Source organism: Methanolobus profundi (assembly GCF_900114835.1).
Taxonomy (GTDB): Archaea; Halobacteriota; Methanosarcinia; order Methanosarcinales; family Methanosarcinaceae; genus Methanolobus; species Methanolobus profundi.
On sequence record NZ_FOUJ01000001.1, the window covers coordinates 114,087 to 171,757 of the forward strand.

Sequence of the window (57,671 nt, forward strand, 5' to 3'; positions counted from 1 at the left end):
TCTGAAGGCCGTTTGTCCTACATATGGCGGAGAAAAGTTCTATCGTCAGGATGCAGTGGTAGCTGATGATAACCTTGTCACTGCTTCAGGTGTTGCACCACTGGAGTTTGCTCATGAAGTGCTAAAAAAGCTTGGTGTATTTTCTCCAAAGACACTGGAAGCATGGTATCAGCTTTATGTTACACATGAACCGCAGTATTTCTATGAGCTGATGGGGTCGCTGGAGCAATAGAATACATTATTTCTTCCCCTTACTTCTTTTATCTCTGATATATACAACAACGCTTTTTCCAGAGCTATTCTGTTTTCTCTTGTCGATCTCGAAAAGATCAGTTGCTTCCACTAGCTCCCCGAGTTTCTTGTATCCGTAGTTCCTCGGGTCGAAGTCCGGGCTGCGTTTGATAAGGTTCCCGCCGACCAGTGCAAGGAATGCCCATCCATCATCATCGGCAGAATCTTCCACCGCATTTCTCAGGTGGTTCACGAGCTTCGAATCGCCTTTAAGTTGGTTCGTGGTCCACCTGTCAGACCTTGATGAAACAGAGACATCTGATGTAGTAGCTTCTTCCTCTTTTCTCAGGTTCTCTGTATAGATGAACTTGTCACAGGCTGAGATAAATGCCTGAGGTGTTTTCCTTTCCCCGAAACCGTAGACCTTCAGGCCGGATTCTCTTATTCTTTGTGAAAGGCGTGTGAAGTCACTGTCACTTGAAACTATACAGAAACCATCCAGTTTCTCAGTATAGAGCAGATCCATGGCATCGATAATAAGTGAACTATCAGTTGCATTCTTGCCGGTAGTATATGCGAACTGCTGGATAGGCTGTATGGAATGTTCAAGCAGTGAATCTTTCCATGAACCAAGATTGGGTGATGTCCAGTCGCCGTAGATCCTTTTCACACTGGCAACACCGTAGATAGCTATCTCATCCATCAGACCTTCAATTATCGATGGCTGGGCGTTATCAGCATCTATCAACACAGCCAGTTTATCCTGAATTCCATCGTTCTCCATTCTGTCACCATCTTTATTGTTAGAACAAAAGCAATAGCTACTTGTCCTTTCAACGGTATTCTGCATTAACTTGCAGAATTGATAACAATGATCTTGAAATGAGGTTATTTCCCTGCTTTCCTCATACTTCTCATTCTTTCAAGTTCTTCTTCAAGCTCTTTGATCTTCCTGTCATCGATCCTGTCCGACAGGTCGGAGAGTTCCTTACTAAGTATTATGGTGGAGCTATGTAGTCTGTCAACAACATTCTTCTCCATGTTCAGTTTCTTTCTTTTAGTCTCACTTATAAGGTCATCTACAAAGATCTTTCCTTCCTCTTTGTTCATTCCATGCTTGTGGACCTTCTCCTTCAGGAAATCCCTTACCCTTTCCTCTGACAGTGCGACAAGGCTTGCTCCCAGAAGTGCAGCTCCTCCCAGGAGACCTGCTTTCTTCATTTTATCCATATAAACACTCCCGCATTAAGGATGTAATAACCCGAACATCCTCATTTCATTACAGAATTATTGGAAGTTCCTTCTATATTAATACAATGCCATAAGAATAGTAGAAAAGTTCATTATATAATTTCTATACTGAGAAGATGTGGTTTATCCCAGTCACTTAATTTGTGGATCCTGATGGTGATGATCTTTTCTTCATTTGTACCAAGTTCAGAATTCATTGTTGCTTCATAGTGTCTGAATGTGGACATGTCATCATCAAATGATACATCTGCACCTATGGTACTGACAAAAATATCAGTGTCACCTGTGTTCTCAATAGTTATCAGTATCCTGTCAACAGCTATATTCCAATCCCTTACCTGTATCCCATCGGGAGCAATGATCATTTCACCTGAAGGACCTTTGATGACTTCCGGTTCCTGAGGTTCATTGATGCTGTTCTTATTAATACTCGTGGTCGAACTGGTCGTAACCTCTTCTTCGATACATCCTGAAAATGAGAGTGACAACGTCAGAAATAATACTATTTGAATTCCAACCAGCCAGTTTCTTAATAACATGCGATCACCAGATACCATTTACCACTATGTGATTAATATATTAATCACATGGCTTAAATACCCTGTCTTTTATGTTCACAATTAAAGCAAAAGCTCTGGTATGCATGCTACGGATAATGCTTTGTAAGAATGACTAAAAAGAAAAATAGGATTCAGAAATGTCTTTTTTAAGGCATTTCAAGGTGCCCGCACCCGCAGCTTCTTCCAAGGAATGTGGATACCCTGTGTTTAAGGTGATGTACCTCGTGATCGTTCAGACCAGCTAGTATGTCCTCATGTTCAGTTTCGATGTGATCAAGCATATTCTTTTCAACTTCATCGAGTTCATTTCCAATTGCTATGTAAGCACAGTTATCGATCCCGACATCGCTGCACTTTACCATTTTCATTTTCATTTAATTCTACCCCTTTTATAACGAATAGAAATCAATGATGGTGGTAGGATATAAAGTTAGGCTTTTGATCTAGATGATCCCTCTTTTCTTAAAAAGTTCATTGACCTTTTCTTCTTTTGATCCTCTGACAAGGCTCTTTTGATGGCTTACATGTATGCCAGCTATCACAAGAGGTAACAGGAATGCTATAGGTGCATAGCTCACAAGGCCAGCTGTAAGTATCTCTATCCAGTCAGTTGACCCTATTGTTCCCGCGATGAAGGAATACAGTATCATCAGGCAGGTAAGCAATCCAAAGATACCAATGTAGATCCCGGCAAAGCTCATTATATGCTTCGCTTCCTGAACAGGGTCCATTGGCTTTCCGTTATTGCAGGATCTTCCGTCACAACAGTTCATCAGCATAAAATATTTCTTATTATTGTAGTCATATCTATGCATCCTAAAAGGTACATAGACCCTGATGCATTCGAATTTATCCGGCTTGATATCTCTTATTACAATATTCTCTTGTTTGTGTCCCTGTAACTCAATTCCTTTTAGTATATTCTTACGGACCTTTTTATCAAAAATATTCTTTAGGTCATCAGGCTTAACTGAAAAAGGGATCTCCTTGAAACCTTGCATTCCGGGATTATAGTATTGGATCTGCTCTCTGGGTATTTTATAGTGTTCAATAAATGAAAGGAATGAAATATTCTCATTGACGGCATCTGTGTACTGGTCCTGGTATGCTGCTATGTAGGTAGCCTCTTGCGAACTATGTACTTCTGTTGACATGGGATAATTTTCTCTCTCATGCTCGATCCTTATCTCTGATACAAAGAAAGGGTTACCGTTAGGATCTATCCTTTTTACATCTTCTGTGTAGTGCTTTGTTTCAATGTAAACCGCTGTATAGTCCAGTTTCACTGTATAGTTCAGCCTGAATATATAGTACGGAACACAGATCCCATAGGAATTCACTCTGGGAAGATAGCTGTCGACGATATCTTCTTCTGTCATACAACTGTTTACCATCAGGTTCTTTGTTCTTTCAAAAAAGTCCTTTTCTGTTACTTTTAAAGGAATGGTGAATATATTGTTATCAATACATCGTGAAGACCTTGTATGCACTATTCCAACCCCCTGATCTGTAGCTGTGCATGCCAGCAGATCCAATTATAATATATGCAAAATGTAATATTTAATTAATTCTCACAAACTGCTAAATTATTTAACGACCGGTCACTATAGTACTTCATAGACATGAAAGTCAATGATCTCAAAGCTATCCTTAAATTCAGTTCCCGGGAAGAGGCTATGTTCGGCAGGTTCGGTCTTCCAAGGGATGCCTTCTATCCTATGATCCTTTCTCTGAAACTGGGTGGTGCCTGGAGCTATGATGCAGGTGATCTGCAGAGCATCTCGGTGATGAAGGTCTTTACTAACTACGATGAGGAAACAAAAACAGGCAATACAATAGAAGAGGTCTATCTATTTTTGAACCCCGAATACGTTTCGAAAGAAGGTATAGTGAACAGACTGGAACGGTGTGGGAACAAGGAGGAACGTTCCCTTGTCACAAGACCGTATTCTGTGATCTTGAAAGCGGAAAGGATAATAGTTGCAGCCATCAGTACGGAAAAGAGGAAGATATTCGTCAGGGAACTTGAAGAAAAGACAATGTCCTTCAAAGGACCTTCTGCATTTTATGCTGCTCATGAGATGGAACATCTGGAACATATAGAGATAGATGGTCTTCCTATGTGGGCATTCGAGTACGAGGAAATGAAGGGTCAGTGATGTTCCTTCTGTGAACAGAACAACTCTGTACAAACATTTTTATATCTGCCTGCCCTGCATAAAAATAGCAAAAACAATTATCCTATCAGGCCATATGGACTGGAAGGTACAAATGATCAACACTACCGTTCTGGGCAACAGGGGTACGGTAATTTAAAAAAAGGTGTTAATATGGGAATGCTAGATGACGTTAAAGCAAAGAAGAAACAGAAAGCTGCAGAGAATTGGATGAAAATGGCCGACTCGGCCAAGACGATCGAGAAACAGATCGAGTACTATACTAAATCACTGGATGTTGACCCTTATAATGCAGAGGCATGGTTCAAGAAGGGCAAAGGTCTTGAAAAGATCGGTCGTTTTGAAGAGGCTAAGAAGTGTTTTGATCTTGCAATAGAGATCGATCCTGATTATCAGGGTCTGATCGGCAGAAAATATGAATCAAATGCAGCTCATGCAGTATCATCTGAACCTGTTGTTGAAGAGACCGCATTCATATCCGAACCTTCTATTGATGAAGATACAGAATTCGTTCAGGAACCTGTAACTCCTGTTCTGGCAGAAGAAAAAGAACCTGAGGAACAGTGGGTAACAGAGACCCCTGAATATTTTAGAGAAGAGACAGGTGCACAAGAGCCTGATGACAATTCTTTCAGAGCTCCAATGGGTGACGAGTCAGCATTCAGCGATGTATTCACTGGTGATGATGAGGACAACGGTTCCCCAACATTCATGGAAGAAGCCGAGGAAGAGAATGTCTTTGGTGCATCCAGCTATGGCGAACAGAAAGCTGCTCAGGAGGCAGAAGCATCCGTGTTTGCAGGACATTTCACTCCTGAACCTGAAGATGAGGTCCAGGAAATGGTAAATGAACCGGAGGACACATTCTCAGCACCCTCTTCCCCGGTTCAGGAAGAAGCACCATCTGCTTTTAGTTATGATGAAAATGTCGTTCAGAGCAGTGAACCTGAGGTGCCTGCTTCTGATGTAACAGGCAGTTCATCAATAGGTGTGTCACAAACAACAATAAGGGATGAGCCAGTTTCGAGTTCTGTTCCATCGTCATCTAATGATGGATCCGTAATATCAGGTAGTGTTGCTTCAGCAGGTGTTATGGCTGGTGCAGGAAAAGTTGCAGTGTCAGGAGATGGACCAGTGGACATAAGAATACCATTGAACGAAGCAATAAAGTTCTGGGCAATTGGCGTTGCCTCTATGCTTATCGTTCTGATAATATCAAGGATCCTGTGATATCCTCCCCAGTTCCGAATTAAGGAGCAGAGGAGAGCTATCAAAATATAGTGGACTGGTATCTGAAGGCTCAGATATCATTCATATTCTTTTTTTGATCTATTAATGTCTGTGTTCTCTCGTGATCCAATAGCATCTATCAACTCATCTAACACCTATCCTTATCTAGAATGAGGACAAAACAGTTGCACTAATGTTCGGACGATTCAGGCATAAGGATGAAGTTTTCTATGGCACGGTAAATGGCAATACTGTAACTTCACAGGAATATGCATTTACTGAGTATGAACTTTCAGATCTGGAGGTACTAGCTCCTTCCCATCCTACCAAGATAGTCTGTGTAGGTCTCAATTATCATGATCATGCAGCTGAACTTGGTCTGTCCGTGCCGGATGAACCTATACTTTTCATCAAACCACCATCTGCTGTGATCGGACATCATGGTAAGGTGATATATCCTAAGATAAGTAAAAGGGTCGATCATGAAGCTGAACTGGCCATCGTGATCGGGAAGAAATGTAAGAACATAACCTATGACCGGGCCTATGATGTGATAGCTGGTTTTACATGTTTCAATGATGTGACCGCCCGTGATCTGCAGACCAGGGATGGGCAGTGGACAAGGGCAAAGAGTTTTGATACTTTTGCACCAGTAGGTCCATTTGTAGTTCCTGTGGCTGATTTCGACCCGGAGAATGCTTCTATCGTATGCCGTGTCAATGGTGACGTGGTACAGGATTCTAACATATCCAATATGATATTCGATGTTCCCTATCTTATCGAGTTCATTTCCAGTATAATGACACTGGAAGTGGGAGATATCATAGCTACCGGTACTCCGCCAGGTGTAGGTGAGCTACACACCGGTGATATTGTAGAGGTAGAGATAGAAGGAATAGGGACTTTGATCAACGAGGTTGCATAATGCTATTCGATCAGGTTAACAGGGAACTGGAACTGGCTCAACGCCATCTGGAAGTTTTACAAGTGGTCATTGAACGCGGACCAATAGGTATACTCAAACTGGCAGAAGAGACCAGTATGCCTACACACAAGGTACGGTATTCACTACGTGTACTTGAGCAGGAACAGTTGATAAAACCATCATCTCATGGTGCAGTTGCCGGTGATGCAGTAGAGCAGTTCCTTTCTGATTTCGAGAAGGATATCGATGAACTAATCAGCAGAGCAGAGTCTGTAAAGAAGACTGGTCAATCCTTCTGAGAATGTGTATCGACCATATCTTTTAAGTTCAGTTCTTATAATTCATCCTATTATGTCTATCATTAAAGGGCTCGTTGAACTCCTCGAACCCTTTGTATATGTTTATTATCTGAGCGTATCCAATTCGCTCAAATTTGATTTTCCCGGAGATCTATAATGACTTTAACTGACGATGACAAGAAGACCATAGAGAAGTATGCACTCCAGAATGCTGTGAAATACGGTCAGGCACCGCAGATCGGTGCTGTAATGGGCCGTGTAATGGGAGAGTGCCCACACCTTCGTCCAAAAGCAAAGGATGTTAGCCCTGTTATACAGGAGGTCCTTGCAGAGGTTGCAAAGGAAACACCTGAGCAGTGGCAATCACGCCTTGAAGCTCTTGCTCCTGAACTAATTGAGGAGCTAAATACCAAGAAGGAACCTGATAAGGGTCTTAAAGCACTGGATGTTGAAGAGGGTCAGAAGGTCGTAATGCGTTTTGCACCAAACCCCAATGGTCCGCCAACCCTTGGCAGTACCCGTGGTATAGTTGTAAATTCAGAGTACGTGAAGAAATACGGTGGCAAGTTCATTATTCGTTTCGATGACACCGATCCTCAGACAAAGCGTCCGATGATGGAGGCTTATGACTGGTATGTGGATGACTGTAAATGGCTCGGTGCAGATCCTGATGAGATAGTTATCGCTTCTGACAGGATCCCAATGTACTACGATTATGCCCGCAAGCTCATTGAGATGGGTAAAGCATACGTATGTTTCTGTGACGGTGCAGATTTCAAGAAGTTCAAGGATGCCAAGGAAGCATGTCCTCACAGGGATGCAAGTCCTGAAGATAACATGGGACACTGGGACAAGATGGTTTCAGGCGAGTATGAGGAAAGGTCTGCTGTCCTGCGTATCAAGACAGATATCACTCACAAGGACCCTGCTCTTCGTGACTTCGGTGCATTCAGGATCGTTAAGGTTCCGCATCCACGTCCGGAAGTAGATGACAAATATTGTGTCTGGCCTTTACTCGATTTCGAGGGTGCCATTGAGGACCATGAACTTGGAATGACCCATATCATAAGGGGTAAGGACCTGATGGACAGCGAGAAACGTCAGGGTTACATCTACAACTATCTGGGATGGGAATATCCAAAGACCACTCACTGGGGTCGTGTGAAGATGCACGAGTTCGGTAAGTTCAGTACAAGCGGACTGCGTAAGGCCATCGAGGATGGCGAGTACTCAGGATGGGACGACCCACGTCTTCCAACTCTCCGTGCACTGCGCAGAAGAGGTATCCTTCCTGAAGCTATCCGTAAGTTCTTCATAGAAATGGGTGTTGGCGAGACCGATATAAGTCTCAGTATGGATACTCTCTATGCAGAGAACCGCAAGCTTGTGGATTCTACTGCGAACAGGTATTTCTTCGTATGGGACCCGGTAGAACTTGAGATAACAGGAACCGATCCTTGCAAGACAACTCCTGCATTGCATCCTACTGAGGACAGGGGATGCCGTGAGATCGAAGTGAACAATAAGGTCAACATCTGCAAGGAAGATGCTGAGAAGCTTGAGGCTGGTTCAAAGATAAGGCTCAAGGACCTGTATAATGTTGAGATCACTTCCACCGAACCTCTGCAGGCAAAGTACCTTGGTGATTCTATCGAGTCCGTGAAGAAGGAAAAGATGAGGATCATTCACTGGGCTCCAATGGACGGGGTTCCTGTAAAGGTACTCTCACCTGATGGCGAGTTCACTGGTATCGGCGAAAGACAGATCGCTACAGAGCTGGACAAGGTAGTTCAGTTCGAGAGATTCGGTTTCTGCAGGATAGATGCAGTTGCCGGAGAAGTAGTGGCATATTATACGCATAAGTAAAGGGGATCTTTCATTCCCTTTATTCTATTCTTTCTGACTCTCATTCCATTGCTCATTTAAATTATTATTTTCTATTTGGTTCTTATCTCTACAGATGGATCTATTTATAACTGTTCTCTTTTGTTATCATAATGATGAAGTTCTCATATTCGATAGTTAACGGCGTTAATATAAGGAATATTTATATAACTGTGCACCAATGCACACAGCGGCTGAATGTTATATTTTAAAAACAGTATTTGATGATCTGTTTTTGGCTGGAGGTAATCTGGTGGTAAACAACAAAAAAACATTTAATAGCAGTACTTTGATCAAGTTGTCGAAAATATCGATAGTAGCGCTTTTGACTTTTACAATGCTTATGAATTGTGCATCTGCACAAACATTGACCGTAGGTCCATCTGAAATATATCCTACAATAAATTCTGCAGTTGCTGTTGCCGTGCCAGGTGATACTATTATTGTACAGCCGGGCATGTATATTGAAGATGTTATGGTAACAACTCCAGATATTAATATAGTATCCGGATCCGGAAACCCTGTTGATACTATTGTAATGTCAACTTCAACTTCATATCCGATTTCTGCTTTTGGAGTAATGGCTGATAATGTAAATATCGAAGGCTTTAAAACAATAAGTGGATATTCAGGGGTTGGTTTTTTTGGAGTCAACAACTGTAGTGTATCAAACTGTATAGTTTCAGAAGGTCTTATTGGTATTGATTTTTATAATTCAAACTACTGTGATGCGGATAATAATATCATAACTTTAAGCAAAGGATATGGTATTTCGGTTGCTTTGTCTAATTATTGTAATGTATCAAGGAATACAATATCATCTAGCAGAGACCATGGCATAATCGTAGCACAGGCAGAATACACTACAATAGATAGCAATAAACTTTACAATAACGGATTCGCAGCAGTCCACCATGTAGGTATTTCCCACCAGCGTTCAAACTATAGTTTGGTAGTTTCCAATAACATATCAAACCACGAATACGGTATACAGGTCGATAAAACCTACAATAGCGACTTTTATAACAATTATTTCAATAATGATCAAAATGTAGTTTTTTCCAACACAAATCTTGGTAATGCATGGAACACGACTTTAACCGCAGGTACTAACATAATCGGTGGTCCGTATATTGGTGGAAATTACTGGGCCAGTTCCAGCAACAGTGGTTTCAGCCAGACAAACACCGATGCTGATGCCAACGGTATCTGTGATGTTCAGAACGTGCTTGATTCCGACAACATTGACTACCTTCCGTTGAAGTCATATATTCTCCCGGTGGGAAGTGTTTATGACCTTAAGGAATCAGATATTGGTTACACATGGATCAACTGGAGCTGGACCAATCCTTCAAGCAGCAACTTCGATCACAGCATGATCTACCTTGACGGAGTTTTCACAGCAAACGTATCCACAGAGTACTTCAATGTAACAGCTCTTTCAGATTCCACAAGCTATGAAATAGGAATAAGGACCGTTGACAAGTCCGGTAATATAAACACAACCTGGGTCAACGACACTGCTACCACGCTTGATGGAACAGCACCTGCTTCTGTTGCAGGTTTAAGTGAGGTTGCTGTTGGTTATAGCTGGATCAACTGGTCCTGGAGCAATCCTTCAGATGTGGACTTTGACCACTGTGATATTTATATCGATGGGATTTATGCTGGTACAGCGACATCTCCATACTACAATGCAACAGGTATCTCACAGGGTACTGTTTGTGAGGTCGGTATCATGACGGTTGATAGTTCTGGTAATGTAAACACCAATCTGATCACTGACTCTGCAAAGACAGATGAACAGGTAGCGGTTACTACTGTTACTTCAAAAAGTAGCGGAAGTTCTTCAAGTAGTAATACAGGTACTGAACTCAGGATAATAGGATCTGATGAGGAAGAAGACGATTCAGTAGCAGATCTTGAAGAAACTCCATTGCAGTCCACACCAGAGGTATATGAAGAAGAAGCTGAAATGGATATAGGTGCTAGCATTGCATCAGAAGCTTCTGATGCTACAGAGACCACAAGCAGTGCTCCGGGATTCGGGGTATTGACAGCTATTGGTGTCATGATCTCAATGGTTCTTTTCAGACGTAAGGATTGATACTTCGATCCTTCTTTTTTTCTTTTGATCACTCATTCTATCCAAAAACTCTTTTTTGTAGTTCACTGTTCTACTTATTATGGGATCTCACGTCAACATCGTTCACTCACGGCCGATCATTGTCATAAGTAAATGCCTTGGCTTTGCAAACTGTCGTTACGATGGTCAGATCACCAGTTTTCCTTTGATGGAAACCATGAGGCCATTTGTAGAGTTCATAGACGTGTGTCCTGAATGCGAGATCGGTCTGGGAGTTCCCAGAGAACCTATTCTCATAGTGGATGATGGGAGTAAGAGACTTATCCAGCCAGCCACCGGGCTTGATCTTACAGAGAAGATGAATGGATTTTCCAGATCATATCTTGAAAGGCTGGATGATTTCGATGGATTTATCCTCAGGTCCAGATCACCTTCATGTGGTATCGGGACAACTAAGGTATTTCCAGATAAGTACAGTGATGAATATCTGCATCGTGAAGGTAATGGTCTCTTTGCTGAGACAGTGCTAAGTGAATATCCTGATCTTCCTGCTATTGATGAAGAAAAAATGGCAGATCCTTTTCTCAGGGACCATTTCCTGACCCGGGTCTTTGCACTTGCCTCTTTCAGGGATGCTTCACTTTCAGGGAAGATACACACTCTGGTCGAGTATCATACAAGGAACAAGTTGTTGTTCATGGCATATGACAAAACGCTTCTTTCTGAGATGGGTGATCTTGCTGCTAACAGGGGAAATATACCGGTAGAGAAGGTCTATGAGAGATACCTCTCACTTTTGTTGCAGATGCTATCCAAACCGGTGGGTACGGGTCCTGTTGTAAATGCTCTTATGCATGCTTTTGGATATTTTTCAAGGCACATGAGTGCAGGTGAGAAGTTCATTTTCATGCAGAGATTGCAGAAATATCGCGAGGGGAATATCTCGATATTTGAACTGAAAGAATGGTTCATATCAAAGGCAGAAGAGTTCAAAGTAGATTATCTTCTGGAACAGACCTTTTTCTGTCCTTACCCTGCTGAACTGTCAGGTAGTTTGGAGATAGTTTGATATGTATTAAAGTTGCATGTTATTATGTAGGTACAGTGTCCATCGGGGAAACTCAAACAGGAGGATATTGTCTTGGAAGAAAATGATACTGAACAAAATGATATTCAGGGATCGGAAGAAGACGAAGAACTTATAGAGGTATGTCCTGTATGCGGCAGTCCTGACCTATATTATGAGGCAGGCGGTACCGAAGGGCTCTACCACTGCAAATACTGTGGATACATCGGTGGTTTTGTTATCGATGCGAACCGAAAGATGATGCAACTCATCCGTGATGAATACGAGAGTAAGTTGCGGGTCTCTGAATGACCCTCTGAACACTTTTTCAAATAAGGTTTGAAGGTTAGTAAAAAGAGTAAAGGAAAGGTGGTAAACACCACCTTTGGATCTTTAAGTAAAATTATTCTTTCTTAGGAAGAGCCTTTACTTCTGTCTTCCTGATCTCTACCCTTCTGAGTGGGTAGATGGACTTTGCGTTCCTGTAGATGTTTGCGGAAAGCTTGCCCATGATAGCTTCTTCGATGAACTGTTCGAAGCTAAGTTCTGCTGCACGGTCTTTGACGATCTTGACCATTACTTCCCTGATACCTTTGATCTGGCTGGTTCTTGCCCTCTTTACAGTAAAGCATATTGGCTTTACTCTAATGCGGTATCCGTCCTTTGTGACAACATCAAGGTTTGCGTCGATCCTTGAGGTCTGACGCTTTACAATGGAGCGCAGGTAGTCTGTTGTGATCTCGTGACCAAGGAATCTTGTGTTTGCGGTGTCACCGTTGACATCGCTGATCTCGAGTCTGAGCTTTGTGTTATGCTTTGTGAAATCGTTAGCAATTTCGCCAACAGTGGTCTCAACGACACGACCGATGAGCTGTTCAGGCTCTTCTGCAGGGCTTACTCCGATATTTGTCCTGCTCATGAATTCCGGTGTTTCTACGTTGTACCATGTCTTTGACTTCCATTTGTCTAACTTTCTCTGCACTTTCCTTGCCAAGTGATAATTCCTCCGAATGATTGTGATTTATAATATAATTGATGAAATATTGTAATTGTTCAACGAGCTATCTTAATGATTATGAAATAAGGTATGCACTGATAAATTGGCTCTCTATAGTATGCATGTCCATATATAAATAGATCGGTTAGTATCATGAATATCCATTTTAAGCTCAGATATTGCCTGATCGCCGCCAACAAAAAGTATTTTATCGATAGGTCCTTCTCTATGATATTCACAATTGTAAATGCATTATCAATAAAATGTCTTACTGGCAATAGGGGCAATTCGTATATGAATCTTCCACTTGGAACTATAAGGGAAACAAAACCACTGGTACACCACATGACCAACTGGGTAACGATCTATGACTGCGCAAACATGACAAGGGCATTCGGTGCGCTGCCTGTAATGGCCCATGCACCTCAGGAGGCTGCTGATATGACAGGTATCGCCTCGGCACTTGTTCTTAATATTGGAACTCTCACAGAAGAGCTGATAGATGCAATGCTCATTTCAGCAAAAGCTGCAAATGAGAAGAACATTCCTGTTGTGCTTGATGCTGTAGGTGTAGGTGCTACAAAGTTCCGTGACGAGATGGCAGCAAAGATACTCGACTCTGCTCGTATCGATGTGATCAAAGGTAATTATTCTGAGATCGCTAAACTCGCAGGTGAGAATGCACAGACCAGAGGAGTTGAGGCAACATCCATCGATGCAGACCCAAAGCAGGTAGCAAAGGACTTTGCAGGCTCAAGGTCATGCGTGGTCGTTATGACCGGCGCAGAAGATATCATTAGTGATGGAAAGAGGACCTATGTAGTAAAGAACGGACACGAGTCAATGGGTCTTATCGTCGGTACTGGATGTATGGCAGCATCAGTTATCGGAACCTTCGCAGCGGTTGATACGGATTACTGTAATGCTGCAAAAGATGCACTCTGCTACTTTGGAATCGCAGGGGAACTTGCAGCAGAGAAATCTGAAGGACCAGGAACATTCAAGATGTACTTCTATGATGAGGTCTTCAATCTTTCAGATGAGAAAGCACGGTCTATGATAAATGTCGAAGAATGCTGAGTTGACCATGGAACACAAAAGATCATTACTTGATATCATTGATTTCTACCTTGTGACAGACTCCGGTCTGTCAAAAAAAGGTACTCTCTCAGATGTGGAGAGTGCAGTTGCTGCAGGATGCCGTATCGTTCAGTACAGGGAAAAGACAAGAAGTACCAGGGACATGGTTCTTGAAGCATCTCAGATAAAGACCCTGTGTGGCAATGAGGCCATATTCCTTGTGAATGACCGTGTAGATGTAGCTCTTGCAGTGGATGCAGATGGTGTGCATATCGGGCAGGATGACATGCCGATCCATACTGCAAGAGAGCTTCTGGGACCAGACAAGATAATCGGTCTTACGGTACATAATATCGAGGAAGCCCTGGAAGCAGAAAGAAGCGGTGCTAATTATGTTGGATTGGGTCCGATATTCAACACTTCCACAAAAGAAGATGCAGGTGAGGGTATCGGTCCTGAGAGTATCAGGGCCGTTAAGGAAGCTCTAAACATCCCTGTAGTTGCTATCGGTGGGATCAACAAGCAGAACAGTGAAAGTGTTATCATCGGTGGTGCCGACAGTCTGGTAGCTATCTCTGCTGTAGTTTGCAGCGATGATGTAACAAGGGAAACGAAGGAGTTTATAGACCTTATAGACCAGATAAGATCACAATATAAGTGATACAAGAACAGATAATTCTTAAAATAAATGAATTTTTGATGGGATGAATTTCCCATCAATAAACCGATCAGAGGAACCTGATACCTTGTGGTAGCTCCCCTGCTCTTTTCCTGAACTCTTCCGGCCAGTTCTCAGGGTCAATTCCTTTCTGTGCAAAGAAAGCAGAAGCCCATCTCTCAAGTCCCACACCGGAACATCCTGACCAGAGTTCTTCACCAGACTGGGATTTGACATTGAATCCTGATGGATACTTGTTTCCGTTGACACTGACATTCTGGAATTCCAGCCACTCAGCATCTTCGCCACGGTATGGCAGAACTGCTTCATAATCTGTGGTACCGGCTTCGGTCTGCTCGGAAACTCCTGTAAGACCTTCCTGTGCCATGAACCAGGGAGTTACCCATGCCTTTCTCCATTCGAGGTCAAGTATCTCGTTGAAGATATGCATGTACTTCTCATGAAGCTCATTTGCGGTCTTGATGACCTGTTCCTTGTTACCTACCCAGAGGATCTCTATTCTGTGGAACTCGTCCACACGTTCCATACCATGGATACCACCACTCTCGTATCTGTGTGAGGTTCCTGACCTGTCAAAGACCTTTATCGGGAACTCGTCGGTAGGTATGGTCTCACCCTGAAGGTACGTCCAGAACGGAGGACACTGTGCGTAGCACATTCCACCAATCGGGTCACCTATCTTCTCTCTGATAAGTTCAGTTGGTACTTCAAGTGTCACTTTATAGTGGTCGATGACCTCTTCCCAGAATTCAGGGTCCCTTGTCTTTGGAGGGCAAACGTAGTAGATCTCAGGATAGACACCTTTTGCGTGTCCTGATTTCTGCCATACTTCCCATGGTACCAGTTTCGGGAAGATCATTTCTCTGTATCCGAGCGGACCAAGCAGTTCCTCAAGAACTATTCTCTCAAATGTCCTGAACATTGCTGTGGACTGAGGACCATGTATCCACTGTCCCCTGCTGGCACCTCTCTTGAGCCATCCGGCTTCCATCATTGCCTTTGTAGGATCTTCTGTGAACTTGTGCTCTTTCTTCTCGCTCTGCCAGAGGATGTTCCAGTGCTCTGTCTTTCCACCATAGTCCTGCTGTTCCAGTTTATCTTCCATCAGGGAAAGTATCCTGTCAGGAACACGGTTTGACATTGCAGCTTCATCAACATCGAGTATAAGTTTTATATTTCCATCCTCATATGTCATTTCTGAAACATATGGGATCTTCATTGCCGGAAGTTCTTTCTCGGAAGGTACTTCTATTGTGTATGAATCTACCTCAATTCCACGGATACCGATCTTGAACTCTTTTCCAAGTTTTCCTGCTAGTGGCTTTCTCATACGGAGCAATGCATCATGTACACGAACGTGCCTGCCGGATTCGATAACGAGCTTGATCCTGTCACCTTCGACCCTCCATCCTGTGACCTTGGCACCCTGCCCTTCAGGTGCACCTTTTGTCAGAACGCTGTGATTTGCCTCATGTATGTATTCACCAATAACATCTGAAGCCTGTGTTGCATCAGCACTTGTTTTCAGTGCACATTCCAGCCTGAACTTGAAATTGATAACTTCTCCGACACCTTCCGGTTTGTCTGCCGGACAGCATTCATCTCTTTTCTTTGCTTCCATAGATCTCCATTCCTCTTTGTGATTGTGATAAGCAAGCAGCATTAACTGCTTTTTATGATTATTTCCAGGTCTCTGGTTACTTTATGCATGATGTATCTTTTGCTAATTAAGAGCTTCTCTTAATTGGTCCCTGCCCAAGAGTTATTCTTTTAATGGAAAAAAACATCTATGCGAGAAAAGAGGTGCTTTATGAAGGTCCTGATATTAGGTGCAGGAGCAGTAGGTCTGACACTTGCTGCGAAATTGTCTTCGGTATGTGATGTACATGCGGTATGCCGCCAAAGGCATGCTGACAGGATACAGGATGCAGGTTTTAAGATGACCGGTATCTGGGGAGAATCTACCTGTACTTTCAGTTGCTCTGAAGATGTACCCGAAGCAGAGTACGATTATATTTTCATTACAGCTAAATCCACTGCAACCGAGTCTATATGTGAACAGTTCTCTGATGTCATCAAAGGAAGAGAGGTCATCAGCATGCAGAACGGCATTGGTAATGAGGAGATCATTGCCCGCTATACTGACAAAGTGATCGGTGGTACTATTATCACAGGTTTTGAATGGGTAGGAGATGCACAGATACATGTTTCAGTAGAGACCGGTCCCATGAACCTTGGAAGGTTCCCTTCAGGACTTGATGATAGTGTACTTCAGCTTGTAGAACTTGTAAAGAGTGCAGGTGTCCAGGTCACAGGATCAGAGAACATCATGAGCTCTGTCTGGTCTAAAGTATTGTACAATTCAGCTCTCAATCCTCTTGGTGCTGTTATGGGTGTTCCATATGGAAAACTTGAGAATACTCATGCATGGACCATTATCCGGAATATCGTAAAAGAGGCTTTCATGGTAACAGAAGCAGAAGGTGTTGTGCTTCCATGGAAGACCGCAGAGGAATATCTATCCTTCCTGCATGATTTCCAGCTTCCTAACACTGCTGAGCATCATTCCTCGATGTTCCAGGATATCTCATCCGGCAGGAAGACCGAGATCGACTTCCTGAATGGTGCTATAGTTGAAAGAGCAAAGAAGTTCGGAATCAATACACCTTATAATACATTCATATCGGAGCAGATCCGCTTTATGGAAGCACTGAGGTCGGAAGAACAGTAATAGAATGAACCGATCCTGAATTATTTATTTTTAACGAACAATGGTTGATAGGTGTTTATATGGCGATCCGGTCAGTGAGTGAACTTGTAGAACAGGGATTCAAGGTTATTGAAAAAGAGATCATGGGTTGTACTGACTGTCAGCTTCATGAAACGGTCACAAATCGTGTTATAAGTAAAGGTTCCACATCTCCAAAAGTTGTCTTTGTAGGGGAAGCACCTGGAAAGAACGAGGATGAGTCCGGGATCCCATTCTGTGGCAGGGCCGGAAAGAACCTTGATGGTATGATCGAGTATATGGGACTCTCAGTGGATGACTATGCGGTTATAAACACCATCAAATGCCGTCCTCCGAAGAACCGTAATCCTCTGAAATGTGAGATAAATGCCTGCAAACCATTCCTCCAGGCGCAGATCGAGTTGCTTGGTCCCAAGGTCATCATATTGCTGGGTAACACAGCAGAAAAAGCATTCTGTAATGGTGAAAAGCTTGATTGGGGAGTCCCAAGACCAGTTGATGGGAAATACACTCTTTTGAAGATCTACCATCCGGCTGCTCTGATATATCAGCGTTCAAGGATAGAGGAGCAGAATTCTCTTATTGATAATAACAGGCATCTGTGGGAATAAACTACGAAATTAAAAAGAGAATAAGAAATGTATAAGACCTTATTCTTCAAGGTCTTCTGCTATCTCTTCTGCTATTTTTGCATTCATCAACAGGTCATCCACTGTGGCGATGAGCGATGTTATCTTTTCAGTGGAAATATGAATGCAGACGCTTTCATCACTGACCTCGGTATTCATGTTAGTAAGGTTATCAGGTGCAAGTGAGTTTGCAACTCTCTTAGCTATCTCCATGGCACCTTCATCTTTGAACTCGATGGTGGTGGTGATCTTCATTCACTCTGCTCCTGCTTTGGGAGTTGTTCTGCAACTATCTCATCAACTTTAGCAATGAACTGTTCAGCAGTTCCGGGTGGAATAGAGGCACCTGATGCTACATTGTGACCTCCGCCCTCGCCACCAACAAGCTTTGCAGCTTCACGAAGTGCAAATGAGAGGTCAAGTCCTTTTTCTACAAGTGCACGGGTGCCCCTTGCAGACACTTTAACGAGTTCATCTACCTGATTTACAGCAACGAATGGCATCTCAGGGTTAACGTACCTGACAAAGGTGCTGGCTATCAGACCAGTGCCTTCCATATCTTCACCTATCAGGTAACCGATGCTTTTTCCTTCTTTTACCATATCCATGCCTTTCCTGATATTTTCAACAATGGATATCTGGTGAGATATCGCCATATCTCTGGCCTCTTCAAGATGGGTCTTATCTTTCATGCAGATCGAGAGTCCCATGCCATATTTTTCAGTCTTGCCACAGGTATTTAGAATTGCAACGAGATCATATACGTTGGAAACAAGCTCCTTGTTCAGAAGGTAAATATCACCAATTGCAGCATCAACAGCTTCCGGACTTGCATTCTTTGCAAGTTTGAGTGCTACGGCGGATGTAAGTGCTTTTGTCTGGTCAGGATTCAGGTCTTCGATATTCCCGTCAAGTCCCAGGAAATCCAGGAACTGCTCTATCTTCTCACTGTCTCCGGTAATATCAAGATAAGGTTCAGGTGTGTATTCCAGTATTTTAGCCAGATCCCCATCGCCGACCTTCAGTCCTTTCTTCACGGACACGATCTCAGCATTCACTGCCTCTTCAAGGATGTGACCGTTCAGTGTGCTGAAAAGTTGTTTATCACCCACAGCACCTGCGATAGCAAGTCCTGCAAGGTCGATATTCGCTGGCTCCATTTCCATTGCTACAAAAAAAGTAACTCCTGAGCCGGATATGTGCATAGCACCATCGATCCCTACAAGATGTGGGTTCACAAGTACTTTTGCAGGTGTTTCTCCCACCGGAACATGGTGGTCAAGTACAACTATATCCTGTTTCAGTTCGGAAATGATATCTGACTGTCCGCTTCCCATATCACAGAAAATAACAAGGTCATCGTCTGCAGCAGTCTCCTTTATCTTTTCTACAACAGCCCTGTCAAGACGTGGTTCGATGGTAGTATGAAAACGGATGCCCTGTCTCAGAAGAGCCTGGCAGATGATCCCTGCTGATGTCAGTCCATCGGCGTCATTGTGTGAAATGACACGGACATGCTCGTACTTCTCAATAACGTCCGCTGCCTCTCTTGCCAGATCCTTGAGTTTTTGCATCTCTATATTAAGGTTCATCCGAATCTCCGGTGTAAAGAATGCAATGTGCCTTAATTAGTTTTTCTTCTGTGCATCACTACCTCGCCAGGCATGGTGGAACTTCCAGGTTCCATAACACTGCCGATATTGATGCTGGTATTGATGCCTGTGTGAACATCATCACCCATGATGACACCAAGTTTCCTGCGTCCGGTGTCCACTACTTCTCCTTTGACCATGGACTTCACGTTCTTATTATCGTGGCGAAGGTTAGCGACCTTGGTTCCGGCGCCAAAGTTGCAGGCTGTGCCGATGACACTATCGCCCAGATAGCTGAGATGGCCTATCTTTGTGCCATCCATTATTATGCTGTTCTTGACCTCCACTGCATTTCCGATATGGACATCATTACCGATCGCAGTTGAAGCTCTGATGAAACAGTTAGGGCCGATATCACAGTTGTCACCAATGACCGCAGGACCAACAATATAAGCACCGTTCCTGATTATCGTGTTCTTTCCAACATTCACATTTCCATGAAGTGTTGCATAAGGTTCGATCGTTCCTTCACGGGTGTTATCGATATTCTCAAGCAGTACTTTGTTAGCATCCAGCATGTCCCATGGTCTGCCGATATCTATCCAGTCAGTTGTCAGGAGTTCATATCCAACGCTTAGCCCGTCATCTATCATCATCTGCAGGGAATCTGTGATCTCGTACTCTCCTCTCTTTGACTTCCCAGTCCTGTCAATATACTCGAAAATAACATCATCGAACAGATATATTCCTGCATTTGCAAGGTTCGTAGGTGGGTTCTTTGGTTTTTCGATTATACGGGTGACCTTTTCCTCATCAGTTTCAATGACCCCGAAATGGGAAGGATCTTCAACTTCCTTTACACTGATGATGGCATCCTCAGTTCTTGATATAAGGTGGCTTATGTGCTCTGTACTTACAAGCATATCTCCATTAAGAACAATAAAATGACCTTCAACGAACCCTTTTGCACATCCGATCGCGTTTGCAGTACCAAGTTGTTCTTCCTGATGCACGTATTCCACACTGATGCCAAGGTGGCTTCCATCTTTGAAGTAGTCCATTATGGCATCTTCACGATATCCGGTGACTATCAGGAATTCCTTTATTCCAGCTTCCACAGCAGCATTTATCGTATGCTCCATCATAGGTTTGTTAGCTATTGGAAGCATAACCTTTGGTTTGGATGTGGTGAGCGGTCTCATACGTGTGCCTTCACCGGCAGCAAGTATAACTACCTTCATTGGAGGCACTCCTGTACTATACTCTCAACCTTTGCGTGAAGCTCTTCAACATTCTCTCTGGCCTCTGCTGTGACCCTTATCTTTGCCTCGGTCCCTGATGGTCTGACAAGTACCCATCCGTCTTCCATATCGACCCTTATACCATCGATGCTGGAAACATCGCCCATGCTCTCAAGTTTAGAACTTACAGTTTCCATAACGATTGCCTTTTTGGAATTATCACATGCAACCGTGCTTCTGAGTGTTGGATATTTTGGTAGTTCGTCTCTGAGTACAGAGAGTTTCTTATCCTTCACGATATCAACAAGCAGAGCTGCTGCATAGATACCATCCGGACAGTAGGATATCCTCGGGAAGATCCAGCTTCCGGAGGGCTCTCCTCCAAAATCTGCCTTCTGCTTTTTCATCTCTTCAGCCACATATACATCACCGACCCTGGTATGAATTATAGTTGAGCCGGGGAGTGCATCATCGACTATCATTGATGTGTCAACAGGAACCACAACCTTTGGATTATCCTTGCATTCATAGCGTGCAAAGATGGCAAGCATCTCATCACCTGAAAGGAACACACCATTCTCATCCACGGCCATCATCCTGTCAGCATCACCATCATGTCCTATTCCAAGTGCTGCTTCAAATTCCTTTACAGCTTTTTTCAGCATCCAGAGGTTCTTATCATTTGGTTCGGGATTACGTGCCGGGAAGTGTCCGTCGAGCTGGGAATTGAGTGTGATGACCTCACATCCCATCTCACGTAAAAGGAAAGGTGTTATCGTTCCACCCGCTCCGCCTCCACAATCCACTACCACACGAATAGGTGCACCAGTGGAGTGGCTGCGTATCATATCGATGTGATCTATAACAGCATTCTCGTATGTGGATATCTTTCCTACCATGTTCCAGGGCACATAGACAAAATCCTCTTTCTCTATGATATCCTCAATATCTTCCTGCTGGGCAGAGTCAAAAGCCATACCATCGGGGTTCCAGAGTTTAATTCCCACATCCTTTGCGGGATTGTGTGATGCTGTTATCATTACTCCGCAATCGTAGTTGCGTGCTGCGTAGGCAAGTGTGGGCGTGGTGACAAGACCAACACGGGTAACATCACAACCTGCAGACATAAGTCCTGAGATGACTGCAAGTTCTATCATCTCTCCGGCTACACGTGGATCTCTTCCAATAACAGCACTCTTTTTTGACTTTCCAAGTGCCATTCCAACTTTCAGGGCCAGGTCAACGGTGACTTCCACATTTGCAAGTCCCCGGATGCCTGAAGAACCAAATAACTTCATTCGATATCCTCTCTTAAAATAAAATGATCATTCAACGGTCACACTCTTTGCAAGGTTCCTTGGTTTATCGATGGAACAATCCTTTGCAAGTGCGGTGTAATATGAAAGCAACTGTAGCGCTACTGAAGAAAGCACCGGTGCAAGGAGCTCATGAGTGGAAGGTACTCTTATAACGACATCCACATACTTCTCGATCTCAGTATCATCGTCATCTGCAACAGCGATAACGGTGGCATTACGTGCTTTTACTTCCTTGATGTTACTCAGTATCTTTTCATATGTGTGTCCCTTCGTGGCTATTGCAACAACAGGCGTCTCATCTGTGATAAGTGCCAGAGGTCCATGCTTAAGCTCTCCTGCTGCGTATCCTTCTGCATGTATATATGATATCTCTTTCAGTTTAAGGGCACCTTCAAGTGCCACCGGGAAGTTGAGGTATCGACCGATGAAGAAGTAGTCTCGCTTATCTGCGAACTGCACGGCACATTCGTTGATCGTATCCTTCCTGCTGAGTACCTTCTGTATCTGCCCGGGAAGTCTCTTGATCGCAACTATGAGGTCCTTCGCCTCGTCAGCACTGATAACCCCTCGTGCTCTTCCGAGATTGATCGCAAGCATGTAGAGTACGATAAGTTGTGCTGTAAAGGTCTTTGTTGCAGCTACACCTATCTCAGGTCCGGCCCTTGTGTAGAGAACACTGTCGGATTCTCTGGTTATCGTACTTCCGACAACATTAGTGATGGCTATACTGCGGCATCCGTATGAGGTTGAGCTCCTGACCGCTGCCAGTGTGTCAGCTGTCTCACCGGATTGTGTGATAGCAATGGTAAGTTCTTCTCCACAGAGCACAGGGTTACTGTAGCGAAACTCGGATGCTGTCTCGATGTCAGTATGAATGCCTGCCAGTTTCTCAAAGAGATATTTTCCAAGGATACCTGCGTTCCATGAAGTGCCACAGGCAATAATAGTAGCCCTTTTGAGTCTTTTGATCTCTTCCTTTGAAAGGTAGAGCTCTTCCAATGTGACATTTCCCTCGAGTTCGGATAATTTACCTGCAAAAGTGTTCTGTATGGAAGTGGGCTGCTCATGTATCTCTTTGAGCATGAAGTGCTCGTAACCTGCCTTTTCAGCAGCCTCAAGGTCCCACTCGATAGTCTCTGTATCTCTGGAAACGCTGTTCCCTTCCATATCATATATCTCTATAGAATCAGGTCTTAGGAGTCCTATCTCATTATCGTTGATGAAGATGACCTCTTTCGTGTGCTTTAAAAAAGCAGTGACATCAGATGCAGCATAGTTGTTTCCTTTACCAATACCTATCACCAGAGGACTGTCCTTTCTGGCAAAGGCTATCATATCTGCATTCTCATTGCACATAGCACCAATGGCGTATGACCCATTCAGTTCTTTCACTGTTTCTTTAAGTCCTTCCAGAAGTGACCGTCCACCTTCCTGGTTCATGTTGAAATGAAGGAGGTGTGCAATGACCTCTGTGTCGGTGTCTGACTGGAATTCATAACCAAGACCTATGAGCCTTTCCTTTAGTTCAAGGTAATTCTCAATAATACCATTATGGACCACTGAAATGTTCGACGAGAGATGAGGATGTGCATTCCTTGTTTCCGGCTTCCCATGGGTTGCCCATCGGGTATGTCCTATACCAACATTCCCTTTTACACTTTCAGGTATCACTTTTTCAAGTTCTTTTATCCTACCTGCAACCTTGTATGTTTCAAGGGTATCATTGAATATTGTAACTCCGGCAGAATCATATCCTCTGTATTCCAGCATCTTCAGTGAATCTATGAGGACAGGTATGGCCTGTCCGTCTCCTATATACGCGACTATTCCACACATTATGAACCCTCTCTCAGATAACTATGGAATCAGCTGGAACATCCTCTGCGATGGTCTTACCTGAACTAATTCGACTGTTTGTAAATATCATGTTGCCTGCACGTACCAGGACATTACCGCCTATATCGGCATCATCTCCTATGATGGTGCCCAGTTTCTTCGCGCTATGAAGCTCTTTCTCTATCTGTATCAGCAGATCCTTTCCTTCCTCTGTAATGAAGTTAGGTCCTGTTGAAACATTGCTTCCGATAACTGAATTGGATATGTTGCTGTGTGTGCTTATGCGCACATCGTTCATGATGATACTGTTCTTGATATATGAGAATGAGGCCACAGATACATTGTTACCGATACATGTGGAAGGAAGTATGACAACGTTTGGTCCGATGTCACAATTATCACCTATGACCACAGGTCCTACAATGTATGACCCTGCTCTGATGATGGTGTTACTGCCTATGGATACATTTCCTTTGAGATCGACACCTTCCTCAACTTTTCCTTTTTCCAGATCAGTTTCCAGGTCACCGAGTACAATGGTGTTTGCTTCCAGCAGGTTCCATGAATATACGGCATCCAGCCATTCGGTGTTGGTGATGGTCATGGTAACATCCATGTCGTTATCTATCATCAACTGGAGTGTGTCTGTGATGGCATATTCTCCGCTTGTGGATATGGCTGTCTGCTCGATGAGTTCGAATATGCCCTGTCTGAAAAGGTAGGTTCCTGTGTTGATAAGATGACTGACAAGTGTCTTTGGCTTTTCGATAACTTCTTTGACACTCTTTCCTTTTGCAACTATCACTCCATAATTGGTGACATCATCCTTTTTGCATGTAAGGACCGTAGCATCTCCTTCTGCACCATTGATAAGGTCGGATATCGCATCAGGGCCTATTATATTATCACCGTTCACTACAATGAAGCTCTCTTCCTCCTCGCCTATGAACTTGCGTGCCTGGAGGATAGCATGTGCTGTTCCTATCTGTGCTTTCTGTTCAATGTACTCTATGTTTGCACCAAAAGCGACACCGTCCTCAAAATGGTCCATTATGCGCTCTTTTTTGTAGCCCACTACAAGTATGATATCTTTGATATCGTTCCTGACCAGAGAATTGATAACGTGTTCAAGTATCGGTTTATTAGCCACGGGAAGCATAACTTTTGCTCTTGTGAGTGTGAGAGGCCGGCACCTTTTACCTTCACCGGCTGCGAGAATGACAGCTTTCATGGCATATAATGTTCTTTAAAACAATTTATAAGTTCCCTTCATAAGTGCCCGAGGACCAACAAGGACACAATAAAATAACATAGCCTGCGCTGGGCAGTTAATATCAGAATAGTAAAAAAAGATAAGGTTTGACCTTGCGGCCAAACAGCGATCTTGACAGTTTATCTTGTGATCAGCATCTCAGCGGTTTCTGGCTTGTATTTCCAGTCTGCTGGGAGTACCTTTGTGGACTGGTAGTATTTTACCAATCTTCTGATCTTGGACTCTGTGTTCTGGAGGGAACGCTTGTTGTGTACATCCTTGTGGTTGTAGCTCATGTGTTTCCTCATAGCGATAGCCTTTACGATAAGGTTGTAGAGGTCCTCAGGTACTGCGAAGCTCTCGCCGTTGTCCTTAAGGATCTTTGTGACCTTCTGGCCTGTTGCGATCTTTATGTCAGGTACACCATACTTGTCCCTGAGGATCATACCGATCTCGCTTGTGCTGATTCCCTGTTTCCAGAGGTCTTTTACTACTTCTGTCACTTCGTCGCTGGTCATTGTTGACCATGCTGGTGCTTCTGTACGAAGTGGTCTTGTAGGTCCGGAGTTTCCTTTCCTACGGGTGTGCATTTTTGCCATAATCTTCCTCCTGATAATTGAAAGTTAAGTTTTGATTTAATTTGTCTATATTGGATTAGATAGGATCCAATATAGAATTGATGTTTTGATCCTTATCGAACTCTTGAACTTGGGAGTCGGTTCGATAATATGTAAATATGATTGGCGAAGTGCTACCTATGAAGTCGATCATATCATATATATGTTATGATTGAGGGAGTACTTCTTTTCAGGTGATAAATCCTCACCATACCATCAGTACAATATCAGCACCAGCAGGATTTGCTGTTCTGTATATCGCATCTAACTGGGTACTGGCAAGTTCATATCTGCTGCTGTTGTCCGTGGCGTTGCACATGAGTGCGATCGCCATGTCAATATCATCTGCATGCTGACAATTCATATGTTCAGAGATGAGCCTTTTATTCTCATCCATTATTAGAGTGTTGACAGTATTCACAATGTCCAGTTCGATACTTTGCTCTTCTTGGTCGATCGTTACTGTGAGGCCGTACAGGTCATTAACAGTATAGTTCATACATCCAAGGACACTCTGTATGACAGGACTGCTGTAATTCTGTGTATCAGGTCCGGTAAGACATGCCAGTTGTTCACTGTCAACCGAAATTTCAGTACCGTTGAGCGAGGACAGATATTCGTAAGGAAATACGATCTCTGTGATCATCTCAGCACATCCTGTTGATGCGATCAGGATACTGTCATTGAACATTTTATGAAGTTCATCATCAGGGTCAGGGGAATTCATGGCAGCATAGATCGTGCTGTCATTGAAAGGTCTGTATATATCGTCCTTTGTAACGGAAAAGGTCACAGGCAGGGATATTCTTGCTTTCTGTTTAGCAGCGTTCACGGGTGCTTCCTCTCCTACTACGATCTCACTCTGCACCTTGTAGCCTGTAACAGGCTGCCAGTGAGCTTCGAACCTGTAATCATACCTTTGTCCTATGGTCCTTTCAAGATGTGCTTCTATCTGCTTTTCGGTCTCTACACTTTGCATCTTCGTCATAGGATTGAGAACTTTTGTTGTACTGTTATCTTTCTGATACAGGCTGAGGACCAATCCTTCTGCTACAAGGTCTGAGAATGTACGATGTCTTTGTTCTTTTGAGAATATTGTCTTCTCGGCATCCTCAAGCAATGAATCCTCTGAAATATTGACATTGATGCCTGCCAGTTCGGCAGGTTTGAGCGTATATTCAAAATCATCTACTGTGCTGCTCATAATGGTGTTCAGGAGGTATGTGTCCATATCCTGTGCAGATGTGTGGGAAGCAGAATGATATTGTCCATTCGCTGCGATCGATGGCATAAGAATGACCGCAGAAACAGATACAAGTATAAGGAACAGGATCGCATCGATACTGGTTGAGAATGCTGCCTCGTCCTTTATTATTCCTGACCTGTCTGCTTTATGATAATTTTCGGATATTGGCATAGTGTTCTCCATTGTTTGTCAGATAGTTCTCAATTCCACAGGTTTTGGGTGATCTTCACGGTGATCGTCCCTGGTACACATCTCACATTGCTTCCAAGTTCAATGACCACAGGTACTGATGCCGCAATGATGTCCCTGCCATTCTGAGAGCCTGTTCCATCATCGATCGTCCAATGATACCTATTATCGTCGGTAGATACCTCTACAAAAAGGTCGATATTTTCCGAGAATCGCTGGAAGAACATGTATCTCTCCTCCTTTGCTGAAGGAGATGCTATTATGTCAAGTGCTTCAGCTGATATCAGCTCAGGCCGGCTTCCCTGAAGAGGTGGATAGGCTGCGATGTCCTTTGCTATCATGGCAGCCTGTTCGTAACTCTCAAGTGCATTTGAATTGTCATCAAAAGCTATGAAGGTCTTTGACAGGATCGCTGCAAATACCATAAAACCGATAACCACAATAGCAATGGATATTATGTCGTTGTTGGGCTCAAGAAAAGCTCTCTCATCACTGGTGAACGAGGATATACTCAAGTTCTCTCACCTCGCTTCCATCTGTTACGAAGACTGATGCCTGCTCAATTATGACATCTCTGCTTGTGTTCAAGTATAGTTCTTCTGCTGCTGTACTTGAGAGCAGGTCTGTTACATCTGTATATGGGAAGGGTGAATTTATCGGCTGGTCCCTGGTCCCGTCAGCAGCAAATTTACCTGTCAGTACCGATCTGAGGTTTTCGGGACTGAACGGTACTGTCCTGTAACTGAGAGCTCGGGCAGCACAGATGGTATTTCCATCATCCTCAAAGCTACTGGTCACATATTCTCCAGTAACAGAGATATTCAGTCTTTCGTGAGAAATGAGCTGTCCTGCGTATGTGTCGAATACGTAAGTGACAGTAAGGTTCTCTGTTCCCGGATGAATGCTACCTGCAGAATCAATATGTGATGCAAGGTCAACTGTGATAAGTTCCAGTTCGTTCTTTTCGATAACATCTGATGAACTGGCAGCCAGTGCATACACTGCAGTAAGAATGACCACACTTGCAAGGATGAGTGCCGTTTTTGAAAGTATGAGGTCTGCCCATGCTCTGTCATTATCGATTAACTGGCATATCATGTCAGTTGCCGGGTCTGGAAGGTTATGGCAGACCACATTAACTTCTTTTCGTTTTTTCATCTTCATTGCGACTTATCACAAAGTGCAATAAAAATTTTTCCATTTTGATCTCGAACACTTTCCATAGTTATCGTGTGTGGTCCGGGGCTGAGGATGAAACAGCCGTCAAGTGTGGCATTAGAATAGTATGCAGCAGATTCGCCATTTATCTGCTTATCTTTTATCTTAATATAGTAGTTACGAGCATCAGTGGGCCAGCTAGCTTCCTCGTTGGGAATTGCTCCCATGGCAAGTTCTGTATTGGGAGGAACATCTATGTCAAGTGTGATATTGCTGCCAGCCCCTTTTGAGGACATTTGTTCAGCATGTGCCTCTATCTCAGAAATGATGGTCTGAGCAACGTATACCTCTTCCTTTTCAAGAAGGGAATTGACACCGGTGGTAAGCAGGAACAGCAATGCCCCTATTGCAATGACCGCTACTACCATCCTCATAGGGAGGGCATCAGCTGCCCTCTCATTGTTCAGTATCTTTCGAAATGGGTCACTGCTCATCTGTCTGTGAGTTTTTGAATGACCTCATCGATGGTCAGTAGTTCCTGTTCGCCGCTGCTCATGTCCTTTAGCATGACCTTACTGGCTTCAACTTCCTTCTCGCCGATGATCAGCACATGTTTTGCACCCATATTGTTGGCATAGGATAACTGGGCTTTGAAGTTCCTTTTCATCAGATCATTGTAGACCGGCATGTGTTCTCTGAGCTTATTGGCTGCTTTTATTGCATCAAGACGTGTGCTGTCCTTTGCTATGATCACAACTGGGACATCATCAGGTGTTTCAAGCTCACAGACTTCCATTATCCTGTCAAAACCAAGGCCGAAACCTGTTGATGGAACATCTCCGCCTCCAAAGAGCTGGATCAGCTGGTATGAGCCGCCGCCACAGACCTGGTTCTGTGCACCAAGTCCTTCTGCGTATATCTCAAAAACAGTTCCTGTGTAATAATCAAGTCCTCTGGCAATTCCAAAGTTTATTGTGTATTCCACGCCGTAGGCATCCAGCATGGTAAGAAGTTCCTGGAAATCATCTATCTCAGGAAGGTCTCCCAGAATATCTCTTGCTTTTGTAATTGCATCATTGCCTGTGAGTGAGATCAGCTCGATAAGTTTCTGACGAAGGACTGCAGGAGCGTTTATCTCCTCAAGGAAAGTATCTAGTCCTTCGTAGTCCTTCTTGTCCACAAGTCTCATTATCTTGCTCTGTTCCTCACTTTCCAGAACACTGAGAAGATGTCTGATAACTCCAAGGTTGTTTACGTTCAGGTCGCCTTTTATTCCCACGGTTTTGAGCATCTCTGTTGCAAGAGCAATTACTTCGGCATCAGCATCCATTTTTCTGCTGCCTATAAGTTCAACACCGAATTGCCAGAACTCTCTGAAGCGTCCCTTCTGTGGTCTTTCGTACCTGAAGCAGTTCTCGAAGTAGTACAATTTCAAAGGCTGTTGATGTGCCTGCATCTCGTTGACATACATCCTCATTACCGGTGCTGTAAGTTCAGGACGCAGGGTCATTTCCCTGTCACCTTTATCTTTGAAGTTATAGAGTTCTCCTATGATGCCTTCACCGGATTTGAGTGTGAAAAGTTCCAGGTTCTCGAAAGTAGGTGTGATCACCTCGCTAAAACCCCAGTTCTTTACGACCTGACGTAAGATGCTCTCTACATACCTTCTTTTCTTAGTGTCCTCCGGGAGGAAGTCACGGGTGCCTCGTGGTTTTGTGATCTTCATTTTTTGTCAACCTGATGATTGTGAATTGCTGATTACGATGGATGAGCTGCTGAAGCAATGATGACCTTCTCTGGCCTGATTTTTATCAGAGCTTATGTTAATTATGTCTGCTAGTATTAGGGTAGTATATTTTACAGTTTCGATTAGTTGTTATTAAGTTCTTCCTGTGTTCAGTATTTTTCTCCTTTTTGATAATATGAAAATGAATATCATATATTGTTTATAAATTTTACATTAAAATAGAACAAAATAACAAAGTTTAAATATTCTCTTATCCTGCTTTGCTCAGTTCACATTAGAATAAAAAACGGGTTCATTCATGAGATCAGATGCTTCAGGTAAAAAACGTAGTTTCTTCCAGGATACACAGGCTTATATTCCGTTTGCTGTGATCGGTACTTTCGTTCTTCTCTTTGCTGTGATCTCATCGGTATATATAGCAAAGACGGATTATGAACTTGCAGAAGTGATCTACACCACGGATACAACGGATATGAAAATGGAAGAGAATGCTATTGATTTTGCTTCTGCTGACCTTGCACGGTGTCTTAATTATGCAGGGATGAAGGCTCTGGCCTGGCAGGGTGAGCATCCTGTGATAAAACCTGAGGATCTCACATATGAACAAATGGATTTAGATGGTTTCTACGTTGCTGCTGCGAGCAGGGAAGCTGAACCCGGAGATACGATAAAGGTATCTGTCACTCTTCCATCGGATGTATTCCAGGCGATATCATGTCTCTTTTCAGAAAAGACCAGAACACTTGTCCTTAAGAGCGATTCCGGTACGGTCTATCAGACCATAGATTACAATGAGACGCATTCATTCTGGACAAGTTCTGAATTTGAAGAGGAACTGTTGATCCCTGAGAATGCAGAATATGGGTATGCTTATCTTTTCCTTGAATATGATGGTGAAACAAAGGCTTTGAACTGGTTACATGTGGGCAGCAGTCCTTTGAAAGATATCACAGTCGATCACTTCAATGAGTATCTCCAGACATCCTATCAGGAGAACCAGCACACTTTCAATAATTATGCTATCAACATAGAACCGAATGTAGACCCTTTACAGATACGAATAGACCAGATCAATGGCACACTGAAAAGGGAGATCAGCAGATCAGGTGCTGATAATCCTGTTTATCCTTTATATTATACTATGACCGTGGAAGATCTGAACTATACTCTTGTGGACCTTAGTGCCAATACTTCTGTGAACGGTTCAATGAATGTGACCGCTCTGATCACTTCAAGGGAGCCTCTTCTGGAGCAGCTTGTTAATGAATATCAGGATGAACTGGATGGTGGTGTGGCTTCGGATATAGTTCTTGGTGCCACCAATGTCCGAACTTTTATCTATGGCCCGTGGCAGCATTATATGAATGGTCCTCTGAACATCGTAACAGGTCCGTCATTGTCTGCTTCTGTGAATGCCGGAACGTTGTACACTCAGAAGAGGATATTCGATTCTGTGGACCCCTGGGCCCTTACATATACTACATATTACAACGGCAAGGTTCTCTATGATGATGTAAAACACGATACAAGTGAGTACGAAGATGATAAGAAAAAGAATCTGAGCACAACATATGATGGTCTGTCTGAAAAGGGAACTTTCAACATAAGTATTGCTCAGGGCATCAATGAGTCCATGAAGGATGCCAATGTAAGCATGGAGGACGTCTCTAATAATTCAAAGATAGTGGTATCAGTTTCTAATTTCACAAATGAAGTTTACAGCAACTGGGTCTACAATGATGTCGATGAATGGAGCAATGACGATCCTGACCTGTTGCATGATGTAACACATGATGTGTATAGTGGTACGATACAGGGTCAGGTCTTCAGGGATGGGTTCAACAGTGCTGTTCCTTATGGTCTGTGGGTGGGCTCTACGACCTATGATTCGGTGTCATATCAGGGAGGTGAGTCAAAGGCTGATAAATACATCACATGGACCAGCCATCATCCGGTCTCGATATCGCATACATGTGCTATATCTCCTGACTATATTTTTAGTGATGTTCTCGACCTGGACCACAAAGTAAGTGTAGATGCTTCCTCTCATGAGTGGTATTTTAAGAGTGTAAATGTGGAACATGTATCCACAAATCTCGTTTGTGAAGGTGTGGATGTGACCTACGATTACATAGGCAATGATAATGTGGTTGATCTTGAAAGGACAGATGGTTACCTGTCCCGCGAAAACCATACTTTTGACTGGAAGGTCACGTACAATGTTAATTTCAAGGCTAGCACACGCTGGAATATCTATTATACATATCACTGGTCGTATATGACATATAACTCAGCTACAGGAAGCCGTAATTATTTTAATGGGGATTCTTCCGGTTCACTGACCAACTATCAAATTACTGATGTGGTCACTATTCCTCATACTGAAACAGAGACCGAATACATAAGCATCGTTTATCATCAATATCTTCCATCCGGTGGATACTCTGGCATAGATTCGGTCTACGATCCGGGTACTTCCAATGATTACAGGAACACAACGGTGATCATCAATGGTGTCCAGCAGAATGATCCCGGATGCAGTGATGCGGCCGATAAGTATCGTGATCAGTATGTTGACCTGTACGAGATAGAAAAGGGCTATTCCACTTACACGGATGGTACATCTCTTCCTGATGAGAAGGTCTACTGTGATATTCCTTCATGGCTTCACAAGAACATGAGCCAGGAAATGGAGAGCATGTTCGATGCTATCAATGAAGATGACCCCACACGTGAAGTTTTTCTGTTGGGTGAGAACCTTGGGAAGAACCCCACAACATTGATCCAGGAAGCTTCGCTGGAACTTGCCGATGAGATGTCCGATCCTGCAAAGCGTGAATCCTTCATTGAACAATATCAGTACATGAACATGAGCCAGTTCAACACAAGCAGTGATGCCAGTCGTGCCATTGCGAAGAATGAGGCATATGACCGCCTGATCCATGAACTGCGGGAGCGTAACAAGGGCGTAGAGGATACTTTTGAGGACTACATCGAGACATCGTTCGAAGAAGAGCAGGGTCATTCCCTTCTCGACCTTGTCAAAAACAAGGTTTCCACCGATGTGATATTCAATAATCCTGCAATGGATATGGCCTCCACGGCACTGGCATCGGAAATGGGTATCATTGAAACTATAGAGGTTGTGGGGATGCCTGACAGTAAGTACAACTGGACCGAGAATATGACCCTTGTTGTGGACCAGTATCCTGATTATCTCTACCATGACCCTGAGTTCGATCTGCAAAGCCAGTATAACTGGACAGATTCGTCAGGCAGGAGGGTGTATCCTTTGGCTGTTCGCAATATCTGTATCTTTTCTACAGGTATCGGTGATGATATTGCAGAAATATTGCAGTCTGCTACAGAACCACTGAAAGATGCAGTGTCACAGTCCATGAGCCAGAGCATTGCTGATGCGAACTCCGAGGTGAATTCCCTGCTTGATGATATCGCGGAAGATAGTGTGGATCTGACCATGAATGGCATGTCAACAGATATGACTCTTATCGAGGAGAACCGAACCAGAATGATGACGGCATACAGCAGCAGTATCAGGGAACAGATTCCGGCAACAATTGCTGATGAGATTGCAAACGACCCTGTTCTCAGCACGTGGATAAGCCACTCTGATACCGTCCTGATCTCTGAGTCGTATCTTGATTCCCTCTCCGACGAGGAGATTGTAAGTATGGCCGCTGACAACACCTTACAGAATGAAATTCTTATCATGCTCAGTCAAAAGATCATGGATGACAACCCGACGTTAGCCTCTGATGAAATGGAAGCAGTGCTATACCGTCTCGAAGCTGATCTCCGTATCGGTGTTGCAGATGGTGTGTGTAAAGGCATAGAACTCTGTCAGGAGACCATCGATGAGTGCTTCGCCAACATCAACAGTGAACTGCAAGCCAAACTGGATGAATCAAGTGAGAAACTCACAGGCAAACTCGCAGATAAGATTGACCAGAGGTTGCAGAGGTCGATGAAGATGGTTCCGTGTGGTCTGCCGGTGATTCCTCCGCATTGGGTGTGTACTGTGAATGTGTGGGAGTATGAAGTTATAGGGAAGTACAAGGAATTTGAGATTATTGATAATGATAATGAATGCATGTTCAATCCTTATTTCGGGCACGATGCGCAGGTGTATGTGAGGAAAGAAGAACGTATTCCTCATCCGTTCAAAAGAAACAACAATAATGGGTTTTTATGGATTGGTTACAATGCACCAATAGAGTTTAGATTTGCTGGCTATGCTGCTACAATAGTAGGTCCTGGTCCAAAAGGCGTTGGCGATAAAACAGGTAAGAGGGATGAAAAATCAGAAGCTTTTGATCAATTAGTATCTGAATGGGAGAATTGATATGAACATAAAAATGTTGATAGTTGTTTTTTTGGTTAGTTTTATGGTAATGCCTTCAACAACTTTGGCCGAAAGCCCACATATTTCTATTGATGTGTATTATAACGATAAATTCATTCCTATAACAGAAACTCCAAAGCCATTATTAAAAATTGGTGAGCCTTTCACTCTAAGGTTTGATGTAACGTGTTTAAGTCCCGGAGTTTTATCAGTGAAGTTAACGGAACTGGCAGATGGTAGTTTTGAGGTAGTTGAGGGCCCAACTTCAAAAATTGATAAATATACTGATAATAAACTCGAGAAGAACGAAACTATTTCTTATGAGTGGACACTAAAACCAACAGATGTATGGGCTGGAGGGAATATGCCTCTTGATTTTGTTTACCAGCTAAATGATTTTGATACTATGAAAGTTCTAGTTCAAGGTGAATTCACCGCCGCCTACGTCACTATCTCCGAAGAGTACTACGATGGTCCTGCAATTCCAGAAGAATCTATAGATGGATTCTCTGGTGATAGTAGTTCACCTACAACACCTGCTTTTACAGTGCTGTGTGCTTTTTTTGCGCTGGTTGTTGTCAGTGTTTATAGAAGGAAACAGAGGTAGGTGAGAAAGATGAGGTGGATGCTGGATATCATGTGCATAGTTGCTCTAATACTGTTGTTTTCATCACCAGTATCATCGGAAAGTTCCATTCTCAAAGTTGATTACTATTATAATGATCAGTTCATTCCCGTAACAACAACTCCAGAACCATATTTGAAAATTGGAGAACCACTAACATTGGCCTTTAATGTAACATGCTATAAAGAATGCAATCTATCTGTTGCATTGTTGTCATCGTCATATGATATAATCGAAGGTCCAACTTCTAATTTTGGTGATCGCGTATGTCAGGTAATGAGTGAAAATGAAACTAAATTCTTTGAATGGATAGTAGCTGCTAATGATAACAGTTCAGGAAGTACAGGGTCCATTAGTTTTCGTTATGATATGACTGATTTGAATCGTGGATACAAAATTACAGGTGGTGGTCCTGTCATACTTTACGCCAAGATTTCACATTTACACTACGACGGTCCCAAAATCGAAAAAGTCTCTTCTGAAGCCTCATCATCCAATGAGGGCAGATCACCTACTACACCTGCGTTCACTGCTCTTTGCGCTGTGTTCGCACTGGTTGTGATGAGCTTGTATAGAAGGATGTAGGGTATAGGTGAGAGAAATGAGAGGGTCACAGTGTTTTATGTTCGTTATTTGTCTTATCTTTCTGTTTTCATCACCAGTAGCAGCAGAAAGCCAGTATGGTAATATCGAATATTATTACAATGGTCATCTGATTACTGCTTCTGATTCTCCTGAAACGCCAAAGCCACTATTAAAGATAGGAGAACCATTCAAACTGAGATTTGAAATTACATGCTATAAAAGAAACTTTCTGTCAGTTAAGCTAACGTCAATTGGTGATACTGATTTTGATATTATTGAAGGTCCAACATCCGATTTAGGTGACTATATAGATGAAACAGTAGAAGCAAATGAAACAAGGATCTTTGAATGGACCGTTGCTCCAAATGAAGAATGGGCTGGTGGCAGTGCTCCTATCAATTTTTACTATCAAATGACTGATTTGGATACCGCAAAGACCATCACAAATGGTAAGTTCACCGCCGCCTACGTCACTATCTCCGAAGAGTACTACGATGGTCCTGTAACTCCGGATGAATCCATAGAAGAACCATCTGACGATGGCAGTTCTCCCACTACTCCTGCGTTCACTGCTCTTTGCGCTGTGTTTGCGTTGGTTGTTGCTACTGTGTATCGGAGAACGCAGAATTAGGATTGAAATACGGTAAGTTATGGATAAAGCTGGGTGGTAAAAATGAAATTAAAACTGGTTTGTATATGCATTATATTGTGTTTGCTGCTTCTTTTTTGTCCTCCTGCATCTTCAGAGAGTTCCAATCTTAAGATCGATGTTTATTACAATGATCAATTGTATCCGGGAGCTTCAACTCCAAAACCATTGCTAAAAATCGGTGAACCATTCACTCTTCGATTTGAAGTAACTTGTTATAAAAGGAACTTTTTGTCAGCCCAATTGTTGTCTATTGGAAATAATGATTTTGATATAATTGAGGGACCCACATCAAAATTGGGAACCGGTACTCGAGGAATCATAGAAGCAAATGAAACGAGGATTTTTGAATGGACAGTGGCACCTAATGAGGAGTGGGCTGGAGGTAGTGCACCAATTGATTTTTACTACCAAATGACAGATTTGGATTCAGCAAAAACAATTACCAGTGGCGAATTCACCGCCGCCTACGTCACCATCTCCGAAGAGTACTACGATGGTCCTGTAACTCCGGATGGATCTATAGAAGAACCATCTGATGATGGCAATTCTCCCACCACGCCTGCGTTCACTGCTCTTTGCGCTGTGTTTGTGTTGGTTGTTGCTACTGTGTATCGGAGAAGATGATTTGCAGAGCAAACTGAATGGCTAATCAAGCTTCCAAGAAAAACAATAAATTGCTTGTTCGATTGAAAAGCAAAATTCAGATGAGCCTAGGCAAAAGATAATCAGTACATCCTATTCAGACTGAAAGAAAATGTATTCTCTAAATGTGTGCTTCAACGCATTAAAAAGAATGCTGAATATGAAAGCTGTTTTTTTAATGTCCCTGAAAGGTAGAGACTTGATATGTGAAGTAAAGTTTGATGAAACTAAAAGAATAAATTTTAAAGAAATATGAATATATTATGCACTTAGTTTTTGTGTTATGTTTTGTATTTAGAGGTGGTTATTTTGAATCGTAAAATGTTTTTGTTATTTTGTCTCAGTGTTACTTTATTAGTAAGTATAACTGGTGCAACAACTAATGAAATGAACGTTGAAATTAAAACACATTTAAATTATTCAATAGATGTATTTGCTTATTCAGAGGACTATGTGTATGCAGGTCATGACAGAACATTATCAATAATCAATATAAGTGACCCTATAAATCCAATATTAGAAGGAAAGTACGAAGCAAATGACTTTATTCGCAAAATAGAAGTTGAAAAAAATATTGCATACATAGTTGATGGAGACAAACAATTTAGCATCATCAACGTAAGCAACCCAAAAAATCCTTTTGTTGAAGGAAAATATACTTCGTCTGAGTACATATCTACATTTGCTATCAATGAAAACTTTGTATATACTGCTGAGGGAAGATATCTTAGAATAGTTAATGTAACTAGCAATAAACATCCAACTTTGAGAGGACAATACAAAGTAGTGTACAAAATAGTGCGTGGAAATAGAACTCAAGAAATTATAGATGAGATTTCACATATTGAGCTAGAGAATGACTTAGCTTATGCTTCGATTCAAAATTGTATGTTTATAATTAATGTGAATGATCCTGACAACATTTTTCTTGAAGGAAAATATTTAACATCGAGCCACATAAAAAATATTGATGTAACCGAAACCATTGGATATTTAAGTTGCTGGATGGATGGTTTTTTAGTAGTAAATTTAAATAACCCCAAAAAAATCTCTCTAATCAATAACCATTATATTCCTAAATCAAAGAATAGTGGAACTATATCTACGAGAAACAAAGATTTTATGGCAATAAAGCAGGTTGTTACGGAAGGGAATTTTACATATGTAATTGGAGATGAAAATCAATTTGTTATTTTAAATAGTAGCAATCCTAAAAACATATCAACTGAAGCATGTTTTAGTATCATTGAAAGAAATGACTTTGGAAAAGCAACTCCTGCTTTCGAAGGATACAGTGATAGGACAAAACTACTTGATTTTGAAGTTGAAGATAATCTAGTATATTTGGTTGATCGATATAATGGACTTACTATATTGTCTTTTAACGACAATTTAAATGGTGCCAATGAACTCGAAATTGTAAGTGAAAATGATACTAGATTATTGAATAATACTGAGCAAGTAGAACAAAATAGCATTAATAAAACTAAAATTGATGATAAATTGCATGATAAAAAATTTGAAGAACTACCTTTAGAATCTAATAATAGCTCCAAGATTCCAGGGTTTGAAATTACATATTCTTGTATAGTAATTATTATTTTGTATTGTGTGAGGCGTTTGTTTTGATTCTAACTGATGTACCATCAGGAATGTAGATTATCGATTCTTAGGATGGTACATCTCATATATTTTTGAATTCAAATTATATGTTCCGTATTTCTAGATAGCTATAATCCAGCATTATTACGAAAAATATTATTTAATATCGTAATCCGAGTCCGTACTCACCAAGATAGAAGAAAAGCAATTCAAATTATCAGAATTAAAGAAGTATGTGGCTGCTTTATGTTAAAAAGTTAGTTATTCTCCAGCACCATTAAATACCACACATATTTTACTCCCCTCATCATTTTTAAAATCAATCTAATGATATTATCAAATTATAATGGAGGGAAAAATGAGCTAATTTGATGATTTCCTAATACTCAATTCCACAAATCAAAACCATTAAATAGGCTAAAATGTACTCTTTTATACATTGTTGAATTCCCTTTTTCACAGAGGTATAACTATGGATCATACAAAGATATTACTTGACGAGAATGAGATGCCAAAGCAGTGGTATAACATACTGGCTGACCTTCCGGTGGAGCCACCACTGAACCCGGCGACCAATGAGCCGATGAACCCTGCGGACCTTGAGCCTATATTCGCGAAAGAGCTCATAGCACAGGAGATCAGCTCCAAGAAATACATTGACATTCCTGATGAGATCCAGGAGATATACAAGCTCTGGAGACCATCACCTCTGCACAGGGCACACAGGCTTGAAAAGGTACTGGGTACGCCTGCAAAGATATACTACAAGAACGAAAGTGTCAGTCCTGCAGGAAGCCACAAGCCTAACACTGCGATCGCACAGGCTTACTATAATATGAAAGAAGGTACCGAGAGGATCACAACTGAGACCGGTGCCGGACAGTGGGGCAGTGCATTGTCACTCTGCTGTAACTATTTCGACATCGAGTGTAAGGTCTATATGGTACGCTCAAGCTTCTACCAGAAGCCATACCGTAAGTCACTTATCAACCTCTGGGGAGCAAATGTCGTTCCTTCCCCAAGCAATGAGACACAGTTCGGAAGGAAGATCCTCGAGATGTATCCTGACACAACAGGAAGTCTTGGTATAGCTATCAGTGAAGCGATTGAGGAAGCTGCTCTTAACGACAACACCAAATATGCACTTGGCAGTGTGCTTAACCACACCAGTCTGCACCAGACAGTTGTAGGTCTTGAGACACAGGCACAGTTCGACAAGACAGAGGACTATCCTGACATCGTAATCGGGTGCTGTGGTGGCGGAAGTAACCTTGCTGGTGTCAGTCTCCCATACATCAGGGACAATCTCGCAGGCAAGACCGACACAAGGTTCATAGCAGTAGAACCATCCGCATGTCCGACCCTCACATCAGGTGAGTTCAAGTACGACTTCGGTGACATGGCACAGCAGACACCATTGCTTAAGATGTACACACTGGGTTCAGAGTTCATTCCACCAGCGATCCACGCAGGCGGTCTCAGGTACCACGGTGCATCACCTATCATAAGCAAGATCGTTGCCGACGGCATCATGGAAGCAACCTCATACCACCAGGTAGAGGTATTTGATGCAGCAGTCCAATTCGCACGCAGTGAAGGTATCGCTCCTGCTCCTGAGTCCTCACATGCTATCAAGTGCGCCATCGATGAAGCACTCAAATGTAAGAAGACAGGTGAAGAGAAGACCATCCTGTTCAACCTAAGTGGTCACGGTCACTTCGACATGGGTTCATATGACAAGTACTTCAGCGGCGAGCTGAGCAACGACTGATAGCGACCAAATATTTTTCAGTAAAAGTGGTTCAATGCCACTTTTTCATTTCTATTTTTTGGATTTTTAGAAATCCTGCTGATCAAAACTTTGAAATCAGTAATTTTTAATAACTGAATTATTTCAATAGTCTTCAGGATTGTAGGGAAGGAAGGTGTTGCTTTTGGCGGATGATGCTTTGATATTTCATTGCCACTGATCATTTGTCGGTCCATCAAAGGCACAGGGATGCCGGGAACAACAATATTGCAATCGAAGAATGATTAACTTAAACCATCCCGAAGGGTCCGGCGAAGCCGGCACAATCCTAAAAAGTGCAAGAAATATTCTATGACTTTAATTTTGCTTCTGCCTGCAAACGAGTATTTCCACAGACCTGATAGTTGACCAAAAAAATGAGATGATTCTGCAGATACATGATACATATAAAAATTCCAGAGCGTTTATTTTCCCCTCGCAGTGTATTATTTCCTATGGATGTTAACTTTGAACAAATCAATTTTAAATAACTGCACTATTCTCATAGTCTTCATGGCGGTGAAGGAAAGTGCCGCCTGCGGCGGATGGTTGTTGTGTTCTTTGTTTTCCAACGATTATTTACAGTGACGTCAAAAGCACAGGGATACAGGGGGCAACAATATTTCAATCAGGTATACCTTAGAATATATTGTGAAAAACGTCAATGATCTGCTGTCTGATCCTGCCAGACGAAAGTCCGTTGAAGCTTTTCGCTTGTTTCTTCAATTAACAGGACTTGCGATCTTCGTTTATTTTGGCAGCCAGTCCACAATATATGTTATACTTTTAAGTGTACCTCTGGCCTTGCTCTTTGGACCTGTCTATTGTGGATGGATGTGCCCGAGAGGCCTTTTCCAGGATATCTTTGCAAGACTTGGACGAAAGGTCCTTGGCAAACGATACAACGTTGCAGTTCCAAGAAAATACCATCCATTACTGATGTATTCCAGATACGCACTGATGCTGTTTGTTCTGGTGACTTTGATTCTTTCAGAACTTGGTCTTCTTCCCGAATCCACAGGAATTCTCATACTTGAAGGACTGGTGGTCATAATGGTCGTCTCGATACTGCTCTCATTTTTTGTGGACAGGGCAGCATGCAAGTATTTCTGCAAGGAAGGGGCTGCTGCGGGACTACTGAACCTTGTAAGCAGAAAGAAGATAAGAAGGGCTGCTTCATTGTGTATTTCATGTGGCATCTGTGACCGTGTCTGTCCCATGTGGATAGAAATATCGAACAGGGAGATAGTTACGGACCATTCCTGTGTCTGCTGTTTTAAGTGTGTACAGGCCTGTCCGGTGGATGCACTCTCTATTGATGAGTGATAATGGCTTTTTGTGGTTGCATTGAGTTCGGGTAAATTTATTAGACATTTTAACCTTTAATCCCGATAATGAAAATCGAATCTCTTGACCTGCCAGACGATGTCATTCGTTTCTATCTTGATTCCGGTATTGAAGAGCTATATCCTCCTCAGGCAGAAGCCATTGAAAAAGGATTGATAGAAGGTAATAACCTGCTTGCTGCAATTCCAACAGCATCAGGAAAGACACTTCTTGCAGAGCTTGCAATGCTAAAGGCAATATCCAAAGGTGGAAAAGCTCTCTACATAGTGCCGCTACGTGCTCTTGCAAGTGAGAAGTTCGATAGGTTCAGATCATTTTCCTCTGTATCAGTAAAGCCCGGGGAGAACAGGGGTCTTAGGGTAGGTATATCTACAGGTGATTTCGAATCAAGGGACGAGTGGCTCGGTTCTAATGACATAATCGTTGCCACATCAGAAAAGACCGATTCCCTCTTACGTAATGAGACCTCATGGATGCAGGAAATTACAACCATTGTTGTGGATGAGGTACATCTGCTTGACTCTGCTAACAGGGGTCCTACTCTTGAAGTAACTCTCACAAAGCTCATGAAGCTCAACCCTAATTGCCAGATCATTGCTCTTTCGGCAACTGTGGGTAATGCTTACGAGGTAGCTGACTGGCTGAAGGCAAAACTTGTGCTAAGTGAGTGGCGTCCTACAAGTTTACGTGAAGGTGTTTACTATGGAGGGAACATCAATTTTCATGGTTCACAGAAACTTATAGATCCAAGGACCAATGATGATGCTGTCAATATCCTTCTGGATACACTGGAAGAAGGAGGGCAATGTCTTGTCTTTGAGAGCAGCCGTAAGAACAGTGTCTCATTTGCCAAAAGGGCAGGTGCAAAGGTATCAGAGACACTTGATAAGCTCACACGTAATGCACTGGATGAACTTGTGGAGCAGATCATAGAGAACGGTGAGACCGAGGCTGCCAACGAGCTTGCAAAATGTGTGAGGAATGGTACCGCTTTCCATCATGCAGGACTGAACTCAGCACACCGAAGGATAGTAGAGGACGGTTTCAGAAGCAACAAGATAAAGGTGATAAGCAGCACTCCTACCCTTGCAGCAGGACTCAATCTTCCTGCAAGAAGGGTGATCATCAGGAGTTACAGGCGTTACGACCCGAATTATGGAATGCAGCCGATCCCTGTCCTTGATTACAAGCAGATGGCAGGCCGTGCAGGCAGGCCGCATCTTGATCCATATGGTGAATCCGTGCTCATCGCCAAGTCATACGATGAGATGGCAGGTCTTTTTGATAATTACATTGATTCGGATGCTGAGGATATCTGGTCCAAGCTCGGTTCAGAGAATGCCCTGAGGACTCACATCCTTTCTACCATCGTGAATGGTTTTGCAACCACAAGGGATGGACTTCTGGAGTTCATTGAAGCGACCTTCTTTGCCCACCAGAACGATACATGGGGAATCATGGATGTGGTTGATGAATGTCTTGATTTCCTGAGGGATAACAAAATGCTCGAAGGAGATGAGGCATTGCTTCCAACAGCTCTTGGAAGACTTGTATCCACACTTTACATCGACCCGCTTTCAGGTGCTTATATGGTGGATGGTCTGAAGAAAATAAAAAATCCTACAACTATTGGTCTTCTTCATCTTATTTGCAAGACTCCAGATATGAGGCAATTGTATTTAAGGTCCAATGAATCTGAAATAATCAATGATATTGTTATGGCTCATAGTGATGAGTTTGTGGAAATTCCACCTCGTTCTAAAGAAATGGAATATGAGTGGTTTTTAGCTGAAGTAAAAACCGCTCTTTTGCTACAGGATTGGGTAGATGAAAAACCTCTTGATCCAATTACAGAAAAGTTCAATGTCGGTGAGGGTGATGTGCATGCTTTTGCGGACATTGCCGAGTGGCTGATGCATTCCATGTCAAGGCTGGCAGGTCTTATTGCTCCTGAAATGAGCACTGACGTTTCCAACCAGACCGCCCTTCTTGAGAAAAGGATACATTATGGGGCTTCGCCTGAACTTATTGAACTTGTCAGTATACGTGGTATCGGTCGTGTACGTGCCCGTAAGCTCTATGATAATGGGATCAAGACCACTGATAGCATAAAGGAGGCCGGTCTGGAACGTGTCTCTGAACTGATCGGTCCAAAGACTGCGCTAAAGCTCTTTAATGAGATCGGTCTTCATCTTGATATCCGATCAGAGGAGCCGGGAAAGGTAAATTCACAGACCATGAGCTCACTTATGGAAAATGAGCAGAGCACTTTCAGTGACTTTGAAAAATAGTATATGATATCCTTCTGCTGCCCTGTTCTAAGAATTATATATGATGAACAGGTATAAGCATCAGAAAACAATTAGTCATTTAGCAATAATTATCAATTTGACGTTATCATATTACAATTCTACAGACCTTCAGGGGAAATATCATGCTTTACAAGAAACTATCCGAACTTACCGATGAAGAAAGGAACAAACTGGTCGGCCGTGGTGGCGGGGATCTTGCAGATGTCGGAGAGACAGTTGCAGCAATTCTAAAGGATGTAAAGCATAATGGCGATTCAGCCCTTCGAGAATACACTAAGAAGTTCGATGGTGCTGATATAGAGGCCATCGAGGTCTCTAAGGAAGAGATAGATGAGGCTGCAAAGAGCGTTGACCCTGAACTGCTGGCAAACCTTGAGTTTGCGGCAGCAAATATCAGAAAGTTCCACGAGGCCCAGATGCCTCAGAGGATCTGGTTCATTGAAGTATCCCCGGGAATAGAACTGGGACAGAAATTCACTGCGCTTGAAAGCGTAGGTGCATACGTTCCTGGTGGCAGGGCATCGTATCCTTCCACAGCTCTCATGACAATAGTGCCTGCAAAGGTTGCGGGTGTCAAGAATGTGGTCATGTGCACTCCTCCGGGTAAGGATGGAAAGGTCAATCCTCTGACACTCGCGGCAGCAAAGGTGGCCGGAGCAGATCACGTTTATAAAATAGGTGGTGTACAGGCAGTTGCCGGTATGGCATATGGAACTGACACTGTCATGAAGGTGGACAAGATAGTAGGTCCTGGCAATGTTTTTGTTACATCTGCAAAGATGCAGGTAAGGGACATGGCTGAGATCGACTTCCCGGCAGGCCCCAGCGAGGTGCTGATTATTGCTGATGATTCGTGTAATGCCAGAATGGCCGCATCTGATATGATCGCTCAGGCAGAGCACGACCCGAACGCTGTGTCTGTAATTGTTACTACATCTGAGAAGCTTGCAGAAGCTGTAAAGGTCGAAGTGTTAAAGCAGGCAAAAGAGACCCTCAGGACTGAAATAGTCAATACGTCACTTGAGAATGCCGCAGTTCTGGTAGCTGATTCTATGGAAGAGTGTATTGTTTTCTCCAATGAGTTCGCTCCTGAGCACCTTGAGATAATGGTAGAGGATGAGGATGCTGTCCTTGAGGGAATAGAACACGCTGGTTCTATATTCGTGGGCAATTATGCTCCGGTCCCTGTAGGAGATTATGCATCAGGTACCAATCACGTTCTTCCTACGGCTGGTTACGCCAGACTATACTCCGGACTCAACCTTGCACATTTCATGAAATCCGCAAGCATACAGAGGATCAGCAAACAGGGACTCGAAACTTTGAAAGATCCTGTTATATCACTGGCTGAAAAAGAAGGTCTGCAGGGGCATGCGGATTCTGTCAGAACAAGGTTCGAGTGAGACACCCTTTTACTTTTTTCCATGGCAAATCGGTAATTATTTAATAGGTGAACACATACATTATTTTATTAAGTTCTCAACGAACTGGAGGTGAGGGAGACTTATGAAAATAAGAGTTGTAAGTTCGCGAGAGGAGATACCACATTTAAATCCAAATGAAAGGGTCATCCATCTTGCTTTCAGACCATCGAACAAGGATATATTCTCACTTGTACAGACATGTCCAAAAGTAGAAGTTATCCAGATCCCGAGTTCTTACAGACGTACTGTCTCAAAGTCCATCGAGATGTTCATGGCCATGCAGAACATTAAGCTCATTGAAGGCGATGTGTGGGGTCACAGGAAAGATATCAACGAGTACTATAGTATTGCACCCGCGTTGCTTGACAAGATCAAGGAGCTTAAGTCCGAAGGTATGTCTGATGAAAATATAGTCAACAAACTGGAACGTGAAGGCAAATTGAACAGAGAAATGCTGTTCTATATATTAAGCAAGAAGTAAATTTCAACGGGTTGGATCAGGTGCGGTATCAGTGGAGGTACAGCACTCATCTTCTATTTAAATAAAGTTAATTGATAGGTATATCAATTAATTATTTTTGTTTTTCTATTGACCAGCTTTGCTTTTATTTTACCAGATAAAGTTATCTTGTTTTAGATTGTAACTTGAGACGATGCATATTTATAAGTTGGTAAGTTCATTACCATTCTAAAAAAAGATTAACAGGATCTCACTAACATGGCCCAGAAATATGGTAAAGTCTATTTGGTTGGTTCAGGCCCGGGTGACCCGGAACTATTAACTCTTAAAGCACGTCGTCTTCTTGATACTGTCGAAGTTGTCGTATATGATCAGCTTCCTGGAAAGGCTATCATCGATTCCATTCCGGAAACCACTGAGAAGATAGATGCAGGTAAACATGCAGGAGAACACACACTTACCCAGGATGAGATCAATGCTGTGATCGTCCAGAAAGCTAAGGAAGGGAAAGATGTAGTGCGTCTTAAAGGCGGAGACCCATACATGTTCGGCCGTGGCGGTGAAGAGGCTCAGGAACTGATAGCTGAAGGTATCGAGTTCGAGGTAATTCCTGGTATCACATCTGCGGTAGCTGTTCCTGCATATGCCGGAATACCTGTGACTCACAGGGACCATGCTTCAATGGTGACATTCATCACCGGTCATGAGGATCCTACAAAAGCAGAGAGTGCTCTTGACTGGGAAACACTTGCGAAGTTCGACGGGACCATTGTCATATTCATGGGCGTCAAGATGCTTGGCAGGAATGTCGGTGAACTGATGAAGTTCGGCAAGGATCCAAAGACCCCTGTTGCACTTATAGAAAGAGGCACAAGGCCTGACCAGCGTGTGACCGTTGGTGTCCTTGAGAACATTGCCGAGGTTGCCAAAGAAAGAGGCGTGAAGGCTCCTGCTATCACAATAATCGGTAACGTTGTCCAGCTTCATGGTATACTGGGTGAACAGGCACCTGTCAGTTTTGATTAGAGGTGTTGCCCTTGGCAGAAGATATCAAGAAACCTGTACTCGCGATAATGCGCCCAAAACGCTATCTGGAAGATTCAGTAGCATTAGCAGAGAAAATGGGATTTGAGCCCCTTGCAGTTCCTATGATCGAACTTGCGGACATGAAGGATGAATACTTCGATGGTTTTGTGGAACATGTCATGTCGGGAGTATCTGACTATGTTATCTTTACAAGTGCCAACGGTATCGACTTCACTCTGAGCAAGATAGAGGACAGGGAAGGGTTCATTGATGCCCTCAATGCCACAAAGGTAATTGCCATAGGTCCGACAACCCGTAAGGCTCTGGAAGACCTTGGTATCAATGTACTTGGAATGCCGGGAGTGTACAGTTCCGAAGGTCTTGTAGAGTTCCTGTGTCCCGATGTGAAAGGCAAGGTCATTGACACAGCCAGGAGTTTCTATGGTTCTACTCTTCTAATAGAGGGCTTAAAGGAATGTGGTGCCGAAGTTCACGAGACAAAGGTCTATACACTGACAAAACCAGAAGGTAGTGCACAGGAAGATTTCATTTCCAGGGTACTTGCCCGTGAGATCGATGTTTTCGCATTCACAAGTTCCATGATGGTGCGCAATTTCTTCGAGCATGCTGTGGACCAGTCCTCAAAGAAGGATGTAATTGATATCATGAACGATTCCATAGTTGCTGCCATTGGAATTCCCACTGGGCAGACCATAGAAAGCTATGGTGTGAATGTTTCAGTAACGCCAGGAAAGTTCACATTTGAGGATATCCTCAAAAAGGTCCGGGAACTGCTTGACTGAGCATTCCCTCATTATTTATTTTCAATAGTCTTTCATCCTGTCTACCATAGATATAATATAGGATGATCGTATAGGTGTTCGCATATATTGGAACGATTTTCTTTTATTCTTTTATTTCGGAGTCCTGATCATGATAGGTATTTCAAAACTTTATTGCAGAACTGTGGAGCCATCGGATGCGCTTCGTTATGGGCGTGATTCTAAAAAACTCCCATCCCACCTGCTCCAGTTCTCAAAGGATAAAAAACCGGTTGTAGTCTGGAATGTTACCCAGCGCTGTAACCTTCGCTGTGTTCATTGCTATGCTCATTCAAAGGATATTGATTATAAAAATGAACTTACTCTTGAAGAAGGTAAGGCTCTCATAGATGACCTTGCTGATTTTGGATGTCCTGTCATCCTGTTCTCTGGTGGTGAACCTCTTATGAGGAAGGACCTTCCTGAGCTCGCAGGATATGCAACCTCAAAAGGTATCAGGGCTGTTATATCAACAAATGGTACAATGATCACACAGGAAATGGCCAGGACCCTCAAGAATATCGGCCTTTCTTATGTGGGCATCTCTATTGACGGAATGCGTGAGACCAATGACAAGTTCCGTGGCATAGAAGGCTCGTTTGACCGTGCCATGCAGGGTCTTCATAACTGCCAGAAGGAAGGTATCAAGGTAGGTCTCAGATTTACGATAAATAAACACAATGTTCATGATATCCCTGCAATATTCGACCTGATGGAAAAAGAGAACATTCCTCGTATCTGTTTCTATCACCTTGTATATGCAGGACGTGGCTCTGATATGATCAATGAGGACCTGTCCCTTGAGGAGAGTCGTGCAACTGTGGACCTTCTTATCGATAAGACAAGGGATCTGCATAGTAAAGGTAAGATGGTCGAGGTTCTCACGGTGGATAATCACTGTGATGGTCCATACATCTACCTGCGTCTTCAAAAAGAGGACCCTGAAAGGGCTGCAGAGGTTCTGGAACTTCTGAACATGAACAGGGGCAATTCCACAGGTATAGGCTTTGGATGTGTATCATGGGATGGTTCTGTTCACCCTGATCAGTTCTGGAGGCACTATTCCTTTGGTAATGTAAGGGACCGTAAGTTCAGTGAGATCTGGAGAGATACGGATGATGAACTTATGGCAGGTCTTAAGGACCGTAAGCCACTCATCAAGGAAAATGGCGACAGGTGTGCCAAATGTAAATGGTTCGATGTCTGTAATGGTAATTTCCGTGTAAGGGCAGAATCTGTCTACGGGAATGTATGGGCAGATGATCCGGCATGCTATCTCACTAAAGAAGAAATAGGTTACGAAGACTTCCAGTGACCTTTCTTTTTTATTTTTAATTATGCATGCATGTATGGGACCATATAGCTCAGGAACAAATATGCCATTATCCCGGTTATAAATGCCAGAAATGCGAACTTAGCTACTAGTTTTACTAACATTGCCATCACCTCTTTCCTTTCGCAGGATCGTACTATACCATGTGAAGGTGGAGATGAACAGGTATAAAAAAGATGTGGCAACGAATGCCACATATCTATTAATTCTATGTACGTGTTCAGACTTCTATGCAGTTCTGCCAGACACCATGAACATTACAGTATTCAAGTGCGCAGAATGACTTGAAATCATCGATGTTGTTCACGTGGAAAGTAGCAACAGGGTCTGTGTGGACCGCTTCGAATGTCATTTTTCCGAAATTGACGGTCTTTCCTTCCTTGGTAACACCATAGAGCTCTACCCACTGGATGTGATGCTCTACTGTGTTTGGATGTGGTACTTCCTTACCAACTACCACACGTACGAAGTTTGCCTTGGCCTGACCATGTCCTTTGATGATCTCGATGTCAGGAACATGTTTCTCTTTGCCTTCAACTTCCTTACCTTTGAGTATTTCCCCGAATTCCATATTTTCACCTTTTATATTGTAAATTATTCTTTCTTTGCAGGAGGATTGAATGTCCTTGCTTCAAGTTCCTTGTCCAGCATGAAAAGACCGTTACCGTCCTCACCGACAAGTTTGAGCTTTGCGATCATCTCGTTGTCGTTTGCTTCTTCCTCTATCTGTTCGGTTACGAACCACTGGAGGAATATCTGGGTTGCATAGTCCTTCTCTTCATTTGCAAGGCTTACCAGTTCATGGATCGACTTTGTGATGAACTGTTCATGTTTCAGTGTTGCCTCGAACATATCTAATGGAGTACCGAAATTCTCCGGTGGTTTTTCAATGGCATGAAGGATGACCTTTCCACCCTGATCGTTCACGTAGTCGTATATCTTCATAGCATGGCTCATCTCTTCATTGTATTGGACCATGAACCAGTTGGCAAAGCCATTTAGTCCTACGTAGGTGCAGTGAGCTGACATGTCCATATAGAGGTATGCAGAATACATCTCTTTGTTGATCTGCCCGTTAAGGGCCTCTGTCATCTTTTCGCTTATCATTTCATTTCTCCATTCTTGTATTTACGATCATACTACGATTATCTCATAGCCATCATTCATATATCGTGCCATGCTTGGATGTCCGAACATCTCATCACATAATGGCAGTTCCTGATCCTTTGCACTTTCAAGACTTTCCATTTTGGATGCACACGCCCTGCATACGCAGTCTATAAGACCTGCATCCTTTGCTTTGGAATAAAGGCTGGTAAAAGGTCTTTTCTCTCCCTCTGCCTCTTTCACAAGCCGGGTTGCAGAACCTTCTATCACTAATTTGACATCATAGCCTTTCTCTTTCATATCAAGCGCATTCATCAGAGCGTGGACGAAACACATCTCTTCTCCATTAAATGCAAAAATAGCTACTTTTCTGGTCATAGCTCACCTCATCTGATAGATACTCGCCTCTGCTCCCCTTTCTAAAAAGGAGTAGATTTGTATAAAGTGTTTTCGGTTTCCTGCTATTTTTATAAGAATACGGAGGTACCGTTGTCAGTCATATTTTATTGTATATGTGTTCTAATTAAGAACAAAATCGTAATATTCATATAGTTCCCTTCCCTCACAAGAGGTGGTTCGTCCCTGTGCGTGGATCCGGACAAAGATAGGGCATATGTTCCAGACGGTATCATCACCCATTCGTCAAGGAAATGTTTGCTTTCGATCGTACACCAATGACCTTTTGTCCTTCCAGGGCTTTCTGCAAGATGCCTTTTTGTGCAGGGATGACCTCTATTCATTTTCTTTTTTGTAAGATCCCTCTGGCACTGATGCACTTATTGAGCTTAACCAGATAATTTAAATAATCTTACACCACTTAGGATAAAAAAACACGATCACTATGTCTGATCATAACATTAATTGATTATACTCATCGGAGAGTCACAATGACCATTCCAAAAGAATATGACCCACATATCATAGAGCCTAAATGGCGCGATTCATGGGATATGTCCATGTATCATTTTGACTGGAAAGATAACAGCAGACCCCAGTTCATAATTGATACTCCGCCACCATATCCTACTGGTAATTTCCATATCGGTAACTCTCTTAACTGGTGTTACATTGATTTTGTTGCAAGATACAAGCGCATGTGCGGATATAATGTGATGTTCCCACAGGGCTGGGACTGTCACGGTCTTCCTACTGAAGTAAAGGTGGAGGAGATCCATGGCATCACAAAGAACGAGGTATCCAGGGAAGAGTTCAGGAACATGTGTCGTGAGCTTACTGTCGGCAACATCGAGAAGATGAGACAGACAATGTTGAACCTTGGTTTCTCCACTGACTGGAGCAACGAGTTCGTGACAATGGAACCTGAATACTATTCTAAGACCCAGAGATCTTTCAGGAACATGTATGATCAGGGTCGTCTCTATCAGTCCGAGCACCCTGTTAACTGGTGTCCTAGATGTGAAACAGCTATTGCATTTGCAGAAGTGGAATATGACCCAAGGGAAACAAAGCTCAATTACCTGCACTTCGATGGTCTTCAGATAGCTACATCCAGACCGGAACTGCTTGCAGCATGTGTTGCTGTTGCTATCAATCCTGAGGATGAACGCTACAAGGAAAACCTCGGTTCCACTGTAAAAGTACCTCTTTTCGGACATGACGTAAAGGTCATCGGTGACAAGGATGTTGATCCGAGTTTCGGTACCGGTGTTGTCATGATCTGTACTTTCGGTGACAAGCAGGATGTCAGATGGTGGCTCGAACATGGTCTCCCATTGCGTAAGGCTATCGACAAGAAAGGAAGAATGACAGCTATCGCTGGTAAGTATGAAGGAATGACAATTCCTGAATGTAAGCAGGCTATCATTGTGGACCTTGAAGCAGAAGGCTATCTCTTTGAACAGAAACCTCTCGACCAGAATGTCGGTATGTGCTGGAGATGTAGTACTCCTATTGAGATCCTCTCCGAACGCCAGTGGTTCATCAAGATCGATAATGAAGAGATCGCAAAGGCTGCAAATGAGATCGAATGGCTGCCTGAGTATATGAAGGTCAGGCTTGACAACTGGAACAATACAATGGAATGGGACTGGTGTATATCCCGTCAGAGGCTTTTCGCAACCCCTATCCCTGTATGGTACTGTAAGGAATGTAATGAGGTAATGGTAGCCAAGGAAGAATGGATGCCTATCGATCCTACAATACAGCAGCCACCGGAAAGCTGTAAATGTGGATGCACAGAGTTCGAGGCAGAAGAGGATGTTCTGGATACCTGGATGGATTCATCTATCACTGCACTTCATGTTTCAGGATGGCTCACAGACCATGAGATGAGACTTCCTACACAACTTCGTCCACAGGGTCATGATATCATCAGGACCTGGGCATTCTATACTATACTACGTTCAATGGCTATCCAGGGTAAGAGGCCATGGGATGCTATACTGATCAATGGTATGGTCCTTGGAGAGGACGGACACAAGATGAGCAAATCCCTTGGTAATGTCATCTCACCTGAAGAGGTCATAAAGGATTACAGCGCGGATTCATTCAGGCAGTGGGCTGCAATTGGTGGTTCACCAGGTTCCGATGTGATGTTCCGCTGGAAGGATGTGGTCTCAGCATCCAGGTTCTTTGCAAAGATGTGGAGTATCTACAGGTTCAGTATGTCCCATCTGGAGGAATACGAATATGCTGATATGAGCATAGATGAGCTGAAGATCGTTGACAGGTGGCTTCTCAGTAACCTTAACAGACTGATAAGTTCAGTAACAAGGTCAATGGAAGATTATCAGTTCGATGAGGCATTCAAATCAATAAGGGGATTCACATGGGATGTCCTTGCAGATAATTATATAGAACTTGTAAAGGCACGTCTTTATGGTGACGACGAGGCTGGAAAGAAAGCTGCGAGGTACACATTGTATGTTGCTATCGATGCCCTTTCACATATGCTTGCTCCGTTCGCTCCGTTCTTTGCAGAGGAGATGTTCTCCCGCATTGGTGAGGGTAGCATTCATGTAACATCATGGCCAGAAGCTTGTGACTCTATGGTCGATGCTGATATCGAGGCCTCAGGAGAGTTCATCAAGGACATTGCCAGCAGCGTAAGGAGATACAAGTCCGAGCATGGTATGGCACTCAATGCTCCTCTTGAGAAGATCGAGATATATGGTACACTTGCAGACATCACTGATGTGCTGGGTGCGACCAATTCTCCTGTAGAAGTAATAGCTGGTGAACCTGATTTCGAGCATGTTCCTGTTAATGTAAAACCTAATATGGGTGTAATAGGTCCGAAATTCAGAGGACAGGCAAAGGACATCATCAATGCTCTGACCGAGGAGAACCCAAAGAAGATCGCAGATGAGATCGCAAAGGGTAAGATCACTGTGATGGTCAATGGTGATATGCTTGAGCTCGAACCTGAATGTGTAGCGGTCGAGAAGGAAGTAGTATCAGCAGGAAGGGCCGTGGATGTACTTGACATCAGCGGAATTCCTGTTGTGATCGTAAGATAAGGTCAGATGGGTGTATTATGCGGGCTGCTCCCGCATAAACTTTAAAAACATCCATTTCTTATTTTATATCGGCAATTTGAATAATTGCCATATCAATATTAAATGCAATAGTGTTACTACAGAATACAATATCTATCTGTTTGACAGGTGATAAGTTGAAAGTAAGATCCAGAGTACAGTTAAGGAAATCAGCAAAGAATCAACTCTTGAGCGATATAAGTTCCATTTTTGGTGAAGGGGTCGGAAAGCTTGAAAAAAGTAAGTTTGAAACAGCAAACATAGATGATCAGGCCCTTATCCTTGTTGATGGGGAACCTCTTCTGTTCCAGATAGATGGGTTCTATTTCCCTACTGTAAAAGGTGTGCTGAAGCTTGGTCTGCTGAAGAACGTTGTTACTGTGGATTCCGGTGCAGTACGCTTTGTTGTCAATGGTGCGGATATCATGTGTCCGGGAATTGTTGACGCTGACCCTGATATTAAGGAAAATGATCCTGTTATAATAATAGAGGAAGCTCATGGCAAACCACTTGCTATCGGCAGGGCTGTGATGCCGGGTCCTGAGATGAAGGGGAATAAGGGCAAAGGTGTGAAGTCTATCCATTACGTAGGCGATAAGCTCTGGAACCTTGACATCTAAAAGAAATCATTAAAATAGGATGAGTTTAAATATAAATAGCAGCAACAGTTCATATTAACAGTCCGGCAGTCCGGTAACATTTTAAGTAGGAATGATATTAATATAACAATGTTTTTGAATACATGAGGGCGAATTATGGCAAATATTGTGAACAAATTATTTGGCGGCAGCAGTAAAAGCTCAACTCCTGAGGATGAATATACCGAACTTGACCTCACCAAGTATGAGGAGGTCCTGGACGATGAGCCTGCAGAGACCTATATCAGGGTTGCAGAGCTTACAAATCTCAACGAACTCACATCTCTCAAAAAAGAGGTCTACGATGGTAACATCGTCATGATCGACATTTCCAACATTAAAGTGGACAAGTTACTGCTCGATCGTGCTTTGAAGGACCTCAAGGAAGTTGTACTCGACGTACATGGCGATATCGCCGGTATAAAGGATGACCAGGTCCTTGTAACTCCAACAGGCATCAAGATCGACAGATCCAAGATAATCGGTGGGAGATATTGAGCGATAAGGAATCCTGCCGAAGCTTTGAAACGCGATCATCATGTCCGCTTTGCCATGAAGAACTTATCATCAAGTGGCAGGGTGATGAGATCCCTTATTTTGGCGAAGTGATGTATATCGCTGCGGCTTGTAAATGTAGTTTCAGATTTGCGGATACACTTATCCTTTCACAGAAAGAGCCAATGAGGTATGAGCTCAGGGTGGAGAACCTTGAGGATCTCAATATCAGGGTCGTACGTTCTACTTCAGGTACTATAAGGATACCTGAGCTCGGGATAGATGTTGAACCCGGATCGATCTCTGATTCTTATGTTACCAATATCGAAGGTGTACTTGACAGGATCTACAAGGTGGTCATAACAGCTACCAAGTGGGCTAAGGATGATGAGGAAAAGTACGCGAAGGGACTTGAGATACAGAAATACCTTGAAGAGGCCATTGATGGTAAGCGTCCTATTACGGTTATAATAGAGGATCCGTTCGGTAACAGTGCCATAATATCCGACAAGGCGGTGTCCTGTGCACTTGATCCTGAAGAGGCAGGTGAACTTAAGACCGGTATGATCGTTTTCGATGCTAATTCTTCCGGTATGGAGCTTGATGCAAGCGACAGTGAGCATCAATTGAAGGACTGAGTTTTTCTTTCCTTCGTTCTTTACTCTTTTTTATCAACTATTTTTAGTTACTTTTCACTAACTTCGATCTCTTTGTTCCTGCCTGTAAAGGAAATGGCTATAAGCAATGTATTAGTTAATGTAGCCAAAATCAAGTATAAACAGGTGAATACATGGCAGAGCAAGAAAAAGAGGCTGCGCTTCCTTCAAAAGAGAATTTCAGTGAATGGTACAATGACCTGCTCCTTAAAGGGGAGATCATGGATGTACGCTATCCTGTAAAGGGTCTGTATGTCTGGTTCCCATTCGGTTTCAACATCAGAAGAAATGTTTACGATATAATGCGTAAGCTGCTTGACAAGGATCATCAGGAAACAATGTTCCCGCTCCTTATCCCTGAGAATGAGTTCATGAAAGAGGCTGAACACATCAAGGGCTTTGAGGATGAGGTATACTGGGTAACACACGGAGGAACGTCTCCGCTTGATGTTAAACTGGCACTTCGTCCTACAAGTGAGACCGCTATTTATCCTATGTACAAGCTATGGATCAGGTCACATGCGGACATGCCTCTCAAGCTCTATCAGATCGTCAACACATTCAGGTATGAGACAAAGCACACCCGTCCTCTCATAAGGCTCCGTGAGATCACATCCTTTAAAGAGGCACATACTGTACATGCTACATGGGACGATGCGGCTTCACAGGTGGACGAAGCTATCAGGATATATACTGATTTCTATCGCCAGCTTGCTGTTCCTGTTCTTGCTTCCACAAGACCTGAATGGGACAAGTTCCCTGGTGCAGATTATACTATTGCTACTGATGCTCTTATGCCAGATGGCAAGACCCTGCAGGTAGGTACTGCCCATCATCTTGGCGACAACTTTGCCAAGACATTCGACATCACCTATGAGGATGAAGAAGGGGAACAGGTCTATGCTTTCCAGACATGTTATGGTGTTTCAGAACGTTCCATAGCTGCTCTTATCTCCATACATGGTGATGACAAGGGTCTGGTACTTCCTCCTGCTGTTGCTCCTGTGCAGGTCGTTATAATCCCTATCATATTCAAGAAACCTGAAGGTGTCCTTGAGGCATGTGAAGAACTTAAGGAAAAGCTGGAGGCTGCCGGTGTACGTGTGAAGATGGATGCAAGTGACAGCCGTCCTGGTGCAAAGTACTACAAGTGGGAAATGCGCGGAGTTCCTGTAAGACTTGAACTGGGTCCAAGGGATCTTAAGAACAATGCTGCAATGCTCGCACGCCGTGATACAGGTGAAAAGGAACAGGTATCTCTTGACAACATCACAGATGATGTTCTTTCTCTGCTCGACAATATCCATGAGAGTCTTTATGACAAGGCAATGGCAAGTGTCAATGAACGTATATTTGAATGTCCTGATCTTGATACCGTCAAGGAGAAGCTTTCTCAGGGTATTGCAAAGATATTCTGGTGTGGCAACAAGGAATGCGGCCTGAAGATCGAAGAGGATATCGGTGCCGGCATATTGGGTATCCCTACTGAACAGACCGAAGGATGTTCCGGTAAGTGTCCTGTCTGTGGTTCAGATGCTGACACCCAGGTATATGTTGCAAGGACATATTGATCCCATCTGGAAAAGGTCATATACTCCCTGTAAAATACATCTAGGCGATTGGCATGGATACATTAGCACCTGAAAAAGTCCGGTTACCTGAAAAACCGTTGTTTGTGTGCGTTCTTGGAAACACGGAAACGGCCTACATAGAAGGCCTTTCTGCAGCTGGCAAGACTGCAAAACTGACCGATTATACGCCAGCAGGCGATGCAGAGGTCCTCGAGACAGGAACTATCATTGATATTCCTATTCTCCCGATGACCCCTCCATATGATACTCCTACGCCTGCTCTGATCACACGTGCAGCACTATCGATCACTGGTATTCCTCATGTGTTCGTTAATGCCGGTCTGCGTGTCCTTCCGGCAAAGCAGGTACCTCTGATCGACATTGGCGGGAAGCCTGGTGATGATATCAGGAAGCCTGTTGCTGTTCATGATGTGGAGGATGTTTTCGACAATGCCTTCAAGCTCGGTGAAAAGCTTGCAAAGGAACATGACCTTATTGTCATTGGGGAAAGTATTCCTGCCGGAACTACTACTGCAAATGCTGTCCTTCAGGCCCTTGGGTATGATGGTAATGTAAGCAGCAGTTCGAATTCCAATCCGCTCGATCTGAAAAAGCAGGTCGTAGCTGATGCACTTAAGTCCTCGGATATCACATTTGGTTCATTGCGCGAGACCCCACTTAAAGCC

General features: G+C 43.1%; 56 protein-coding genes (2 of these 56 cut by a window edge). 33 read left to right on the forward strand and 23 right to left on the reverse strand.

The window, feature by feature from the left end:
* Positions 1 to 232 carry the final stretch of a type 1 glutamine amidotransferase family protein gene (locus BM008_RS00645; RefSeq protein ID WP_218146674.1) on the forward strand. It extends 398 nt beyond the left edge of the window, so only the last 232 of its 630 coding nucleotides appear in the window; its start codon lies beyond the left edge, outside the window; it ends in the stop codon at positions 230 to 232.
* Positions 233 to 238: 6 nt separating this feature from the next.
* On the opposite strand, the gene BM008_RS00650 is transcribed toward BM008_RS00645, so the two are convergent.
* The 5 genes from BM008_RS00650 to BM008_RS00670 all read right to left on the reverse strand — a co-directional run bounded on the left by BM008_RS00650 (position 239) and on the right by BM008_RS00670 (position 3,577).
* Positions 239 to 1,015, reverse strand: a complete 777-nt coding sequence (locus BM008_RS00650) for an NYN domain-containing protein (protein WP_091931763.1) — start codon at positions 1,013 to 1,015, stop codon at positions 239 to 241.
* 104 nt (positions 1,016 to 1,119) lie between these two features.
* On the reverse strand, positions 1,120 to 1,461 hold the full coding sequence (locus BM008_RS00655; protein ID WP_091931766.1) for a hypothetical protein: 342 nt from the start codon (positions 1,459 to 1,461) through the stop codon (positions 1,120 to 1,122).
* Between the two features lie 113 nt (positions 1,462 to 1,574).
* Positions 1,575 to 2,021 carry a hypothetical protein gene (locus tag BM008_RS00660; RefSeq protein ID WP_143072233.1) on the reverse strand — a complete coding sequence of 149 codons (447 nt, stop codon included), beginning with the start codon at positions 2,019 to 2,021 and terminating at the stop codon, positions 1,575 to 1,577.
* A gap of 167 nt (positions 2,022 to 2,188) precedes the next feature.
* Entirely contained in the window at positions 2,189 to 2,416 is a 228-nt protein-coding gene (locus BM008_RS00665) for a DUF1059 domain-containing protein (RefSeq protein ID WP_245747798.1), read from the reverse strand.
* Between the two features lie 69 nt (positions 2,417 to 2,485).
* Positions 2,486 to 3,577 carry a hypothetical protein gene (locus BM008_RS00670; RefSeq protein ID WP_091931772.1) on the reverse strand — a complete coding sequence of 364 codons (1,092 nt, stop codon included), beginning with the start codon at positions 3,575 to 3,577 and terminating at the stop codon, positions 2,486 to 2,488.
* A gap of 87 nt (positions 3,578 to 3,664) precedes the next feature.
* On the opposite strand from BM008_RS00670, the gene BM008_RS00675 reads away from it, so the two are divergent.
* The 8 genes from BM008_RS00675 (at position 3,665) to BM008_RS00710 (ending at position 12,021) form a co-directional block, all read left to right on the forward strand.
* Positions 3,665 to 4,201 carry a putative ATP-dependent zinc protease gene (locus tag BM008_RS00675; RefSeq protein WP_091931776.1) on the forward strand — a complete coding sequence of 179 codons (537 nt, stop codon included), beginning with the start codon at positions 3,665 to 3,667 and terminating at the stop codon, positions 4,199 to 4,201.
* 171 nt (positions 4,202 to 4,372) lie between these two features.
* On the forward strand, positions 4,373 to 5,449 hold the full coding sequence (locus tag BM008_RS00680; RefSeq protein WP_091931779.1) for a tetratricopeptide repeat protein: 1,077 nt from the start codon (positions 4,373 to 4,375) through the stop codon (positions 5,447 to 5,449).
* Between the two features lie 193 nt (positions 5,450 to 5,642).
* A complete protein-coding gene (locus BM008_RS00685) occupies positions 5,643 to 6,374 on the forward strand; it encodes a fumarylacetoacetate hydrolase family protein (RefSeq protein WP_091931782.1) in 732 nt (243 codons plus the stop codon).
* On the forward strand, positions 6,374 to 6,673 hold the full coding sequence (locus tag BM008_RS00690) for a hypothetical protein (protein WP_091931785.1): 300 nt from the start codon (positions 6,374 to 6,376) through the stop codon (positions 6,671 to 6,673). Before BM008_RS00685 ends, BM008_RS00690 begins: the two co-directional genes overlap by 1 nt.
* Before the next feature lie 156 nt (positions 6,674 to 6,829).
* Positions 6,830 to 8,539, forward strand: coding sequence for a glutamate--tRNA ligase (locus BM008_RS00695; RefSeq protein ID WP_091931788.1), 1,710 nt, complete (start codon positions 6,830 to 6,832; stop codon positions 8,537 to 8,539).
* A gap of 493 nt (positions 8,540 to 9,032) precedes the next feature.
* Positions 9,033 to 10,664 (forward strand): NosD domain-containing protein, encoded by a 1,632-nt coding sequence (locus BM008_RS00700; RefSeq protein ID WP_245747895.1) that lies wholly within the window; start codon positions 9,033 to 9,035, stop codon positions 10,662 to 10,664.
* Between the two features lie 79 nt (positions 10,665 to 10,743).
* Complete coding sequence (locus tag BM008_RS00705; RefSeq protein WP_091931792.1) at positions 10,744 to 11,712, forward strand: YbgA family protein; 969 nt, start codon at positions 10,744 to 10,746, stop codon at positions 11,710 to 11,712.
* 72 nt (positions 11,713 to 11,784) lie between these two features.
* Positions 11,785 to 12,021, forward strand: coding sequence for a hypothetical protein (locus BM008_RS00710; protein ID WP_091931794.1), 237 nt, complete (start codon positions 11,785 to 11,787; stop codon positions 12,019 to 12,021).
* 91 nt (positions 12,022 to 12,112) lie between these two features.
* On the opposite strand, the gene BM008_RS00715 is transcribed toward BM008_RS00710, so the two are convergent.
* Complete coding sequence (locus tag BM008_RS00715; RefSeq protein ID WP_091931796.1) at positions 12,113 to 12,703, reverse strand: 30S ribosomal protein S3ae; 591 nt, start codon at positions 12,701 to 12,703, stop codon at positions 12,113 to 12,115.
* A 297-nt stretch (positions 12,704 to 13,000) separates the two neighbouring features.
* On the opposite strand from BM008_RS00715, the gene thiM reads away from it, so the two are divergent.
* Positions 13,001 to 13,786 carry a hydroxyethylthiazole kinase gene (gene thiM / locus BM008_RS00720; protein ID WP_091934042.1) on the forward strand — a complete coding sequence of 262 codons (786 nt, stop codon included), beginning with the start codon at positions 13,001 to 13,003 and terminating at the stop codon, positions 13,784 to 13,786.
* 7 nt (positions 13,787 to 13,793) lie between these two features.
* Positions 13,794 to 14,447, forward strand: coding sequence for a thiamine phosphate synthase (gene thiE, locus BM008_RS00725; RefSeq protein ID WP_091934045.1), 654 nt, complete (start codon positions 13,794 to 13,796; stop codon positions 14,445 to 14,447).
* 67 nt (positions 14,448 to 14,514) lie between these two features.
* On the opposite strand, the gene BM008_RS00730 is transcribed toward thiE, so the two are convergent.
* Positions 14,515 to 16,086, reverse strand: a complete 1,572-nt coding sequence (locus BM008_RS00730) for a serine--tRNA ligase (RefSeq protein ID WP_394328905.1) — start codon at positions 16,084 to 16,086, stop codon at positions 14,515 to 14,517.
* Between the two features lie 189 nt (positions 16,087 to 16,275).
* Here BM008_RS00730 and BM008_RS00735 point away from each other — a divergent pair, with 189 nt between their 5' ends.
* Together BM008_RS00735 and BM008_RS00740 are read left to right on the forward strand one after the other, a co-directional pair.
* The gene (locus tag BM008_RS00735) at positions 16,276 to 17,196 is read left to right on the forward strand and encodes a ketopantoate reductase family protein (RefSeq protein ID WP_091931798.1); all 921 of its coding nucleotides are present in this window, start codon (positions 16,276 to 16,278) and stop codon (positions 17,194 to 17,196) included.
* Between the two features lie 59 nt (positions 17,197 to 17,255).
* Positions 17,256 to 17,825: a uracil-DNA glycosylase gene (locus tag BM008_RS00740; RefSeq protein ID WP_091931800.1), complete on the forward strand. Its 570-nt coding sequence runs from the start codon at positions 17,256 to 17,258 to the stop codon at positions 17,823 to 17,825.
* A gap of 39 nt (positions 17,826 to 17,864) precedes the next feature.
* On the opposite strand, the gene BM008_RS00745 is transcribed toward BM008_RS00740, so the two are convergent.
* The 12 genes from BM008_RS00745 to hisS all read right to left on the reverse strand — a co-directional run bounded on the left by BM008_RS00745 (position 17,865) and on the right by hisS (position 30,019).
* The gene (locus tag BM008_RS00745; protein WP_091931802.1) at positions 17,865 to 18,098 is read right to left on the reverse strand and encodes a KEOPS complex subunit Pcc1; all 234 of its coding nucleotides are present in this window, start codon (positions 18,096 to 18,098) and stop codon (positions 17,865 to 17,867) included.
* Complete coding sequence (locus tag BM008_RS00750) at positions 18,095 to 19,435, reverse strand: RecJ family nuclease (protein WP_091931803.1); 1,341 nt, start codon at positions 19,433 to 19,435, stop codon at positions 18,095 to 18,097. The genes BM008_RS00745 and BM008_RS00750 overlap by 4 nt, the downstream gene beginning before the upstream one ends.
* A gap of 32 nt (positions 19,436 to 19,467) precedes the next feature.
* A complete protein-coding gene (glmU, locus tag BM008_RS00755) occupies positions 19,468 to 20,676 on the reverse strand; it encodes a bifunctional sugar-1-phosphate nucleotidylyltransferase/acetyltransferase (protein ID WP_091931805.1) in 1,209 nt (402 codons plus the stop codon).
* Positions 20,673 to 21,974, reverse strand: coding sequence for a phosphoglucosamine mutase (glmM, locus tag BM008_RS00760; RefSeq protein ID WP_091931808.1), 1,302 nt, complete (start codon positions 21,972 to 21,974; stop codon positions 20,673 to 20,675). Before glmM ends, glmU (BM008_RS00755) begins: the two co-directional genes overlap by 4 nt.
* A 27-nt stretch (positions 21,975 to 22,001) precedes the next feature.
* A complete protein-coding gene (gene glmS, locus BM008_RS00765) occupies positions 22,002 to 23,831 on the reverse strand; it encodes a glutamine--fructose-6-phosphate transaminase (isomerizing) (RefSeq protein WP_091931811.1) in 1,830 nt (609 codons plus the stop codon).
* A 13-nt stretch (positions 23,832 to 23,844) separates the two neighbouring features.
* A complete protein-coding gene (glmU, locus tag BM008_RS00770) occupies positions 23,845 to 25,062 on the reverse strand; it encodes a bifunctional sugar-1-phosphate nucleotidylyltransferase/acetyltransferase (RefSeq protein WP_091931814.1) in 1,218 nt (405 codons plus the stop codon).
* A gap of 161 nt (positions 25,063 to 25,223) precedes the next feature.
* Positions 25,224 to 25,682 carry a 30S ribosomal protein S15 gene (locus BM008_RS00775; RefSeq protein WP_091931817.1) on the reverse strand — a complete coding sequence of 153 codons (459 nt, stop codon included), beginning with the start codon at positions 25,680 to 25,682 and terminating at the stop codon, positions 25,224 to 25,226.
* A 223-nt stretch (positions 25,683 to 25,905) separates the two neighbouring features.
* Complete coding sequence (locus BM008_RS00780; protein ID WP_091931820.1) at positions 25,906 to 27,117, reverse strand: DUF7284 family protein; 1,212 nt, start codon at positions 27,115 to 27,117, stop codon at positions 25,906 to 25,908.
* Between the two features lie 29 nt (positions 27,118 to 27,146).
* Complete coding sequence (locus BM008_RS00785; protein ID WP_091931823.1) at positions 27,147 to 27,650, reverse strand: hypothetical protein; 504 nt, start codon at positions 27,648 to 27,650, stop codon at positions 27,147 to 27,149.
* On the reverse strand, positions 27,625 to 28,299 hold the full coding sequence (locus BM008_RS00790) for a hypothetical protein (RefSeq protein ID WP_091931826.1): 675 nt from the start codon (positions 28,297 to 28,299) through the stop codon (positions 27,625 to 27,627). The genes BM008_RS00785 and BM008_RS00790 overlap by 26 nt, the downstream gene beginning before the upstream one ends.
* Positions 28,296 to 28,787 (reverse strand): hypothetical protein, encoded by a 492-nt coding sequence (locus BM008_RS00795; RefSeq protein WP_091931829.1) that lies wholly within the window; start codon positions 28,785 to 28,787, stop codon positions 28,296 to 28,298. Before BM008_RS00795 ends, BM008_RS00790 begins: the two co-directional genes overlap by 4 nt.
* Positions 28,784 to 30,019 carry a histidine--tRNA ligase gene (gene hisS / locus BM008_RS00800; protein WP_091931832.1) on the reverse strand — a complete coding sequence of 412 codons (1,236 nt, stop codon included), beginning with the start codon at positions 30,017 to 30,019 and terminating at the stop codon, positions 28,784 to 28,786. The genes BM008_RS00795 and hisS overlap by 4 nt, the downstream gene beginning before the upstream one ends.
* A gap of 319 nt (positions 30,020 to 30,338) precedes the next feature.
* On the opposite strand from hisS, the gene BM008_RS00805 reads away from it, so the two are divergent.
* The 7 genes from BM008_RS00805 (at position 30,339) to BM008_RS00835 (ending at position 40,280) form a co-directional block, all read left to right on the forward strand.
* Positions 30,339 to 34,403 (forward strand): DUF7286 family protein, encoded by a 4,065-nt coding sequence (locus tag BM008_RS00805; RefSeq protein WP_091931835.1) that lies wholly within the window; start codon positions 30,339 to 30,341, stop codon positions 34,401 to 34,403.
* Position 34,404: 1 nt separating this feature from the next.
* Positions 34,405 to 35,010 (forward strand): sarcinarray family MAST domain-containing protein, encoded by a 606-nt coding sequence (locus BM008_RS00810; RefSeq protein WP_091931837.1) that lies wholly within the window; start codon positions 34,405 to 34,407, stop codon positions 35,008 to 35,010.
* A gap of 9 nt (positions 35,011 to 35,019) precedes the next feature.
* Positions 35,020 to 35,613: a sarcinarray family MAST domain-containing protein gene (locus BM008_RS00815; RefSeq protein WP_091931840.1), complete on the forward strand. Its 594-nt coding sequence runs from the start codon at positions 35,020 to 35,022 to the stop codon at positions 35,611 to 35,613.
* A 16-nt stretch (positions 35,614 to 35,629) separates the two neighbouring features.
* On the forward strand, positions 35,630 to 36,244 hold the full coding sequence (locus BM008_RS00820) for a sarcinarray family MAST domain-containing protein (protein ID WP_091931843.1): 615 nt from the start codon (positions 35,630 to 35,632) through the stop codon (positions 36,242 to 36,244).
* A gap of 42 nt (positions 36,245 to 36,286) precedes the next feature.
* Positions 36,287 to 36,889, forward strand: coding sequence for a sarcinarray family MAST domain-containing protein (locus BM008_RS00825; RefSeq protein ID WP_091931847.1), 603 nt, complete (start codon positions 36,287 to 36,289; stop codon positions 36,887 to 36,889).
* A 327-nt stretch (positions 36,890 to 37,216) separates the two neighbouring features.
* On the forward strand, positions 37,217 to 38,536 hold the full coding sequence (locus tag BM008_RS00830) for an LVIVD repeat-containing protein (RefSeq protein WP_091931849.1): 1,320 nt from the start codon (positions 37,217 to 37,219) through the stop codon (positions 38,534 to 38,536).
* 445 nt (positions 38,537 to 38,981) lie between these two features.
* Positions 38,982 to 40,280, forward strand: coding sequence for a TrpB-like pyridoxal phosphate-dependent enzyme (locus tag BM008_RS00835; protein WP_091931852.1), 1,299 nt, complete (start codon positions 38,982 to 38,984; stop codon positions 40,278 to 40,280).
* 17 nt (positions 40,281 to 40,297) lie between these two features.
* Here the strand turns inward: BM008_RS00835 and BM008_RS00840 are convergent, their stop codons facing one another.
* Entirely contained in the window at positions 40,298 to 40,483 is a 186-nt protein-coding gene (locus BM008_RS00840) for a hypothetical protein (protein ID WP_091931855.1), read from the reverse strand.
* A 466-nt stretch (positions 40,484 to 40,949) separates the two neighbouring features.
* On the opposite strand from BM008_RS00840, the gene BM008_RS00845 reads away from it, so the two are divergent.
* The 7 genes from BM008_RS00845 to ahbC all read left to right on the forward strand — a co-directional run bounded on the left by BM008_RS00845 (position 40,950) and on the right by ahbC (position 49,003).
* Positions 40,950 to 41,624: a 4Fe-4S binding protein gene (locus BM008_RS00845; protein ID WP_143072234.1), complete on the forward strand. Its 675-nt coding sequence runs from the start codon at positions 40,950 to 40,952 to the stop codon at positions 41,622 to 41,624.
* A gap of 68 nt (positions 41,625 to 41,692) precedes the next feature.
* Positions 41,693 to 43,936: an ATP-dependent DNA helicase gene (locus tag BM008_RS00850; protein WP_091931860.1), complete on the forward strand. Its 2,244-nt coding sequence runs from the start codon at positions 41,693 to 41,695 to the stop codon at positions 43,934 to 43,936.
* A gap of 143 nt (positions 43,937 to 44,079) precedes the next feature.
* A complete protein-coding gene (gene hisD, locus BM008_RS00855) occupies positions 44,080 to 45,360 on the forward strand; it encodes a histidinol dehydrogenase (protein ID WP_091931862.1) in 1,281 nt (426 codons plus the stop codon).
* Positions 45,361 to 45,463: 103 nt separating this feature from the next.
* Positions 45,464 to 45,862: a DUF1699 family protein gene (locus BM008_RS00860; protein WP_091931865.1), complete on the forward strand. Its 399-nt coding sequence runs from the start codon at positions 45,464 to 45,466 to the stop codon at positions 45,860 to 45,862.
* A gap of 237 nt (positions 45,863 to 46,099) precedes the next feature.
* Entirely contained in the window at positions 46,100 to 46,867 is a 768-nt protein-coding gene (cobA, locus tag BM008_RS00865) for a uroporphyrinogen-III C-methyltransferase (RefSeq protein WP_091931868.1), read from the forward strand.
* Between the two features lie 11 nt (positions 46,868 to 46,878).
* Positions 46,879 to 47,670 (forward strand): uroporphyrinogen-III synthase, encoded by a 792-nt coding sequence (locus tag BM008_RS00870; protein ID WP_091931871.1) that lies wholly within the window; start codon positions 46,879 to 46,881, stop codon positions 47,668 to 47,670.
* A 130-nt stretch (positions 47,671 to 47,800) separates the two neighbouring features.
* Entirely contained in the window at positions 47,801 to 49,003 is a 1,203-nt protein-coding gene (ahbC, locus tag BM008_RS00875) for a 12,18-didecarboxysiroheme deacetylase (RefSeq protein ID WP_091931875.1), read from the forward strand.
* 238 nt (positions 49,004 to 49,241) lie between these two features.
* On the opposite strand, the gene BM008_RS00880 is transcribed toward ahbC, so the two are convergent.
* Genes BM008_RS00880 through BM008_RS00890 form a run of 3 tightly spaced genes read right to left on the reverse strand, consistent with a single transcriptional unit; the run spans position 49,242 to position 50,506 of the window.
* Positions 49,242 to 49,592, reverse strand: a complete 351-nt coding sequence (locus BM008_RS00880) for a desulfoferrodoxin family protein (protein ID WP_091931878.1) — start codon at positions 49,590 to 49,592, stop codon at positions 49,242 to 49,244.
* Between the two features lie 23 nt (positions 49,593 to 49,615).
* Positions 49,616 to 50,128, reverse strand: coding sequence for a ferritin (locus BM008_RS00885; RefSeq protein ID WP_091931880.1), 513 nt, complete (start codon positions 50,126 to 50,128; stop codon positions 49,616 to 49,618).
* 27 nt (positions 50,129 to 50,155) lie between these two features.
* On the reverse strand, positions 50,156 to 50,506 hold the full coding sequence (locus BM008_RS00890; protein WP_091931883.1) for a DsrE family protein: 351 nt from the start codon (positions 50,504 to 50,506) through the stop codon (positions 50,156 to 50,158).
* 509 nt (positions 50,507 to 51,015) lie between these two features.
* Here BM008_RS00890 and BM008_RS00895 point away from each other — a divergent pair.
* The 6 genes from BM008_RS00895 to cobT form a co-directional block, all read left to right on the forward strand.
* Positions 51,016 to 53,607 carry a valine--tRNA ligase gene (locus BM008_RS00895; protein ID WP_091931885.1) on the forward strand — a complete coding sequence of 864 codons (2,592 nt, stop codon included), beginning with the start codon at positions 51,016 to 51,018 and terminating at the stop codon, positions 53,605 to 53,607.
* Between the two features lie 110 nt (positions 53,608 to 53,717).
* On the forward strand, positions 53,718 to 54,245 hold the full coding sequence (locus BM008_RS00900) for an RNA-binding protein (protein WP_342707552.1): 528 nt from the start codon (positions 53,718 to 53,720) through the stop codon (positions 54,243 to 54,245).
* Positions 54,246 to 54,380: 135 nt separating this feature from the next.
* Positions 54,381 to 54,761, forward strand: a complete 381-nt coding sequence (locus tag BM008_RS00905; protein ID WP_091931891.1) for a cell division protein SepF — start codon at positions 54,381 to 54,383, stop codon at positions 54,759 to 54,761.
* On the forward strand, positions 54,758 to 55,396 hold the full coding sequence (locus BM008_RS00910; protein ID WP_091931895.1) for a ZPR1 zinc finger domain-containing protein: 639 nt from the start codon (positions 54,758 to 54,760) through the stop codon (positions 55,394 to 55,396). The genes BM008_RS00905 and BM008_RS00910 overlap by 4 nt, the downstream gene beginning before the upstream one ends.
* 152 nt (positions 55,397 to 55,548) lie before the next feature.
* Positions 55,549 to 56,985, forward strand: a complete 1,437-nt coding sequence (proS, locus tag BM008_RS00915) for a proline--tRNA ligase (protein WP_091931898.1) — start codon at positions 55,549 to 55,551, stop codon at positions 56,983 to 56,985.
* A gap of 53 nt (positions 56,986 to 57,038) precedes the next feature.
* Positions 57,039 to 57,671, forward strand: partial view of a nicotinate mononucleotide-dependent phosphoribosyltransferase CobT gene (gene cobT / locus BM008_RS00920; RefSeq protein ID WP_091931901.1) — the 5' portion only. 444 nt of this gene lie beyond the right edge of the window; only the first 633 of its 1,077 coding nucleotides appear in the window; it begins with the start codon at positions 57,039 to 57,041; its stop codon lies off the right edge, out of view.

Coding starts and splice junctions, on each gene's coding strand:
- BM008_RS00650 (WP_091931763.1), bottom strand. CDS start 1,015: ATGGAGAACGATGGAATTCAGGATAAACTGGCTGTGTTGATAGATGCT.
- BM008_RS00655 (WP_091931766.1), bottom strand. CDS start 1,461: ATGGATAAAATGAAGAAAGCAGGTCTCCTGGGAGGAGCTGCACTTCTG.
- BM008_RS00660 (WP_143072233.1), bottom strand. CDS start 2,021: ATGTTATTAAGAAACTGGCTGGTTGGAATTCAAATAGTATTATTTCTG.
- BM008_RS00665 (WP_245747798.1), bottom strand. CDS start 2,416: ATGAAAATGAAAATGGTAAAGTGCAGCGATGTCGGGATCGATAACTGT.
- BM008_RS00675 (WP_091931776.1), top strand. CDS start 3,665: ATGAAAGTCAATGATCTCAAAGCTATCCTTAAATTCAGTTCCCGGGAA.
- BM008_RS00680 (WP_091931779.1), top strand. CDS start 4,373: ATGGGAATGCTAGATGACGTTAAAGCAAAGAAGAAACAGAAAGCTGCA.
- BM008_RS00685 (WP_091931782.1), top strand. CDS start 5,643: ATGTTCGGACGATTCAGGCATAAGGATGAAGTTTTCTATGGCACGGTA.
- BM008_RS00690 (WP_091931785.1), top strand. CDS start 6,374: ATGCTATTCGATCAGGTTAACAGGGAACTGGAACTGGCTCAACGCCAT.
- BM008_RS00695 (WP_091931788.1), top strand. CDS start 6,830: ATGACTTTAACTGACGATGACAAGAAGACCATAGAGAAGTATGCACTC.
- BM008_RS00700 (WP_245747895.1), top strand. CDS start 9,033: ATGGTAACAACTCCAGATATTAATATAGTATCCGGATCCGGAAACCCT.
- BM008_RS00705 (WP_091931792.1), top strand. CDS start 10,744: ATGGGATCTCACGTCAACATCGTTCACTCACGGCCGATCATTGTCATA.
- thiM (WP_091934042.1), top strand. CDS start 13,001: ATGAATCTTCCACTTGGAACTATAAGGGAAACAAAACCACTGGTACAC.
- thiE (WP_091934045.1), top strand. CDS start 13,794: ATGGAACACAAAAGATCATTACTTGATATCATTGATTTCTACCTTGTG.
- BM008_RS00730 (WP_394328905.1), bottom strand. CDS start 16,086: ATGGAAGCAAAGAAAAGAGATGAATGCTGTCCGGCAGACAAACCGGAA.
- BM008_RS00735 (WP_091931798.1), top strand. CDS start 16,276: ATGAAGGTCCTGATATTAGGTGCAGGAGCAGTAGGTCTGACACTTGCT.
- BM008_RS00740 (WP_091931800.1), top strand. CDS start 17,256: ATGGCGATCCGGTCAGTGAGTGAACTTGTAGAACAGGGATTCAAGGTT.
- BM008_RS00745 (WP_091931802.1), bottom strand. CDS start 18,098: ATGAAGATCACCACCACCATCGAGTTCAAAGATGAAGGTGCCATGGAG.
- BM008_RS00750 (WP_091931803.1), bottom strand. CDS start 19,435: ATGAACCTTAATATAGAGATGCAAAAACTCAAGGATCTGGCAAGAGAG.
- glmU (WP_091931805.1), bottom strand. CDS start 20,676: ATGAAGGTAGTTATACTTGCTGCCGGTGAAGGCACACGTATGAGACCG.
- glmM (WP_091931808.1), bottom strand. CDS start 21,974: ATGAAGTTATTTGGTTCTTCAGGCATCCGGGGACTTGCAAATGTGGAA.
- glmS (WP_091931811.1), bottom strand. CDS start 23,831: ATGTGTGGAATAGTCGCGTATATAGGAGACGGACAGGCCATACCTGTC.
- glmU (WP_091931814.1), bottom strand. CDS start 25,062: ATGAAAGCTGTCATTCTCGCAGCCGGTGAAGGTAAAAGGTGCCGGCCT.
- BM008_RS00775 (WP_091931817.1), bottom strand. CDS start 25,682: ATGGCAAAAATGCACACCCGTAGGAAAGGAAACTCCGGACCTACAAGA.
- BM008_RS00780 (WP_091931820.1), bottom strand. CDS start 27,117: ATGCCAATATCCGAAAATTATCATAAAGCAGACAGGTCAGGAATAATA.
- BM008_RS00790 (WP_091931826.1), bottom strand. CDS start 28,299: ATGAAGATGAAAAAACGAAAAGAAGTTAATGTGGTCTGCCATAACCTT.
- BM008_RS00795 (WP_091931829.1), bottom strand. CDS start 28,787: ATGAGCAGTGACCCATTTCGAAAGATACTGAACAATGAGAGGGCAGCT.
- hisS (WP_091931832.1), bottom strand. CDS start 30,019: ATGAAGATCACAAAACCACGAGGCACCCGTGACTTCCTCCCGGAGGAC.
- BM008_RS00805 (WP_091931835.1), top strand. CDS start 30,339: ATGAGATCAGATGCTTCAGGTAAAAAACGTAGTTTCTTCCAGGATACA.
- BM008_RS00810 (WP_091931837.1), top strand. CDS start 34,405: ATGAACATAAAAATGTTGATAGTTGTTTTTTTGGTTAGTTTTATGGTA.
- BM008_RS00815 (WP_091931840.1), top strand. CDS start 35,020: ATGAGGTGGATGCTGGATATCATGTGCATAGTTGCTCTAATACTGTTG.
- BM008_RS00820 (WP_091931843.1), top strand. CDS start 35,630: ATGAGAGGGTCACAGTGTTTTATGTTCGTTATTTGTCTTATCTTTCTG.
- BM008_RS00825 (WP_091931847.1), top strand. CDS start 36,287: ATGAAATTAAAACTGGTTTGTATATGCATTATATTGTGTTTGCTGCTT.
- BM008_RS00835 (WP_091931852.1), top strand. CDS start 38,982: ATGGATCATACAAAGATATTACTTGACGAGAATGAGATGCCAAAGCAG.
- BM008_RS00840 (WP_091931855.1), bottom strand. CDS start 40,483: ATGATCAGTGGCAATGAAATATCAAAGCATCATCCGCCAAAAGCAACA.
- BM008_RS00850 (WP_091931860.1), top strand. CDS start 41,693: ATGAAAATCGAATCTCTTGACCTGCCAGACGATGTCATTCGTTTCTAT.
- hisD (WP_091931862.1), top strand. CDS start 44,080: ATGCTTTACAAGAAACTATCCGAACTTACCGATGAAGAAAGGAACAAA.
- BM008_RS00860 (WP_091931865.1), top strand. CDS start 45,464: ATGAAAATAAGAGTTGTAAGTTCGCGAGAGGAGATACCACATTTAAAT.
- cobA (WP_091931868.1), top strand. CDS start 46,100: ATGGCCCAGAAATATGGTAAAGTCTATTTGGTTGGTTCAGGCCCGGGT.
- ahbC (WP_091931875.1), top strand. CDS start 47,801: ATGATAGGTATTTCAAAACTTTATTGCAGAACTGTGGAGCCATCGGAT.
- BM008_RS00880 (WP_091931878.1), bottom strand. CDS start 49,592: ATGGAATTCGGGGAAATACTCAAAGGTAAGGAAGTTGAAGGCAAAGAG.
- BM008_RS00885 (WP_091931880.1), bottom strand. CDS start 50,128: ATGATAAGCGAAAAGATGACAGAGGCCCTTAACGGGCAGATCAACAAA.
- BM008_RS00890 (WP_091931883.1), bottom strand. CDS start 50,506: ATGACCAGAAAAGTAGCTATTTTTGCATTTAATGGAGAAGAGATGTGT.
- BM008_RS00895 (WP_091931885.1), top strand. CDS start 51,016: ATGACCATTCCAAAAGAATATGACCCACATATCATAGAGCCTAAATGG.
- BM008_RS00905 (WP_091931891.1), top strand. CDS start 54,381: ATGGCAAATATTGTGAACAAATTATTTGGCGGCAGCAGTAAAAGCTCA.
- proS (WP_091931898.1), top strand. CDS start 55,549: ATGGCAGAGCAAGAAAAAGAGGCTGCGCTTCCTTCAAAAGAGAATTTC.